The organism is Rhodospirillaceae bacterium (assembly GCA_002728255.1).
Taxonomy (GTDB): Bacteria; Pseudomonadota; Alphaproteobacteria; order UBA7887; family UBA7887.
In genome coordinates this window covers 1-57,671 of record PBWV01000040.1, presented here as the reverse complement: position 1 = coordinate 57,671, position 57,671 = coordinate 1, and the positions used below count along the sequence as shown (strand labels likewise).

Genomic DNA, 57,671 nt, shown 5'->3' with positions numbered 1-57,671 from the left:
ATTCTTTAATAATTGTTTCCCTCGAACGTCCGTGACCACACCAACTCCAAAACCATGTTTCTTCAGTTCATCCGCTAAGGACAGGGCTGGAAACAAATGCCCGCCAGTACCGCCAGCCCCTATCAACACGTGATCCTTCTCAGAGAAACAAATATTGCCCTTATTCATGTAAAACTTTTGACCATTGTCTATGCCGCCTTGTCAAAGCTAACAGCATACCCATTCCAAAACCTAGGGCCAAAAGCGATGAACCTCCGTATGAAACAAAAGGAAGGGTCATTCCTTTCGTTGGAATGATATCCAACGTCACGGCCAAGTTAATAAATGCCTGTAGCCCGAACAACATCACCAGTCCCGCTCCTGCCAAAAGTGAGAACAGACTTTCCGTTTCCAGCAACCGGGCTATACCGCGTAAGACAATAAAGAGGAACAACGCCAATATTACTAGGCAGCAAATTAACCCAAGTTCCTCACCTGCCACCGCAAAAATAAAGTCCGCATGGGCGTCAGGAATCCGTTCCTTTGCAATACCTTCCCCGGGACCCTTGCCAAGAAGACCGCCGTTTGCAAAAGCGTTTAAGGCATGGTCTATTTGATAGCGATCTCCAGAACTAGGATCGAGATAGCGATCAACTCTACTCTGAACATGGGGAAAGAAGTGATAGCCCCCGACCAAACTAATCAACCCCACAACAATTGATGCGATTATAGCAACGACCGGCATCCCTGCCAGAAAATGTTGGCCAAACCATATACACCCAATTAATACAGCCATGCCAAAATCTGGTTGGGCTAACAAAAGCAATAAAATTAGACCCAAAAGTAAAATAGATATATGGGTCGGGTTCAACTCAAATCCAGTCTTTGGGCGCACTATTAACCATGCTGTAACCACGACGAAACTCGGCTTTACAAATTCTGAAGGTTGCATGGACCAGCCCATAAAGCTCAACCACCGACGGGCACCATTAGCATCCACCCCATTTATCAATACCGCCAACATCAGAAACAAAGAAAACACAAAGACGACCAGTGCGAGCCTACAAGTTCCTAAAGGAGAGAGAAGAGACACAACAACCAAAACCAGGAGCGATGGGCCTAATACTATCAGGTGCCGGTATATGAAATGAAACCCGTCCAGATTCTTCTGAAGTGCTACGGAGGGACTGGCAGCCATAACTAATATAGCTCCTAAAACCCCTAACAGGAGAATTGCAGCAATGGACAGCCTATCGACAGTCCACCACCATTCACCAAAAATACTATTATCCGTCCGAGGGATGGCTCTCATTCCCTAGCCCCAGTTCCCGCTGCCGGTTTATTGATCTTGCACGAACCGCTTAATTTGCCGACAAGCTGTCTAAATGCGGTTCCACGCGCTTCAAAATTTGCAAATTGATCAAAGGAAGCACAGGCTGGTGAAAGAAGCACTACACCTCCGCCATCAAAGTCCGACATGGCGTCATTGGTTGCATCCACAACAGCTTTTGCAAGAGTTCCACTATTCTTTACGCGGAATTTTCCTCCCAAATTTTTCTCAAACTCCGCCGCCGATTCACCTATCGTATAGACATACAAAATACGAGACGACATCGGCAGCACTTCATCTATATCTATGGCTTTCGCTCTCCCGCCCATAATCCAATATACCTTACTGTAACATGCGAGCGCTTTGGCGGCTGCCGCCATATTGGTTGCCTTGCTATCATTCACATAGGTCACTCCATTATATCGCCCAACTTTCTCCATCCTATGTGGCAATCCTGGATAGGTCTCCAGACTTTCTTTGAAAATAGATCCACTAAGACCTACGAGACGGATTACCGCATAGGCAATAGCAATATTGTGCCAATTATGGGAGCCCGGCAAATGGGCAAGATTGGTTACATTCATTACAAACTCTGGAGAGGAATCGATGGCATCATACAAAAGTCCATCGACTACACTAATTCCCTGTGCGACAGGTTGCTCAGCCGATACCGGCACTACTATTCGATCACCCTCGCTGACCAATTCATCGAAAACAGCTTGTGATTGTTTGTCATCAACACCAATTACAGCAAGGCCACCGGCACCCATAAAAATCTTTTTCTTCGCGCGAATGTATGCCTCTAAAGATCCATGACGCTCCAGATGATCAGGGGTCAAGTTTGTCCATATTGCAGTATCAAGAAAAATAGTGGAAGCAAGATCAAGCTGATAGGAAGAAAGTTCTAAAACATATATGCCATCTGTCCCCAACATTTCTAGATCTAGAACTGGATTTCCTAAATTTCCCCCAACCTGAATGTTTTTTCCACTTTGCCTCAATAAATGCCCAAGCAAGGCCGTGACTGTGGACTTCCCATTTGTGCCGGTCACGCCTACATAATTAGCAGTTGGGCAAGCCTCCTGGAGTAACTCCAGATCGCTCACAATCCTGACACCCTTCTCTTTAGCGAGCAAGGCAATGCGGTGTGGCCTTGGATAGAACAGAGGAATTCCAGGACTAACCAACAAAAAATCAAGATGCCCAAGACCCTTCTGGACAAAATTTGTTATTCTAATACCTTGCCCCGTGGCAAGGCGGCGGCGTTGTGATGAATCGTCCCATGCGAAAACAGAAGCCCCATCCCTGGTTAAATTCTTAGCAGCGGATATCCCCGTAGCTCCTAACCCAAGCACACCGACATTTTTCCCACTATGTTTCGTCACATCTATCATGGTCAACGAAGCTTTAAGGTGGCTAAGCCCGCAAGAGCGAGTATCACAGCAATAATCCAAAATCGGACGACAATTGTGGGTTCCTTCCATCCCTTCTGCTCAAAATGGTGATGTAACGGCGCCATACGGAAAACCCTCTTGCCTGTGAAGCGGTAGGAAGCAACTTGCACTATTACAGAGACAGCTTCCAATACGAACAGACCTCCGATTAAGGCTAATACCAATTCATGTTTGGTAATTACGCTTATGGCACCCAAAGAACCACCCACCGACAAGCTTCCGGTATCCCCCATAAATATCATAGCCGGAGGAGCGTTGAACCATAGAAATCCTAGGCTAGAACCGACTAGCGCCCCACAAAATATTGCCAACTCTCCAGAACCAGGAACTAAGTGCAACTGGAGGTAATCCGCAAAAAGCACATTTCCCGCCAGATAACAAATAAAACCAAAACATGCAGAGGCAATCATTATTGGAACTATAGCTAGACCGTCCAAACCATCGGTTAAATTAACAGCGTTCGACGCCCCAACTAGCACAAAGACGGCAAATGGAACAAAAAACCACCCAAGATCAAGCAGTAAGTCCTTAAAGAAGGGCGTGGCAAGGGTATTCGCTAAGTCCGCTGGCAATAAAGACAAAATCCAAAAGATGGCGCCGACGGCTAACAAAACTTCAATGCCAAGTTTTATACTGCCCGGCAACCCACGGTGATGTTGGTGAGTGACCTTCAGAAAATCATCAAGAAAACCAACTCCACCAAAGCCCAGAGCCACGAACAAAACTACCCAAACATACTGATTGGTGATATCCGCCCAGAGTAAGGTAGAAAAAGTCACAGCGAAGAGAATTAAAACGCCCCCCATCGTTGGCGTCCCCGCCTTAGATGATAAATGGGACTGCGGCCCATCCGAACGGATGGGTTGCCCAGTTTTCTGACGCCTTTTTAACCACCGAATTAACATTGGACCAAGCAAGAAACTGATAATCAAAGATGTCATGATGGCGCCACCAGTTCGGAAAGTAAGATACCGAAACAAATTGAGGAAACCAAACTCATCAGCTAATGGTGTCAAAAGATTATAGAGCATGACGCCTCATACAAAATTAGATAGTCCATGCGATCACACTACCTCGACCTCTTGAGATCGGCTCCGCAGTGCAGAAACGATTAATCCCATCTGAATAGAGAAAGACCCTTTGATTAAGATAACGTCCCCTTCGTTGATATCTTCCATCAACGGCTCTATAGCAGCATGGACATTGTCGAAATGATAGCGGTTAACAGATAAAGGCAAAGCCTCGCTTAAATACAACATCCTAGAGCCGATTGCGAATACCACTGACACCCCTGCTTCAACGATATCTTCCGACAAGGCCGCGTGTAAGACCTGCTCTCGCCTTCCCAATTCTAACATGTCACCCAAAACAGCTATTCTCCTGCCAGAACCCGCTAGGCTACTGTCTCTTAAAACCTTAAGAGCAGCCGATACGGATGCCGGGCTGGCATTATAACTTTCATCTATTACAGTGAAATTTATAGAACCTAATTTTAGAAAATACGATCTACCCCTGCCGGCCATCAACTGAAAGCTCTCCAAATTCATGGCAGCTTTTTGCACATCTCCCCCTGCCCCATAGACGCAAGCAATCGCCCCAAGGCTATTGTATACCCAATGCAACCCTGGCGTTCCTAGCCGATAGCAAACATTCTTGCCCGCCACAGAAGCCGTGATACGATACTCATGCCCCTTACGCTGGCACTCAACTAATCTAACCGTAGCGTCTGCCGCCTCACCAAAAGTTAAACAGGTTGAGGCCCTGTTCTGCGAAGCCTTCCTAAGCTTTGCATAAAAGCGGCTATCCCTATTTAATACAACTACACCGGGGGCCTCTAAACCGCTGAATATTTCTGCTTTAGCCTCAGCTATTTCACTTAAACTAGAAAAATTCCCTATATGTGTTTCGGCTATAGAGGTTATTATCGCCATATCTGGACGGGCCAAAAACGAGTGCTCCCGAATCTCCCCTGAATGGTTCATGCCCATTTCGACCACAGCGTAATCTACCTCTGAGCCTAAATTCGCCAATGTTAGTGGCACGCCAATGTCATTATTGTGGCTTTTCGCACTCGCATGCACAGAGCCCTGGGTAGAGAAACAGATGCGGAGCATCTCCTTCGTTCCTGTTTTTCCAACACTTCCTGTTACGCCAATCAAATATGCCTTAGACTTTTGCCTAGCCGCCTTAGCTAAAGACCGAAGTGCAGCCATAGTCTCCTGAACCAACAGGAGGCGACCATTGTCTGAGCATCCGTCAGGGACCCGTGAAACCATTGCTAATGAGGCCCCCGCCTCCAGGGCCTGCTTCACATATTCATGTCCATCGAATCGGACCCCTTGAAGAGCCACGAACAATTCACCATTCTCTACCTTTCGACTGTCTATCCCTACACCCTCTACCTTCGAAACTCCGAACGCCTGACCACCAGTTGCAGCAGCTAATTCGGCGGTATTCCAATTTTTTGGTGAAGCCCGACCCACCTACTGAGTCCCAGTGCTAATGACACGCTGCACCACCTCAAAATCGCTGTGCTTTAGTTGCTCACTACCTACTTTCTGATAGCTTTCGTGCCCCTTGCCCGCAACGAGCAACAAATCCCCATCACAGAGCATGCCGATAGCCATCTTGATAGCTTCTTCTCTGTTGGGAATCTCAACGGCCCCTGGACATCCTTTGATAACGTCCCGCCTAATTGCCGCTGGATTCTCTGTGCGCGGGTTATCATCGGTAACTAGAATGGTATCGGCTAAATCAAGGGCTATCCTTCCCATTTCACTCCTTTTACCTTTATCCCTATCTCCACCACATCCAAAAACCAGCACTAATCTCCCATCACAGTGCTGCCTGAAAGCACACAAAGCGTTTTTCAAAGCATCGGGGCTATGAGCATAGTCAATGGCTATTGCCGCACCGTTCTCTAAATATCCAACCAACTCCATACGCCCTCTTGCTGGAGTTAACGTTGGGAGCGCGCTTACCGCGGCTTCAAAGCTGATACCACCAGCCATTGCAAGACCCAAGGAACACAAAACATTCTCTGCCTGAAAGTGACCAGCAAGTGGAACAAACACCTCTTCTACTTTACTCTCAAAATCAAGAGTTAAAACTAAACCGGCCTCGGTCACATCAAGTTCAAGCAGGTTTATGGCTCCTGTTAGTCGGTCAGTTCGCGAACGTCCATAATGCAATATGCGGTGACCCCGACTCTCACACGCGCGGGCGACACGATTGAAGACACTGGTGTCCCGATTTAACACTGCCACGCCCCCAGGGGCCATAACCTCATTAAATAGGCGAAGCTTAGACTCTAAATAAGAACTCATAGAACCATGATAATCGATGTGATCCCGACTTAGATTGGTGAACCCTGCCTCTGTTATGGTAACCCCGTGTAACCTGTACTGATCTAGGCCGTGGCTCGACGCCTCCATCGCCACCCGTTCAACTCCATAGGAAGCCAACTTTGCTAATGTTTGATGCAGAACTACAGGCTCTGGAGTAGTCAGCGAGGAAAGCTCCGCTGGCCAGTCATGATGCTCAATGGCAGGCGCGTCCAACCCTAACGTCCCAAGGCTTGCCGCTTCAATGCCGTTAAAACTCCATATTTGCCGCAAAAATGAAACGACAGACGTTTTGCCATTGGTCCCAGTGACGGCAACGACATAGCCAGGTTGAACATCGTAAAATTGGGCTGCCAACATAGAATAACAATAGCGAAGATCTTTGGAAGTACTAACCACAGTTACCCCTATGGCTGTACAAGTTTGTCCGTTCTCAACTAAAACCGCCGAGGCCCCCCGCCGGACTGCTTCCTGGAGATAATTCAAGCCATCAAACTGCATCCCCGAAATCGCGACAAATAGGAATCCCGGCTCAACCCTTCGACTATCCTCAGTCATTCCCAAAATATCTGGATCACCCGTTATATTCTCAACGGGCAAACCAATCGCTTTTATCAAATTAGTAAGCCGCAAGACGGATCTCATTACCATCCAATTCAACAAATGTACCGGCAATACTTTCCCCAACCGTAGGATCCATCATAGGGGCTATACCATTTACCGGACCGATACGCCGAATTACATTTGCAACAACTGGGGCCGCCACCCAACCGCCCGTGTTCTGACCTACCCCCACACTTCGTCCCTTGGGTTCATCAAGTAAAACCAGAACTAGATACTGCGGTTCTGACATCGGAAACATTCCAGCAAACGATGAAAGAACTCGCGTGCTGTCGTAACCCTTTCTATCCTTACTCACCTTATTAGCAGTTCCTGTCTTTCCGCCAACCAGATAGCCGTCAACACCACCCCGGGCACCGGTACCATGGGTGACAGCTAACCGAAAAAGTTGCCGCATGGTCCTTGAAGTCGTCTCTGTTATCACTCTCCTCCCCTTAACCAACCCCTCCTTATCCCGTATAAGAGTTGGGGGAGACCACACACCACCGTTCACTAAAGCCGCTAATCCAGCCGCAAGGTGGATGGGGCTCACAGAGATACCATGGCCGTATGAAATAGTTGCGGTGTTTATTTCACGCCAAACTTGAGGGTAACCGGGACTCGAAATCTCGGGAAGGTCGAAACTCATCTTATCAAGAAGACCCATATTCCTTAGAAATTCTTTTTGGCGTTCCCCTCCCATTTTTAGTGCCATTCTTGCAACGCCAATATTTGAAGAATAAACGAATATTTCGGGCACCGATAGCCATCGCGATTTAGCATGGAAATCTCGGATGATGGTTTTACCTAACCGTAAGGGCTTTGTCGCATCAAACTCATCTCTCAAGTCAACCAATCCGCTGTCTAAGGCCATCGCTATCGTAAAGGCCTTAAAAGTTGAACCCATCTCATAACGGCCCAGGCTAGCCCGATTGAAGATTGCGTCAGCGTTCGCAATAAGTTCGATTTCGTTATTCGGATCAAAGTCTGGCAGACTAACCACCGCACGGAGCCCACCGGTTTTTATATCTAGAATAATCCCCGCAGCACCAACAGCTTTCTGCTCAAGAACCGCCCTCTTTAATTCTTCATGCATAACATGCTGGAACCGCACATCTATGGACAGCGCTAATGGGCGACCTGGATTTTCCAGCAAGTCCTCATCAAAAGCATTTTCTATGCCCGCTAAGCCCCTATGCTCATCCTTAGCATAACCAAGAACGTGAGCTACCAAAGAACCATGGGTATATACCCGCCGATGCTCCACGCTAAATTGCAACCCTGGCGCCCCCAAAAGATTGACTTGAGTTTGTTCCCAAGGGGTAAGATGCCGCTTTAGCCATACAAACCGACTTTTGGCTTGTAACTTATGCTGCAGAACCCGTGGATCACCACCATCAAGAATTTCAGACAGCCTGCGAGCCAGAACAACCGGCTCTCTCACATGTTGCGGATCTGCGTTCAACGATTGTGTAGGTAAACTCGTAGCCAATAAGACCCCATTCCGGTCTAGAATGCTTGCTCTAACTGGCGCACCGTAGCCCTCAGCAGAAATCGAAGCTACCTTTCGAGGTACCATCTCCCCCAACAGAGCTACTTCAGTTAGTCTCAGAGAAAGCCCCACGAAGGCTATACTTAAAATAGCCGCACCCAGAACTAGCCTTTGGCGAGCTATCTCAAGTAGCGACTTTTGCGCACCCCGCAACCGCAATGACACTGGCTTAGTGCTCGGACCCCGTCCGGTTCCAGCCGCTTCCATTAGCCTGGCCTAAACAACTGATCTCTCCACGACCCGTTGAAATTAGCGACTTTGTCTCCGCAAAAATGCTGGTATCTCAAGAGCATCCTCCTCTTTACTGGGCTCACCAGCCAAAATTGGCGCAGGACCACTCTCAACGGTCTCCAGAACGGAGACACCCTTAGAAATTGTCGCCTGATCAGATTCCAGGCCACCAGTCCGAGTAAGGGCACGTTTTGCCCTCCCGAATATGCTAGTTTTATCCAGGGTGGGAATTTCCTCAGTCGGCCCCTCCGAGCTTGCCTGTCCATCCAGCGCACCTGCACTCGAAATTGGCTTTCCAGCTGAAATAGTGGGTTGCTGGTTTTCAAAAGTCGCGGCACTAAAGAGTGAAGGCCCGTCATCTCTTACCTCTGATTCTAATGGGGGAGCCTCTTCCTCCTGAGACATGGCAACCTTCGAGCTTACTTGCTCATGGGGTTTTGCTGGCTGGGCAAAACCATAGTTAGCTCCAGCAGAAGCTACTGAACCTTGTTCTGAAATGATTCCAGGCGAAGCATCACCTACCCGCATCTCCGCTCTCAGACCTTTCTTAGGTTCTTCTAGTTTTATGGGAAGACGGGTCACATCAGGCCTTGCGACATCGCCAACTTCGGAGCCAATTCCTGTTGCAACGACGGAAATACGAATTCGCCCCGCCAGTTCCTCATCAAAAGTAGAACCAAATATTATATTTGCCTCATCATCAACTTGGCCTCTAATATGATTACAGGCCTCATCTACTTCATAGAGAGTCATATCTGGACCCCCGGTTATGTTGATCAAAACTCCTCTAGCACCCATCAGGGAAACATCATCAAGCAAAGGATTGTTAACTGCGTGTTCCGCCGCCTCAATGGCGCGGCGCTCACCTTCGGCCTCGCCTGTACCCATCATTGCCTTACCCATCTCATTCATCACGGAGCGAACATCAGCAAAGTCTAAGTTGATAAGCCCGGGCATTACCATGAGATCAGTGACCCCCCGCACACCGGAATACAGAACGTCGTCAGCCAATTTGAATGCATCCGCCATGGTTGTATTTTCGTTTGCGATTCTGAAAAGATTTTGATTGGGTATCATAATCAAGGTATCAACACATTCCTGTAACTCAGTAATACCTGCTTCCGCTAACGTCATCCGTTTCTTGCCTTCAAATTGAAATGGCTTTGTGACCACCCCAACGGTTAAAATTCCCTGTTCACGCGCGATTCGAGCGATTACAGGAGCAGCACCCGTTCCAGTCCCACCCCCCATTCCAGCCGTCACGAACAACATATGGGCACCATCCAAGTAGTCAAAAATTATATCACTCACCTCCTCGGCGGCGTCTCTACCAACCTCCGGTTTCATGCCCGCCCCCAACCCTTGGGTTAGCGATGCACCTAACTGGATCCGACGCTCGGTCAAAGATTTAGTAAGTGCCTGCGCATCAGTGTTTGCAACCACAAAATCCACCCCCTCAAGATGGGCAGTTATCATGTTGTTAACAGCGTTACATCCCGCTCCGCCTACCCCCATTACAGTTAGACGTGGCTTCAAATCGTGTGTGACTGGGACGCTAAGATTTATTGTCATTGTGGTCTCCAAACAGTGAAGTGTTTCATAGCAACTTTTTGAGGACAAGGTCCTCCTGTTAAGACAAACGTTAAGGCGGCGGCGCCCCATCGATTGCCGACTTCTTGATGGTCTGTAAGGATGCGACCTGCGAAGGTTTAACAGCTCCAAAGTCTGGCAAGTGCTGAGCAGCCAGGCTCGAGAGATTTTCAGGCCTATTCAAATAGGCCCATTCAGCTTCCAAGATATGAATTTGACCACTTTCCCTAGCCAGCTGTTTTCTTGCAGCATCCAACTCAGATTTTAATTCTTTAACTTGGTATTTGGCGCTTAAAAGGCCCAACGCTCCTATGGCAAAACCTACACATAATAGGCTGGTTATTTTTCGGCTCATGTAACCGCCCCCTCTGGCCAAATGGGAGCAGTAGTTCTTACTGCGGCACGAAGCCTGGCCGAACTAGACCGCGGGTTCTCGCCCCTTTCCTCTGCAGTAGGCTTTATAACTCGGGTGTTGATAAGTGAGAAAGACGGAGCGATCTGCCTATCCAGCGCCGGCAAATGGCGGTTGGATCTACTACCTCTGCCACAGCGTTCGCTAAGAAATGTCTTCACCAACCTATCTTCTAGGGAGTGAAACGACACAACAACAAGACGGCCACCAGCAACCAACGCCCGCTCTGCCGCAGCTAACCCTCGCTGAAGCTCATCTAACTCGTTATTTATATGGATGCGAATTGCCTGAAAGGTTCTAGTAGCAGGATCCAAACCATCTATTGATTTTTTTACCACTTTGCGGACTATATCCGCCAATTGGCTGGTCCTGGTGATAGCATGAACACCCCTCTCCCGAATAATCTCCCTGGCCACTGCCCGGGCACGCCTTTCCTCGCCATAGTTATATATAACCTCACTAAGCTGCTTCTCGGTCGCCTTATTAATAAAGCCAGCCGCGTCCTCGCCACAAAGGCCCATCCTCATGTCTAAAGGACCGTCTGATCTGAAAGAAAAGCCCCGAGTGGCATCGTCAACTTGTGGGGAAGAAACACCTAGATCTAGGACGACACCGCCATCTACGCCCTGCACTCCTTGTTCAACCAATATTTGATCCAGATCTCCGAAGCATCCGGTGAAGAAAGTAAAGCGATTCCGATAACGTGATTTTAGCTTCTGGGCACTTAACAGCGCCGCCGGATCCCTATCCAAAGCCATTACCTTGCATTGGGCACCCTGCAAAAAAGCTTGGCTATAGCCACCACGACCAAAGGTCCCATCAACGAACAGTTTGTTTTCTTGTAAAGCTAGCCCCGCCTTAACCTGGGCTAACAAAACCGGCACGTGGCCGAGACGACGGGAGGAGTTCGCGTCGGTCACGTGCCGTTCTCCAAAACATCCGAGCTTTGGCCCGGCATCTGGGGACGCTGACGCAGCGTCAATCGGTCGGCCTCGGAGCGTTCTCTGGCACGGATCTGGTATTGTTCGTGCTTGCTAGGTTCCCAGATTTGGAACGTTTCCCCTTTGCCAACAAAAACTGCTTTGCCCTCAAGTCCAGCATGGCTTTTGAGTTTCTCAGGCAGAACCACCCGTCCATCCTGATCAATCGTCATACTATGACAAGATGCGTATATAAGGTCAGCAATATTATCTCGCTCTTCAGAAATGAAGAGGTCAATTCCCTGGTGCTTTTGGCCGAAGGTCTCCAAAACCTCAGCTGTACAACACTCTACCCCGCTATTTAAGAGCGATGGAAATGCGAAGAAATTAGGTGGTTTTCCAAGCCAAGCACGGAACTCGGCCGGAACGGAAACCCGCTCCTTCCTATCAACCTTGTTGACGTGAGTGCCAACAAAGATAGCCACGCCCCTCTCCCGCTAGGCAATGCACCGTAATTCCGCAATATCTTCAAGGGAAGTGCCATACGGTGCCGTAATTAATATGGGATCTAACGGGATATCATGGGAATATATGGGTGTCAATGGGTTATATTGCGCAAGGTTTAGGGGAATGAAGAGGAACCTTTCTTCACTCTCAATAAGAAGTCACCAAACAAATTGCCACAGGCTCTCCCATAGCGCCCCGTCTCCGAACTCTCAAATTATTGGGGAAATAAGGGAATTGGGTAGTCTATAAGCCGGGTTCTGTCTCCGCATACACGGAGGATGATTATTCATCTTGGACGACTGTTACCAGTCGCCTCAAGCGACCCACCCGAGCAGCGGCCCCAGAGACCTGACCGGATCTTAGCATATTATAGCCAGATCACGCTGCTCCAACTTGGTCTTGCTCCCGGTGGGGTTTNCCATGCCGTCCCCGTTNCCGNGTAACGCGGNGCGCTCTTACCACACCTTTTCACCCTTNCCACNNNCAANNATTTNCCCNTGGCGGTATATTTTCTGNGGCACTTTCCCTAGGGTTACCCCCGCCGGGCGTTACCCGGCACCGTGTCTCTATGGAGCCCGGACTTTCCTCTCCGAAGCGCTGCCTCGGAGCAACCATCCGACTACCCAACACCAAGCCAGAGTTTCCAGATACGGGCGACTGCGGTCAAGTGCATACTTGCCCAAGCNCCCCCNCGAAAATAGCTTGCTAAACTTTTGCATACCATGCTTNTCAGGGCCGATTTTACCGGATGGAGGAGGACCTATGTTCCGCCCTTCTGAAGCTCCCTAAGAGCTTCTTGTTTTTCCTCTAACTCTACCCATCGTGACTCCCTCTCCTTTAACTCAGTTCGCAACCGCAGACACTCATTCGTTACTCTGTCAAAGGTGTTACGGTCCCTCTGATATAACGTTGGATCCGAAAGAATTTTTTCTAAATTTCTGAGTTTTCCATCTAGCACAGAAATCTCATCAGGCAGCACAGACAATTCTCTGCTTTCCTTGTATCCAAGGCTAGTGCGAGGCCCAGGTGTTCTCCTGGGCCTCGCCTTCACTTTCCTAGCTGCCGTTTCCTGGAGGGGAGGCCTCAACCGCAAATAATCAGAATACCCACCAATGTATTCAGTGACGAAGCCCCTTTCGTCAATGGCTAAAATACTTGTGGCTATATTTTCCACAAACTCTCGATCGTGGCTCACAAATAGCACCGTCCCACGGTAATCACTAACAATCTCTTGGAGCAAATCCAGTGTCTCAACATCCAAATCATTTGTCGGTTCGTCCAAGCCAAAGAGATTTCCGCGAGCAGCGAATGTCTTGGCTAACAGCAACCGGCTGCGTTCACCCCCGGAGAGGCTGCTTATGCGCCTTCTGAGTTGGCTTTCAGAAAATAAAAATTTCCGCAGATAACCAACAATATGCTGCGGTTTACCATTGACCTCGATGGTGTCGCCCCCTGGCGAACAAAGTGCCTCCCACACTGTCTCATGGTGGTTGAAAACAGCTCGATGCTGATCCAAGTAGAGTGGGTGGGTTTTAGGAGCTAATGTGATAGCACCAGTATGAGGAACGAGATCCCCGATAAGAATGCGCAAAAGAGTTGTCTTTCCAACCCCATTAGGCCCCATAATAGCAATTCGGTCCCCTCGTCTAATACGGATGGAAAATTCTTGCAGGATCTGTTGACTGCCATATCGCATAGAAACGGCCTTTGCCTCTAATGCTAGAACTCCTCCGCCTTCAACCACATAGGGATCACTGACCTTATATTCTTTCTCTTGGATCCGAGCTCGTCTCTGTTCACGAAGGATCTTTAATTTCCCGAGACGGCCTTGGTTCCTCTTTCGCCGGGCTGTTACCCCCCGAGCGAGCCATCGTTCTTCCTCGATCAGCTTCTGGCTTTGCCTCCTGTCGGTCTCCGTTTCAAAAGCCCTCAGCTTCGCAGACCACCTCTCGAAACTATCAAACCCGCCGTCATGCACTTCAACCCGCTGGTCATAAAGCCAAATTGTTCGATCCGTAACCCTCCGCAGCAAAGCTCGATCGTGGCTCACAAGTACCACCGCTCCGCTGTACGAGACCAACCAATTTTCTAACCATTCAATGGTTTGCAAATCTAATTGGTTCGTGGGCTCGTCNAGTAGCAAAAGGTCTGGTTTCCATACAATCGCTCTGGCTAGTGANGCTCGGCGGACCTCGCCACCTGACAGCTCTCCCATATTTCTATCTGGTGATAATTTAACCATTGCGAGTATCCTAGAAATTTGGGAGGGGACATGCTTGCCCGCCGTATCGGCAATATCTTTGGACATAAATTGATAAACAGATTCGTTGTTCTCAAAAAATACTTCTTGTCCCAAACTACCTATTTGCAAGCCTGCTTGCCTGGTGTACTCGCCTGAATCCAACTCGCTTTGGCTATTGAGCAACCTCAGAAAGGTACTTTTCCCCGCACCGTTTCGGCCCACCAACCCTATTCGATCTCTTGGAAGAATATGTAAGTTTCCCGCCTTAAAGACTAGTTTATCGCCTACCGAAAGNCGGGCAGACCGCAAGGACAAAATTGGTGTTTGACTCATCTCAGCCTGCAGTTGACCGGAAAAGAGTAAGGCCCGAGAATGCTCTCACCAATTAACCCGTTTATTTTATATTTCGCTGAGCACATACTTTTTCATAAGCTGAGTTGATCACAGCCAATTTTTCCGTAGCCTTTTGGACAAGCTCATCGGGCATGCCACTTGCAATTAGTTTGTCTGGATGATTCTGTACAGCCAGCTCTCTATAACGAGCCTTTACTTCCAGATTTGACGCATCAGATGCAATGCCCAAGATATTGTATGGATCTCGATCACTATCCTCGTGAACATAGTGCTCTGATACACGTGCAAAGGTTTTCGAATCTAGTCCACAAATCTGCGCCACCCTTTCAATATATTGAAACTCCGCATCGTGAACCCAACCATCTGATTTTGCTATCTCAAATAAACTTCCAATTAAGTTCTCCAAAACCGCAGGAGTAGACTGAAACAGTTGTCCTACCTGCTCAGCATAGGGCTCAAAACCATCAGCAGTCTTTTTTGCTTGGTCAAAGATTTCCCCAACCGCTTTGATCTCGGAATCAGAAATATTGAAAATAGTTTTAAATTTCTCAATTTCCTCGCGAGAAACCACCCCGTCGACCTTTGCTAACTTAGCCGCCAACACCACCAATGCGGTCGCAAAGATCACTTGCCGCGCCTGCTGGCTTTNGTGCCCTACAGAAGACGGGNGCCCGCCTTGCTCAGCTGACAAAGCATTAGCCCTAAACTTGGCTATATAATGTCCAGCCGCCGCCCCAACTAAAGCTCCAAGNGGGCCACCAANNGCAAAGCCCGCGCCCGCGCCNAGAACCTTGCCCCAGACACTCATTTTTCTTTNCCTCCACNACTAAAAACTAANGNATTTGTGTTCTTTTTTTCCTTGCCTGNAAACCNTCCCAGGCACTTGGGTTCACNAATCTAGGGGGTCGTTCACCTGCAGCAATTTGCAACCATTGCTCCGCGGCNTAGACGCCCTGCCTCTGCCTTGCTTCTTCNGTAATNCCAGCTGTATGCATGGTCAAGATCACATTGTCAAAATTGTTGAGTTTGTGGTTAAGTGGGGGNGGCTCCGCTGCCCATACATCTACACCNGCNCCNCNTANCCCNCTATTTTCTANCGCTTCTACTAANGCACCCTCATCAACAATTCCCCCNCGTGCCGTTGTTATTAAATAAGCCGTTGTCTTCATTTGNCGGATCGCGGCATTGTTTATCATTCCAGCGGTCTCCGTCGTCAAAGGGCAATTGANCGAAACAAAGTCCGAACTTTCCAATAACTTTTCAAGCACAACAGGAGAGGCGCCCCTATCTTCTACTTCTTTTTCTGAAAGATATGGATCGTACGCAGACACCTGCATCTGGAAAAGACCTCCACATAATTTAGCCACTCGCGACCCAACATTGCCCAATCCAATTATTCCTACAGTCTTTCCAAACAACTCTGTCCCCATATAGTCGTTGCGATGCCACCCCCTCTCCCTTCTCAAAGACCTATCCATCTCAACCATTCTTTTGGCTAGGGCCAACATCATGCCGAGAACGTGTTCCGCAACGGCTTCCTTATTAGCCCCTGCCTGATTTACCACAATTACTCCTCGATCCGTGCAAGCTTGGACGTCCACTGTATCAAAACCAGCCCCACTGACTGATACCGCCATGATCCTCGGACATTTCTCTAGAAATGCACTGGACACATGGTATTCCTCAGGGAGTTCGTGCCGAGCGGAGCTTACCTGGTAACCATCCGATGACCCCAAGCAACNCCAGATTTTCTCTCTATTAGTACCAAATTCGAGATTTTGAAGTTCGATATTGGGCGCTAAACCTAGTGTCCTCATACCATCTTTATGAGCCCACTCCCCAAAATAAGTNATTCTCCAACTCTCCATTTCTACTTCTCTCCAATACACCTTGGGCGACCCATTGCAAAAAAGCCTTGGGAGAACTCTATCTCACCCTTCTAAACTATGGTCAAAGACCAACATTCCAGCTAGGAACTTCACAGTAGCAAATTTTGTTTATTAAGAGTAATCCTAACAACCGTCCACACACAGCAAACACGCTTGAGATGATTAGCACATGTCCGTACTTAGAATAGCTAAAATGGGAAATCCCATACTTCTTAAGAAGGCCAAACCAATCGAAGATCCTACTGCCCCTGAAATAAAAGCGCTGGCGCAAGATATGCAAGACACCCTTATNGATATAGGAGGAAGCGGTCTGGCAGCGCCCCAAGTAATGCAGGGTTTACGGATGGTAGTATACAGAATGATATCGCCGCGGATACCGGCAGCCTCAGACCTTAAACCTATACCATGGACTGTCATGATCAATCCCGAAATCAAACCAATTAAAAAGCGAAAGATAGAAGTATGGGAAAGGTGCCTCTCCATACCCGGGCTTCATGGCAAAGTTCCGAGATGGCCTGAAATAACTATTAACTACCAAACTCTGTCAGGGGAACGAGTGTCACAGGAAGCCAAGTCGAGTTGGGCGGCACTACTCCAACATGAATGCGACCACCTGGACGGCTTTTTATACCCCATGCGTATGGAAGACCTTTCACTTCTGGCATTTAACGAGGAACCCGGACCACTTGCTCAAGAGAGTGCAAAGGAGGGAACTAGCCGGATTGATCCCCTCTTTCTTGATCTTGTAAAATCTTGGCCGGCGAAACAAAAATGGTATCCGGACGAAACAATTTAATNTACGAGCTATCCGTCTAATGCATCCATTAGAGCCCTAGCCACCGCAAGGTCAACCTCAAGGGCGTTGGCATCCTCTCCAGGATTGAGGTTTTGGATAGACTGCTCATTTCGGCGAATACGCTCTTCAACGGCAGATTTCTCTACCTCTTTCAAATTAATAGCCTCCTCAGCCAAAACCGTACACCTCCCCGCTACGACTTCTGCAAATCCGCCGGCCACAAAAATACGATCAGAAATACTGTCCGATCCATAAACATCTATCACTCCTGATCTAACCGTAGATACAAGCGGGGCGTGCCCAGCAAGCACTCCGAAATCACCCTCGTCACCAGGCACGACTACCATCTCCACATCCGTAGAGAAAAGAAGTCGCTCCGGGGACACTAATTCAAAGGTAAGTTGTTCAGCCATACGCGTTATGCTGCCTCAGCCGCCATTTTTTTGGCCTTTTCGCGAGCCTCGGCGATAGTGCCAACCATATAAAAACTAGCTTCAGGCATATCATCACATTCACCATCCACAATGCGCTTAAATCCATCAATCGTGTCCTCAAGAGTGACCAATACCCCTGGACTCCCCGTAAACACCTCCGCCACATGGAAAGGTTGAGATAGGAAACGCTGTATTTTCCGCGCACGGGCCACCGTGAGCTTATCTTCCTCAGACAATTCATCCATCCCCAAAATAGCAATTATGTCCTGTAACGATTTATACGTTTGCAATATTTCCTGCACCCTACGTGCAACATTGTAGTGTTCTTCCCCGACAATACGAGGGTCCATTATCCGAGATGTACTATCCAACGGGTCAACAGCTGGGTAGATCCCCAACTCAGCTATTTGTCGACTCAACACCGTCGTGGCATCTAAATGACTAAACGAAGTTGCAGGAGCAGGATCCGTCAAATCATCAGCGGGAACATAAATAGCCTGAACCGAGGTAATAGAACCTTTCTTGGTTGTGGTGATACGTTCTTGTAAGTTACCCATGTCAGTGGCCAGAGTTGGCTGATAGCCAACCGCACTCGGGATCCTACCCAACAACACTGATACTTCCGAACCTGCTTGAGTAAATCTAAAAATATTATCAATAAAGAGGAGCACGTCCTGGCCCTCCTCTTCCCTAAAGTGCTCCGCAACAGTAAGGCCTGTAAGTGCAACCCTGGATCGAGCCCCTGGCGGCTCATTCATTTGCCCATAAACAAGCGCAGCCTTAGATTCTTCGTTACCCTCCGTCTTAATAACGCCAGACTCGATCATCTCATGGTATAAATCATTGCCTTCTCGGGTTCTCTCGCCAACCCCTGCAAATACAGAATATCCGCCGTGAGCCTTTGCCACATTATTAATCAACTCCATGATGAGCACGGTTTTCCCGACACCGGCCCCACCGAATAAACCAATTTTCCCTCCCTTTGCATAAGGAGTTAGCAAATCCACAACCTTGATCCCAGTAACGAGAATTTCAGACTCCGTGGATTGCTCAATAAATTCAGGAGCCGGAGCATGGATTGGGCGCCGTAACTCAGTTCCTATAGGCCCGCGATTATCGATGGGTTCCCCTATCACGTTGATAATACGGCCTAGGGTTTCCCGCCCAACTGGCACCGAGATCGGCTGCCCAGTGTCGCTAACCTCCTTACCTCGAACCAGTCCTTCAGTAGCATCCATAGCAATGGTTCTAACAATCGACTCCCCTAGGTGTTGGGCGACTTCAAGAACCAGCCGTTCTCCATCATTATCACACTCGAGAGCGTTCAAGATTGGTGGAAGATGATCCTTAAATTGGACGTCCACAACCGCACCCAATACCTGGGTAATCTGTCCAACAGTTTTGTCCATTTGTGCTACTCCATGTTCCGCAGTTAAAGCGCCTCAGCTCCAGAGACGATTTCGATTAGCTCAGTGGTTATCATAGCTTGGCGTGTCCGATTATACGTTAGTGACAATTTATCAATCATTTCCCCAGCGTTACGGGTGGCGTTATCCATCGCCATCATACGAGCACCATGCTCACTAGCCGCGTTCTCCAACAGTGCCCGAAAAACTTGGACCTCTATATTACGCGGCAGTAATTTTTCCAGAATTGCCTCCTCGTCGGGCTCAAATTCATAAATCGCCCCATCAAGAGATGGCTCTTCAGAATTCTCAACAGAAAACGGAACTAATTGCTGGAAGGTGACCGTCTGTGTCATAGCACTTTGGAAACGATTGTACACAACCTCACACACGTCAAATTTTCCTGAATCGAACCACTCCATTAAGGTCTGCCCTATATCACTAGAATCCGAGTAAGTTGGACTACGCGAACCAGATCCATCGCGCTCCGACAGAAACCTTTCGCCCAAATCTCGACGTAATTGTTCGGCGCCTTTTCTCCCAACGGGAAATAAAAATACCTTAGCTCCCAACCCCTCAAGTTCATCAATTCGAGCTCGCACCGCCCGAATAATCGAACCATTAAAGCCACCACATAATCCTCGATCAGAGGTTGCGACAACTATCAAGTGTTGTTTAGTCGAACCAGTACCACCGAGTAATTTTGGAGCCATCTCGTTACCAACAAAAGTTTGAGCCACTGAAGCAACCATACGCTCCATACGCTCGGCATAAGGCCTTGCGGACTCCGCCTCCTCTTGTGCGCGGCGCAACTTAGAAGCAGCGACCATTTTCATAGCGCTGGTTATCTTTTGGGTCGCCTTGACGCTATTAATCCTAACCCGTAAGTGCTTTAGGCTTGGCATTTCGAACTACGTTAGCTATTTACTGAAACTCTCAGAAGCAGCTTCAATAGCTACTTTGAGCTTTTCTTCTGTGTCCTCGGATATCTCCCCCTCCTTGCGGATGGCATCCAACAGCTCTCTGCCGTTTGCCCTAATATCCTTAAGGAGATGCTCCTCAAACTGTCCTATCTGTCCAGCATCCAAGGCGTCCAGATATCCCCTGACCCCTGCAAAAATGACCACTATCTGCTCCTCCACTGATAAAGGAGAATATTGCCCCTGTTTAAGCAACTGCGTTAATCGCTCACCACGAGCAAGCAGCTGCTGCGTAGATGCGTCCAGGTCTGAGGCAAATTGGGAAAAAGCCGCCATCTCGCGGTATTGTGCTAGTTCAAGCTTTATCGACCCTGCCACTTGCTTCATCGCTTTCACTTGGGCTGCTGAGCCAACACGGCTCACCGATAGACCAACATTTATGGCAGGCCGAATGCCCTGGTAAAACAGCTCCGTTTCCAAAAAAATCTGGCCATCCGTTATTGATATCACATTAGTGGGAATATAGGCAGATACATCTCCTGCCTGTGTCTCAATGATAGGAAGGGCGGTTAGCGAACCTCCCCCCTCAGCGTCACTCATCTTTGCCGCGCGCTCCAGTAAACGAGAGTGCAGATAAAACACATCACCCGGATAGGCCTCTCGACCCGGCGGCCTTCTCAATAGCAGAGACATTTGCCGATAGGCCACAGCTTGTTTTGACAAATCATCATATACAATCAGTGCGTGCATTCCATTATCACGGAAATACTCCCCCATGGCACACCCACCATATGGTGCGAGAAACTGAAGAGGCGCAGGTTCAGAGGCCGACGCAGAAACAACCACCGTGTACTCCAGAGCACCATTTTCCTCTAATGTCTTCACAATCTGAGCAACCGTCGACCTTTTTTGGCCTACTGCTACGTATATACAATAAAGCTTTTTACCTTCATCATCCGACTGATTAACAGCTTTTTGGTTAATTATGGTATCGATAGCCAGAGCAGTTTTTCCAGTTTGTCGATCGCCAATGATTAGCTCTCGCTGGCCACGGCCAACAGGAACCAAACTATCTATCGCCTTAAGACCAGTCTGCATGGGTTCGCTAACCGACTGTCGGGGTATAATCCCGGGCGCCTTAACTTCTATCCTGCGCCGCTCAACATCCGTTATAGGGCCCTTACCATCAATTGGTTCCCCCAGTGCATTGACAACCCTGCCAAGCATATTTTTGCCTACTGGCACGTCGACAATAGCCCCGGTCCGCTTAACCGTATCGCCCTCCTTGATATTTCGGTCATCTCCGAAAATCACGACGCCAACGTTATCAGCTTCTAAGTTCAAGGCCATACCTCGAATAGCGCCAGGAAACTCAACCATTTCCCCCATCTGAACGTTGTCTAACCCATAAACCCGGGCGATACCATCTCCTACTGACAGCACCTGACCAACCTCTGCCACCTCAGCGCCCGTCTCGAAGGATTCAATTTCTTGCTTTAAGATCTCTGAAATCTCAGCGGCACGGATGTCCATTATCCGACCCCTTTCATTGTAAGCTGCATATGTTGAAGTTTATTTCGAAGTGAACCATCTACCATCAGAGAACCAACCTTTACGATTAGCCCTCCCAATAAGCTTGCGTCTATCTGGAACTTAATGGCAATCTCTTTGCCAATTGCCCCTTTCAAAATCTGTGCTAGTGCTGTTTGCTGCTCTGAGGTCAGTTCCACCGGGCTAATCACCTCAGCAGGCATCTCACCCCTCTCCCGTGACCGCAGGGTAACATATTTCTCTATAATCAAACGGAGTGCCACCAAACGGCGATTTGACGCCAAAAGACCAACAAAATTCTTGGTGAGAGGGTCCAACTCTAACTTCTCAGCCAGCACATTCATAACCCTGGCTTGATCGGCCCTACCCAAAATCGGACTACTCACCAGACGTCGCAAATCAGAGCTCTCATCATAAGTCGCACTCAGTTTTAAGAGGTCGGCTGCCGTCTCATCCAACAACCCCTTAGCCTTAGCCAAATCAAATAAAGCACCGGCATACCTCGTAGCGAGGCCTGACATGCCAACAGACGTACTAGCCACTCACAATCCCCAGATGTTCAATAAATCGACCAACTATCTGTAAAAACAATGTATTTCAGCATGCTTGGCCCTGTTCGCCAGGCTCGCGTCCAATCGTCGCGTTAGGTAACACAGTAGGGAAGTTCTTGCAATATCACTCGTCATATTAGGAGTTTAATTTAGCTCGGTTACGTAAAGCTGTAGGGATCCACATCAACCTTGACTGATACCTCCTTTGACCAGTCTAACCTATCCAACCATGACCGCAAAAGAGCCTGCAATCCGTACTTGCGGGGGGTTCGAACTAAAATTCGGAACCGGTATTTACCTCTAAGAAGCGCAATTGGCGCGGGAGCCGGCCCAAAAATCTCAAACCCACTCACAACAGGAGCTTTTCTGACCAACAACCGCGCAACCTCAAAAGCATACTGTTGGCTTGCCGAGGCAACTATCATACCTACCAAGCGATTAAAGGGCGGCATACCAGCCTGCCTCCTGGCCTCCAATTCCTCCCTAACAAATTTATCTCTATCTCCCTGGATTAGGGCTGCCATTATCGGATGTTCGGGTACATAGGTCTGCAATATTGCTCGACCCGACTTATTCTCTCTCCCTGCTCTACCAGAGACCTGTGATAGTAATTGCATACTTCTCTCACCAGCGCGCAGGTTCCCGCCAGATAAGCCAAGATCGGCATCAATCACACCGACGAGGGTTAGGGATGGGAAATGAAATCCCTTGGTCACCATCTGTGTCCCGATCAAGATATCTATATTGCCGGCCAGCATATCCTGGACTAAAACTTTTGCTTCACCCCCGCTCTTTATCGTATCACTCGTCATAAGGCGGACTCGTGCCTCTGGAACAAACTTGTTTACCTCTTCAGCCAAACGCTCGACCCCAGGCCCACAAGCAACCATGCTGTCGAGTGCGGCACATCGCGGACAGCATTTTGGCCTAATTTCCTGGTGCCCGCAGTGATGACACGTCAAGAGGGAGCTCTCTCTATGCTCAACCAGCCAAGCACTGCAAGACTTGCACTCAATTCGAAAACCGCAAGCGCCGCACAAAGTCAGAGGAGCGTATCCACGACGATTTAGAAAAAGCAACGTCTGAGAACCTTCCTGCATCGTTTGTCTCAAAACTTGATCTAATCTAGGCGAAATCCATCTACCCGCTACCGGCGGGTTCACACGCATATCGATCGCTTCAATGTCTGGAAGACTGGAAAGACCAAAGCGGCGGGGAAGGGATAATTTTTCGTAGCGTCCGACCTCAACATTATGATGTGTCTCGAGAGAAGGCGTCGCCGACACTAGTATAACAGGGCACGAAGCAAACCTCCCTCGCATTATGGCAACGTCTCTTGCATTATATACGACGCCATCTTCCTGTTTGTAAGAAGGATCATGCTCCTCATCCACAATTATCAAACCGAGCTTTTGGAATGGTAAAAACAAAGCTGACCGCGTTCCCACGAACACTCCGGGACTAGATGAATTTGCCTGCCGCCAGGTCTCACGACGCGTCGTCAGGCCAATCTCCGAATGCCAGGCCCAAGGCCGCACACCAAAACGCCCCTGAAAGCGCCTAATCCAATCCTCTGTCAGAGCGATCTCAGGAATTAAGACTAGAGCTTGCCCCTCCCTTCGTATGGCCGCCGCTATTGCCTCAAAATAAACCTCTGTTTTTCCAGCGCCAGTCACCCCATCAAGCAACTTAACTCCAGATTTACGATCGGTTACTGCTCGACACAAAACCTCGGCAGAACGTTCCTGATCAGGTGATAACTGGGACACTTGGTAGTCTGGGTTTGGCGGCTCAGATTCGGGCTGCAACTGAATATCGGAAACCACAAGGTGTCCCTCATTCTCTAGCTGCTTGACAACGCCCGGGCTAACATTGGCACTTCGCACAATATCTCCCAGCACACACGGCCCGCATTTGCTTAAGACCTCAAAAACCCTAGCCCTCTGCGGGGTTATTCTTTGGGGACGGCTTCCGCTATCCCGGTAACCCTTCAAAGGCTTTCGTTCCTGCAGCGCTGAAGGCGTACTAAGTACCATCCGAAGCACAAGCCCAGGGGGAGCCAGGTAATAGTTTGCTACCCAGTCAACGAGGCGGCTTAGCTCCAGACTAAGCCCAGTCATTTGTCTTTTACCCAATAACGGTTTAATTTTTATGGAGGGCCGCAAGCGAGAGCCTGGCCCCCACACCACCCCCAATACCCGACGCTTTCCCAGTGGAACATCTACGATATCTCCTGGAAGCACATTTATCCCTGGAGGAACTGCATAATCATAGAGCCTTGAAGGAGGCACAGACAACAATACAGACACAGTTCTATTGTTTTCTTCTTCCACAAGGCTAGCAGTCATTTCAACCATACGTTATTCTGTTAACTATAAGATAGTATTTCCAATCGCCCAAGTAACGGAATTATTAATGGAATTCTTCATCGATACCGCCGACGTAAATGAAATAGCAGAGCTAGTGGAAACGGGCCTTGTAGATGGCGTCACCACTAACCCATCGTTGATCGCTAAAACTGGACATTCCTATCAAGCCACACTGGGCGCGATCTGTGATTTAGTGAAAGGCCCTGTGAGCGCTGAGGTAACGGCACTAGAGCCGGAGGACATGCTTCAAGAGGGGCGCCATCTTTCTAAAATTTCTGACAACATTGTTGTGAAGGTCCCCCTAACCTGGAATGGCCTTCGAGCCTGTAAAATGCTCCGCGACGAAGCCATCCACGTAAATGTCACACTTTGCTTCTCGGCTTCCCAAGCACTGCTGGCAGCAAAGGTCGGGGCAACCTATATTTCGCCATTCGTTGGCAGATTGGACGATATCGGGCAAAATGGAATGGAATTAATAAGAGCTATCTCAGAAATATACGAACAGCACAAACACTCTCTTCAAACCAAAATCCTTGTCGCCTCTGTGCGAAGCCCGCTTCATGTTGTTGAGGCAGCCCGATTAGGAGCACAGGTGATAACAGTTCCTGCAAAAGTCCTCAAACAAATGGCTGAGCACCCACTAACCGACAAGGGCTTGGATGCCTTCTTGAAAGATTGGGCTATAACAGGCCAATCAATTCTTTGATCAGTCGATCACCCACCCACAGCCCCACGCGATTATCTACTGCCAAAACAAGGTCGGAAGAAATCTCCACTGAATGCCCCTAGACGGACCGAAAACTTCCCTATCCACATCAAACACGCTGGCTTAATCCCAAAACTTAGGCTGAAGCCGCCTCACCCTCACCAACTTCATCACCACTAGAAGCGGATCCATCAGACGGACCACTACTAGCTGGCTCTTGCTTTCCAGATGCGGCCGAGACTTTATCATCACGCTCGCGAACAGCCTTGCCACGTCCCTCATTTGAGTTTTCTACGTTCTGAGGGGCCTGCGCCGCCATAACACGATAATAGTGTTCTGCATGCTGCAGATAGCTTTCCGACGCCACCCTATCCCCAGAAGATAGGGCGTCATGAGATAATGACTGGTACTTCTCGTATAGCTGCGAAGCCTTACCTCTAATTTTTACATCTGGGCCATTGCTCTCTATTGAATGGCCCGACCCATGAGATCCGCGCCGACCATTAGAACGGCCTCGATGCCGCTTAGAATTGTGATTTTGTTTCATCACCTACTACAACATTTTCTGCATTGTCATTTCCAGGACGCACTACCTCCACAACACAAACCTCTTAGAGGTTGTGCCCGCAGATCTGGCAAATCCTGTTGGGAAAAACGGGTGACACCGGAATTAACCAGGTCGCCAGTCACCAAACCAGTTTTGTCTACGTTAGCTTTTACCGGTCCTGTTTCCAAGCCTTTTTTTTATCGCACTTCCTGACCCAAATAGGGAAATATTACAGAGCAAATACTAAACACCTCACAACCCCGGATAAATCCTTCTTTTCACTATATTGTTGGAGGCCAGATTCAGAAAAAATATGTTTCACCGAGGAAACTTGTCCTAGGCCAATCTCCAGGCAAACCTTTCCATCCGTGGTTAAAAGATCTGGCAATCGGTGGGCTAATAACCTGTAGCAGTCTAGCCCGTCCCTGCCACCACTTAAAGCAACAGCTGGTTCATAATGAGCCACCTCAGGCATAAGCGCCGAGACCTCCCCCGCTTCCACGTACGGCGGATTGCACAAAACTAGATCAAAACGAAAATTCAAGCAGGAGCCCCAATCAGATCTGATAAAAAGAGCGCGATCGGAAAGGCTAAATTTGGCTGCATTACGTTCTGCATATTCCAATGCCTTTGAACTAATATCAACGCCCACGCCCCACAAAGCGGGACACTCAGACAAGAGTGACAGGAGAAGACAGCCACTACCCGTGCCTAGATCCAGAACACTGGTACTAACATTGCAAGGCGGCAGGATCTCTAGAGCCGCTTCAATTAAGCACTCACTATCCGGGCGGGGAATGAGACAGCCCTTCCCAACTAAGTACTCTAGGCTCCAAAATTCCTGCTTCCCACTAATATATGCAAAAGGTTCGTGGGCTAGCCGTCTCCGCAGAACCTTGATAATCCTTTCCTGATCATTCCTACAGATAGGCGCCTCGGCACGAAGCCACACCTGTTCGAGGGACCATTCCAATGCAACTGAAATGAGCAAACGGGCCTCTGCCTCCGGATTATTTATTCCTGCCGATCGAATCACGGGACTAATAGTCGCCAGCGCGTCACCAACAATTAGCGGCAAATCGCCCGGCGCTAGAGAGGCATTAACGATTCTCTTCACCCATCTCCACTAGCCGCTGAGCAGTGTCCTCAGCTGCCAGGGCATCAATAAAGTTGTTCAGCAATTCTCCAGCAAGCATCTTTTCAATATCGAATTCACTAATATTTACCCGATGATCGGTTACCCGCCCTTGGGGAAAATTATAGGTTCTGACCCTCTCTGACCTATCCCCAGTACCGACCTGAGACCGCCTTGCAGCAGCACGTTTCTCGGCCTGATCAAGGCGCTCCTTTTCGTAAAGCCGTGCACGAAGAATTCGCATACCTTTTGCTTTGTTTTTATGTTGTGATTTTTCATCTTGTTGTGACACTACAATCCCCGTGGGAAGATGAGTTATTCGAACGGCACTGTCTGTAGTATTCACAGACTGGCCACCTGGACCGCTTGCCCGGAACACGTCAATCCGTAAATCCTTGTCCTCAACTGCTACATCAACTTCCTCGGCTTCCGGAAGAATGGCAATGGTGGCCGCTGAAGTATGAATTCTCCCAGAGGCCTCCGTCTTAGGCACTCTTTGAACCCGGTGCACTCCCGACTCAAACTTAAGGCGTGCAAAAACACCCTTACCTGTTATTGATGCCGATGCCTCTTTAACTCCCCCCAAACCCGTATCCGAAATATGCAAAATTTCAAATTTCCAACCATTTATTTCTGAATATCTCTGATACATCCTGAACAAGTCTGACGCAAACAAGGCCGCCTCCTCGCCGCCCGTGCCCGCCCTCACCTCTACTATCACGTTTTTTTCATCATCTCGATCACGGGGAAGCAACAAAATCTGAATTTGTTTTTCTAAGTCCCTCTGTCTCTGCGCCAACTCCTCATGCTCTGTCTGAGCTAAAACCACCAGTTCACCATCTGTGTCTGGATCAGAAATTAAATTGACCAAATCCTGTATCTCCAAAATAAGGGCACGGAACTCACCAGCGGCCTCAATAGCTGGAGCTAACTCAGCATATTCTTTAGAAAGCCGAGCACGCTCATCAGCCTGGAGTTGACCATCATTTAGACGCTCCCCAATCTCGCCATGGCGCCCGATGATTTTCTCTAGTCTCTCGTCAAAGTTCATCAGCTACACAATTAATGAATATCATCCAAATTCGACAGCTTCCATTAACACTTCCTCAAAGAATTCTCTTCGGTTCAACCCCCGCTTCGCTAACTCATCCCATATGTGGAACATCAAGTCTGCGCCTCGACTTCAGCAGCTTTCCTTTCGACTAGTTCCACTATGTGATCTGCAATGCCTTTATCAGATATTCGGTGATCCGTCACACCGTTTAAGTAAATTTGATGAGTGCCTCGTCCTCCGCCTGTTAAACCTATATCAGTCTCCCTAGCCTCACCAGGACCATTGACCACACAACCGATTATAGACAACGTTATCGGAGTTTTGATATGAGCCAATCGCTCCTCGAGAATTTTAACCGTCTTTATTACCGGAAACTGCTGCCTCGCACATGACGGACAAGCAATAATTCTTACTCCTCTTTCTCTGAGACCTAACGTCTTGAGAATTTCGAATCCCACCCGAATCTCCTGAACAGGATCAGCCGCCAGAGATACCCGAATAGTATCTCCGATGCCATCCTGCAGAAGAGCGCCCAAACCGACTGCACTTTTCACAGCACCCGTCAATAGGCCACCTGCCTCTGTAATTCCAATGTGCAGTGGATGGTTACAAGCATTAGCCAATGCCCTATATGCAGCAATAGTTAAAAGGGCGTCCGAAGCTTTAACACTAATCTTAAAATCAAAAAAATCATGGTCCTCCAAAATTTGGGCATGCCGTAGTGCGCTAGCCACCATGGCCTCCGGGCAAGGCTCACCATACTGCTCCAACAGATCTTTTTCTAACGACCCCGCGTTCACGCCTATGCGCATGCTACAACCATGATCCTTGGCTGCACTAACCACCTCGGCCACTCGGCCAGGGCTTCCAATATTACCTGGATTAATTCTTAGACAACTAGCCCCAGCCTTCGCCGCCTCCAATGCTCTTTTGTAGTGGAAATGAATATCAGCCACCAATGGGACCTTTACAGCCGCAACAATTGCGGAAAGTGCCTCCGTCGCTTCCTCATCCGGGCAGGAAACCCTGACGATGTCTGCACCAGCGTCCTCAAGCGCTCGGACTTGACCAATCGTAGCCGCGACATCTGCCGTAATAGTATTGGTCATTGACTGAACTGATATGGGGGCCCCGCCCCCTACAAATATGTCTCCAACTTTAATCTGTCGACTATCGCGCCTTGGTATACGTTGAAACGAATTCAAACCACTCCCTCCTTCCCATATTATTATAGAAAAGTGAACCTAAAGGCCTTTGATAGAACTACCCTGCTGAAGTTCACTCTAAATCACTAGACCCAAACTCTAAAAAACCCTCCGGATCCAATAAAACACCTCTCCTAACGGCCCCGAGCGGGCCTAATGGCGGCGCCTCTATATCATCGACAATTATTTTAAGACCACCTGCGTTCCCTGTAATTAATGTTAGGCCTGAACGATTCGGCACCCGATAACTATCGCCTGTATACAAAATTCTAGTAATTAAGAGTTTTCCATCTGGACCTTCCACTTGAACCCAACTGTCTTGAACCGCCAAAAGGGTAACCCGAGACATGGAATTCTCTGCACCATAAATGCGTGTCTGTTGTCCAGCCTGACTCTCCACAGGTGGGGCTGGTGGAGTTGGAACAATATTCGGCCGCACTTCATCTCCCTCAGGATCATCACTAACCGAAGGTGCTTCAAATTCCGCAGGCACGCTGATAATGGAATCGGAAAGCTCGGCTTCCTCGGCAGAACTCATGGGTGCCTTAGCCTCTACATTGTCGCTCGGCTCGAGTTCAAACTCGGTATCTGCAACGGCTATGGTCTCCACCTCCCCAACGGGCTCGTCGGCCCCTCGCCCATCGGTAACCTCGGCAACAATGTCCCTATCTTTTGCTATCGGACGCCGCTCCGCACTTTCCCAAAATCTCTCGGGGACTTCAGCTATCTCATCAAACTCTACCTTTCCAGACTCCTGGATAAAATACCAAACACAGAGCAGGGCCACTACTATGGCCGGGGATCCCCACACCCACGACACCCTGGGGACATTAGTCTCTCGAACGGGCACTGGGAAATCGAGATCTGGTTTATCCTCATAACTAGATTCTCTCTTAAATTTTTCTACAGCAACAACGGGGCTAACCCCGAGGAACGCGGCATAACTGCGGAGAAAACCAAGCACGTAGGCCGGCCCTGGAAGATCCGCGAAAGCCCCTTCCTCCAAAGCTGTCAAATATCGCGGACTAATTTTCAAGGCCCTTCCCACCTCTGGCAGACTATGGCCTTGCTCCTCGCGTAAAATTCTAAGCTCCGCACCTACCCCACTATACGGTTCGGCTCTTCCCACCCTCAACTCTTTCTTAGCCGCACTTTTCATAAATCGCCCGTCGCCAAGCTAACAAGTGCCCAGACATAGATGCCGTTCTACAATATCGCACCACCACAAAGAGTGCTGGCACTAACCCTACCGCAATTCCCCCAAAAGTCCCAACAATTACTCCAGCCATAATTGAGTGATGTTCATCCCATTACCCACCGGACGACCGACTATCTAGACCATATGCCGTGTGTAACGATCGAAGGGCGAGCTCTGTATATTCCTTAGCAATAAGCACACTCACCTTTATTTCCGAGGTAGAAATAACCTGTATATTAATGCCTTTTTCTGCCAATGTTTCAAACATCGTAGCAGCAACACCAGCGTGCGTTCTCATGCCCACACCAACCACGGAAATCTTTGCTACATTATCGTCCGACATTAGTTCTGCATAGTTAAGGGAGGACCTCACACCTTCTATCACCATTATAGCGCTCCCCAAGTCATTCTTACTCACAGTGAATGTCAAGTCAGCTGAAGTCCCATCCCCTGAAGCATTTTGAACAATCATATCAACATTGATATTTGATTGCGACAAAGGACCGAAAATTCCAGCAGCTATTCCAGGTTGATCTGGAATATTTGTTAAGGTAATTTTTGCATCGTCACGACTGAATGCTATGCCACTTACAATTTGTTGTTCCACTCCTGACTCCTCATCCACTAACAAAGTTCCTGGCAAATCGTGGAAAGTGGACAACACCTGAACCACCACCCTATGGCGCATGGCCAACTCCGCCGCACGGCTCTGCAATACCTTTGCCCCCAACGATGACAGCTCGAGCATCTCCTCATAGGTGATCTTGTCAAGCTTACGGGCTCTCGCCACGATCCGAGGGTCGCTAGTATAGACCCCATCAACATCGGTATAAATATTGCATAAATCTGCCCTTATAGACGCAGCCAGAGCTACAGCGGACGCATCAGATCCACCCCTGCCCAAAGTTGCTATTCTATTTTCCTCATCGACACCTTGGAAACCCGGAACTACTGCGACTACCCCTTGAGCCAAACTGCCGGATATTGCCTCTGTCTCAATTTTTTCAATATGCGCCCGTGCATGCTGGAGATCAGTTCTAATCGGCAATTGCCACCCCAACCATGATCGCGCCTGGATATTAAGCCTTTGAATGGCCATTGCCATTAAGCCTGCAGTTATTTGCTCCCCAGCTGAAACCACAGCATCATATTCGCAAGGATCTGGATTGCTACTTATTTCCTCTGCCCACGCAGCCAGTTGGTTTGTAGTGCCCGACATCGCGGAAACCACTACAGCTACTTCGTGCCCATCTGCCACGGCTTGCGCAACGTGCTTAGCTGCGTCATTTATTTTATCAATATTGGCAAGCGAGGTGCCACCAAACTTTTGGACGATCCGAGCCATTTAAAATTGATTCCCAACGAGCCACTGCCAACTGAATGTGTTATTATCAAACTGTTACAGTAAATTACTTCGCCCCGAGCGGCGAAGCAACCTAGGATACAGCGTGAGCTAATTGATGCCGCCAACAGATACCAATCTTCGTCGAACAGTAGACGGCGAAGAAATAAGCCGATTTGACGCAATGGCCGACGGGTGGTGGGACCCTGATGGGCCCTCAGCTTTGCTATTTAAGCTTAATCCCATCCGGCTCTCATTTATTCTCGATAACCTAGCGTCAGTGATGAGCACTCCAACAGGGGAGGGCGACGCTCTTGCTGGCATCCAACTGCTGGATGTCGGCTGTGGTGGAGGGATATTATCCGAGCCCATGGCAAGGCTCGGAGCTAAAGTAACGGGAATTGACGCGTCGAAAGCCAACATCAGTGTTGCACGAGATCACGCACAACAAATGAACCTAAAAATTAACTACCGATGCCAAACTTTGGAAGAACTACACAGCACAGGGCAAAAATTTGAAGTTGTTGTCGCGATGGAAGTTCTGGAACACGTTGCGGATAAGGCAATTTTTTTGGAAACATTATCACTGGTACTAAAGCCTGGCGGATCCTTGTTCCTTTCTACTTTCAATAAGACATTAAAATCCTACGCCGCCGCAATTCTCGGCGCCGAGTATGTGCTCAGGCTGTTGCCTCGCGGGACCCATCAGTGGGAGAAATTTACTCCTCCATCCAAAATAATCCAAGGCTTATTGACCCATGGATTAGAACCAATGCGAATTAGAGGAATCGGATACGCCCCGCTATCCAGAACTTGGACTCTCACTAAAGATCTAAGCGTGAGTTACATCCTTCATGCCTCAAAACCATTAGACCAATCCTGATTTATCTACCATCGTACTGAAGCAACGCTTGGGACAATCGAGATACGTCACTTTCATCGTTATAAAGGTGTGTCGATATTCGGAGCCATAGAGAACCACCATGAAAAAAAATAGGAACTTCGATCTTATGCACCCTCAAAAGCCAGTCGTGTAACGTATCCGGGCCCGCCGCTTCCAGCACTGAGTTGTCTGGTAGCCGCACAGCTGCCATGGCCCCAGTCATATCGCTAATAGCCCCCCTCTCGGTACGCCAATCAGAAGCCAACTGTTCCCCAGCCCAGTCGGCCAAGTTACACATATAATCTCTGCCGACTTTTCCCCCAACTTGCGACCAGAAATCAAGAGCGTCCCCGATCGAGAGCCATGCTGACGGATCACGAGTTCCAGTCCATGCAAATTCGCTCCAAAACCCTTTCCCATAACTTGTAGAGATTGTGGCGGGATGGATTCCCTGAGAACTGTCATCTTTAGCCACAAGAAATGCTGCACCTTTTGGAGCGAGTAGCCACTTGTGGCAGTTCCCTACATACCAATCCGCACCTATTTCCGATACCTCCAGATCGAGCATCCCAGGAGCATGGGCCCCGTCCACAATAACTGAACAATCCGCCCTCTGGCAGGCCTGAACTAACGCCTTTAATGGCATGACAACTGATTGTTTTGAGGTCACATGATCAAGTACTACAAGACGCACACCCCCTGTTAGGTGCGGCTCAAAAGCATCGATTATTTCAGTCTCTGACCTGACGGGCCAGGGCAACGCCACCCTTTTGACTTGGGCACCAACCCGTCCGCATAAGTACCTAAATATATTGGCAACACCTTCGTGGGTTTGGTCAGTTAAAAGAACCTCATCATTTGGAGAGCGAATGATTGAGTGGGCTACACTACTAATGGCCTCCGTGGTGTTGCATGTAAAAACCAGCTCACCTGGGGGTGCCCCCACGAAATTGCTCAGCCGCTCAGCGAGCTTTTTCAACTCTGGATCCAGGACTTGATTGAGAAACATAACAGGTTGAGCCTCAATCTCCCTTCGCCACTTCTCCTGCGCCCGAAAAACCCTTCTCGGAACAGCCCCAAATGCACCATGGTTGAGAAATGTTAACTCTTCATTTAAGAACCAATCTGAAAGAATTCCCCTACCAAACGAAGTCATTTAACTTTCCCAGTTCAAGTGAGAAACAACATATGACTAGGATAAAATTTAACCCTCACGAAACTTTCTCAGCTATCAGTCGGAGGGAGCCAGGGTATAGAAGCAACTGGAACCCCCTCATCTTTCAACTCTTTTGCTTCCTCATTGGTTGCCTCCCCATATATACTCCGCTTTCCAGTCTCTCCATAATGTATCTTCCGGGCTTCCTCAGCAAACTTAGAGCCAACATAATCACTGGTGCGCTCGACCTCTTTTTGCAGGGCACGACAAGCATCGAGAATGCGGCCCATCGCCTCAGTCTCTTTAGCCGCTCTTTCAGAGTTGGGGGTCTCTTTAGCTTTTCCGGTTGCTATGTTGGGCGCCATAGGGGCTTTTTCTATTTTTCGATCACCACAAACTGGGCAATCGACTTTCCCACCATCGCGCTGTTTCTCAAAGGCTTCACTATCCGCGAACCATGCTTCAAAAACATGGTCATTGGCGCAACGTAAATCAAAAACTATCATAAAAGGGCCTTATCCATCCCAAATATGGGAACTTTTTGTCTCAGAGTCTTACATGTCACCATATTATGCATGAATGCAAGCCCCATGCTATCCTCCGCCGGCCGGACAAAGGATGGTTTCAGAGGCTCCTTCAGGCTAGCAGGAGACATTTACTAAGCAAAATTATAGGAAATCCGGAATGGTAAACCAGAATTTCACCGCACCCATTGGGCCTTCCTCTTGGTTGCAGCGGCATAGCTCAATAATACCACACTCTGGCCCAATCCTTGATATTGCAGCCGGGTCAGGTCGCCACACCCAATATCTTTTGGATAAAGGCCATACAGTCGTATCTATCGACAAAGATGTATCTCGTTTGGACCAGCTCAAGAGTTCGCGCCTATCCATTGCCCAGGTGGACCTTGAATCACCCAACCCTTGGCCTTTCAAAGGCGACGTATTCACCGCAATTGTAGTAACAAATTATCTCCACAGACCCTTATTCCCACAAATCATCGAATCCTTGGCAGTTGGAGGCTTGCTGGTTTATGAAACATTCGCTATAGGCAATGAAAAATTTGGAAAACCGACTAACCCCGATTATTTACTGAAAGCTAATGAACTAATTCAACTCACGCTGGGGCATTTACATATATTGGCGTACGAAGATCTAACCATAGACCAACCAAAACCTGCTCAAATACAAAGAATTTGCGCATCTAGACCCGTCTTACACAAATAATAGTCAGGCAATGTTACGCCGATACCTCTACATAGTTATCTTATAATCACGATCATGTTGCAGACTGGGCAATGACACCCTGGCTGTATTGACCAGCCCTAACTCGAGGGTAGCCATAATGAAACAAGGTTCCTCATCAGCCTCCTGCAAGATAGTCCCATTGGGGTCCACAACCAATGAGTGACCATAGGTCCAGCGCTTCCCGTAGTGCCGTCCGCACTGCGCCGAAGCCACAATAAAACAGCCAGTTTCTATTGCACGAGCCCGTAATAGAATATGCCAGTGAGCCCGGCCTGTTGTGCGGGTAAAGGCGGATGGAACACCTATAATGCTCGCCCCCGCCTTAGCTAGGCTACGATACAAATGGGGAAACCGCAGGTCATAACAAATAGTCAGCCCAAAAAGGCCCCACGGGGTCTCTGCAACACGACCCTCCTTACCGGCCACGTAATTGTCTGATTCGCGATATCGCTCCCCATTAGGCAAATCTACGTCAAACATATGGATTTTATCGTATCGTGAAACTATGTTCCCACAAGAATCTAGTAGGTAAGACCTATTGGCCAAACCGCCATTTTCAAGCTTAACGGCCAACGAACCAACGGAAATCCAAACATCCAATTTGGCTGCAAGTGACCTAAAAGCCAATAATGCCACATGGTGTTCCTCTCGGGTCGCGGCCTCACGCATAACTGCACCGGGGCCCAGAAGACCCACGTTTTCGGGCAAAAAAACAAATTTAGCGCCCCTTAAACAGGCTTCACCCAGAAACTTGGAAGCCATCTCCACGTTATCCTGCAAAGATGGCCCACTAGTCACTTGGATGCAGGCGGCCCGCACCTCCATTCAAACTAAACCCAAAATAACGTCCAAACGCCCCTCCTCCTCCAAGGCGTAAAGATCGTCCGAGCCCCCAATGTGGATATCATCCACAAAAATTTGTGGCACACTGGTTCTACCCCCAGACTTTTCAATCATATCTGCCCTAGCCCCCGCGTCCATTAGAATATCAACTTCTTGATAGGCAACATCTTTCTCGGCAAACAACCGCTTGGCTAACAGACAAAACGGGCAGAGCCCCGTTGTATAAATTACAACTTTTTTCATGGCACAAAACTTCTCGAGTCAAAGTCAGATTAAGCTAGCCTTACGCCGCCCGTGCTTCAAGGCACAAAGTACTTTGTGGGTCTTTTTGGTACTAAAAGCGTTAGAAGTTAGCGACAAAGCATAAGAATATTACTTCGGACAACAACATAGTTTGGTTTTCCGTGGCACATCAATTACTTTTGTAACGCCGTTCTATCTGGCCCACAAGACACAAGAAGCCAATGACAAATAAAAAAGAAATCTTCGATCGTTATGCGGTTAAAAAGAACCGCTCTAGGATGACCGCATACAAGGGTGGCCATGATTTTTTGTTCGAAGACGTTCGCCATCGATTGATCGAAAAGCTAGAAATGATCAGGCGTTCATTTCCGCGGGTCCTGGAGCTCGGGTGCCGAAGCGGGCAAACAAAGAGTATGCTCGACCAAAGCCACGGACGTGAATTCTTCATCAACTGTGATATTTCAGCTGCAATGGCTGGACGGGCAGACCCTCCACAGTTAGTAGCCCATGAAGAACGCCTGCCACTTGCCGATAGCTGTATCGACCTTGTTCTAAGCCCTCTCTACCTGCACTGGGCAAACGACCTTCCCCGAGCTCTCGCCGAAATACTTCGCTGTCTCCGTTCCGATGGGTTATTTCTTGGCGCTCTACTTGGAGGCGATACTCTCAGCGAGCTCCGTCAAAGTTTAACAAACGCAGTAAACCCCTCAACCTCAGAATTATTCCCAAGGGTGGCCCCGTTTGTTCAAATACGCGACCTGGGTGACCTAATGCAACGGATTGGCTTCACCATAGTCGTAGTAGATGTCGACTATATTACAGTGGACTATCCTGATCTGTTTAGTCTAATGAAAGATCTAAGGAAAATGGGAGAGGGCAATGCTCTTAATGAACGGTGCAAGCATTTCACGCCTCGGGGGCTGTTTACAAAAGCTACAAACCTATATCCCAAACATGGTAACGGACCCAAAGGCAAGATAAGCGCAAAATTTGAAGTTTTATACAGTATAGGATGGGCGCCGCATCCACGACAGCAGCAACCCCTCAGGCCTGGAACTGGAGACAGTGGGCTTGAAAAAATTCTAGGATGAAATACGTTTTTGGTTTGCGACGCTAACTATGTGTCACCAAAAGCCAAAACCAACTTTTCTACGAGGGGCCCATCCGCAGGGGGCATCCGGTAGGAAAAGAGTTGCCGAAGTGGCACCCAGCGAAGGCGATTATGCACCATTGGAACCAAGAGACCCTCCCATTCACTGCATATGAACAAGTGCAAAACTAGATCAAACGTCTCATACGAGTGCTGGACTACGTCAAAAGGGCACAACTTCTGCTCGCCGATTCTTATTCCCAATTCTTCCCGAGTCTCCCGACAAGCAGTTGACCGAATATCCTCACCAACCCGCTGTTTTCCACCCGGGAATTCCCAGACATCAGGCATCGACCCGTCCGAAGGCCTTTGAGCAACCAAAACCCTATGAGAGCGATCAAATAAAGCCACAGCACCCACTGTCACCTGACTTCTCAATTACCTAACTCCGTCCCAAGAAGCTGTCACCAGATGGGGAATTACTGTCAAACTAGCTCCTGTAATCCGCGTTTATTGATACGTACTCGTGGGTCAAATCACAGGTCCATACAGTAGCTCGGCTGCGTCCCACACCCACGTCTACGCCAATATTAATTTCTTGGCCCTGCATATAAGCCGCAACTAAGTCTTCCCGATATTCTTCACGCACTCTACCTTCCTCGGTTATGAGAAACGGGCCTATACTAATACGCAGCCGTTCCTGCAAGATAGGCTCCCCACTCTTTCCCACGGCCATTGCCACCCTACCCCAGTTTGGATCTGATCCCGCTATAGCTGTCTTGACCAACGGGGAGTTAGCTACGGACATCCCTATATTACGAGCAGCGCTGACTGAACTAGCACCAGTAATTGCAATCTGCACAAGCTTTGTTGCCCCCTCTCCATCTCGCACTATTTGCTTGGCAAGATCCAACATTACGTTTTGCAAAGCGACGCGAAATGGCAGCAGGCGTTTATCCCGGATGGTTTTAGGAGTAAAACCCAGTGGCACTGCACCTGTCGCAAAGGCCAAAACCGTATCACTAGTCGAAGTATCGCCGTCTACAGTTATACAGTTAAAACTCCTGTCATTTGCACTCCTAAGCATCCGTCTCAAAATTGGGCTCGGCAGCCGGGCATCAGTGAACACATACGCAAGCATGGTTGCCATATTAGGCGCAATCATCCCAGAACCTTTAGCAATCCCAATTACTTTAACTTCCCTCCCATTAAGCCTCGCGACACAGGATGCCCCTTTTGGGAAAGTATCAGTGGTCATTATTGCTTCGGCCACATCGCACCACGCATTACCACGTAGTTGTTTGTACAAATTTGGAAGAAAGGCCGCAATCCTTGCCACATTCAGTTTTTCACCAATAACCCCGGTTGAAGAAACCAGTATCTGTTCCGGGGAACACTTCACAAGCCGCCCGGCAACATCGGCTGTTTGCCTAACTGCCTCCTCTCCAGCGTTACCGGTAAAGGCATTAGCATTCCCAGAATTCACTACTAGAGCCCGAGCCGAACCCGCTCGCACAACTCGCTTATCCCACTTTATAGGAGCCGACGCAGTTTTTGACTTGGTGAATACTCCCGCAATCGAAACCGGCCGCTCAAAGACAACCAACATTAAATCCTTTCGACCCTCATACTTCACTCGAGCCGCTCCAGCCGCCATCCGTACACCCTTAATCCTCGGAAGAACTGGGAAAGAGTCTCGCTCCCTGGACCCCTTAGCCATTGCAAATATCTCCGATAGTTCCTAGCTAATACCTTTAGTTATTTCTTGCATATACGGACCCCCACTACAAGACAACGACCTTAGTTCCGTTGACAGAGGGCCTTGAGGCGCCTATTTCAGGTTTACAAATACTCCTTCTGGCAACATTTAATGAGAAGGCTATAAATGATCTCGTCTTTGGCGCAACGCCTATTTGGATCGGCAAATGATCGCATAATTAAGACTCACCGCCGGACTGTCGATGAAATTAACTCCCTAGAGACCCAACTCACACCTTTAAGTGATAGTGAGCTCCAGGCTCGCACTCAACTGTTCCGAGAGAGGATTAGTAAGGGCGAAGACCTGGACTCCCTCTTGGTAGAAGCCTTTGCAACAGTACGTGAAGCCTCAAAGCGGACCCTTGGGCAGAGACATTATGATGTCCAACTTATTGGTGGAATAGTCATGCACCACGGCACTATCGCAGAAATGAAAACGGGCGAAGGAAAAACTCTGGTTGCCACGCTACCTGTTTACCTTAACGCTCTCTCTGGAAAAGGAGTTCACGTGGTAACGGTCAATGACTATCTGGCCAAGAGAGATGCTGAGTGGATGGGACAAATATACCAATTTCTAGGACTCAGCATAGGCTGCATTTCCCATGACCTTAGCGACGAAGATCGTCGCAAGGCCTACTCCTGCGACGTCACATATGGAACAAACAATGAATTAGGCTTCGACTATTTACGGGACAATATGAAATTCTCTTTAGACACTATGGTCCAGCGCCCATTCAATTTTGCCATTATAGATGAAGTCGACAGCATCTTAATTGACGAAGCAAGAACTCCTCTAATTATTTCCGGACCCACTGAAGATAATTCCGCTCTTTATAAACAAGTGGATACAATCATCCCCGAGCTCGGGGCAAATGATTTTGAAAAAGATGAAAAGGCTAAATCAGTAACACTTACAGAAGAGGGCACAGAGAAAGTAGAGAGCATCCTTAGGAAACTAAAACTACTACAAAGCGAACATTTATATGACATTGAGAATGTGAGCATCGTGCATCATGTTAATCAGGGGCTCCGGGCCCACAAGCTATTTACCAGAGACACGGACTATATCGTAAAAGATAAGCGCGTGATCATTATAGATGAATTTACCGGAAGGATGATGGAAGGCCGCCGTTACGGAGACGGATTACACCAAGCCCTAGAAGCCAAGGAAAATGCGGAAATCCAAAATGAAAACCAGACACTAGCCTCGATCACATTCCAAAATTATTTTCGTATGTACCCCAAACTAGCTGGCATGACAGGAACAGCTGCGACCGAGTCAGCAGAATTTGGCGAGATATATAGTTTAGATGTCTCAGAAATACCAACTCACCTACCCATGATTAGAGCGGATAACGACGACGAAATATACCGCACTATGGAAGAAAAATGGGAAGCAGTGTTGAAGAAAATTAAGGAATGTCACTCCAGGAAACAACCCGTACTAGTTGGCACAACCAGCATCGAAAAGTCTGAGTTGCTGTCCAAACGCCTAAAAAAAGAAAAAATTAAGCATAACGTTTTGAACGCTCGCTACCATGAACAAGAAGCTCTGATTATAGCCCAGGCCGGATCAAGCACAGCTGTTACCATCGCGACTAACATGGCCGGCAGAGGCACAGATATTCAACTAGGCGGGAACTCGGATGCCCCAGCAGAAGTCACCAAAACGCCCCCTGAAAAATTTACGACAAAGGAAGGGCCCGGTGTAAAGGGGAGAGAAGATGTCGTGGAATCTGGCGGGCTTTATGTAATTGGCACTGAGCGACACGAAAGTCGACGAATAGATAATCAATTAAGGGGAAGATCTGGTCGGCAAGGAGATCCGGGAGCATCGACATTCTATTTGTCTTTGGAAGACGACTTGATGAGAATTTTCGGTTCGGAAAGAATGGATGGAATGCTTAGAAAGCTTGGGCTTGAAGATGGGGAAGCCATCGTCCATCCGTGGATAAATAAAGCCCTCGAAAAAGCTCAACAAAAAGTCGAGGCTCGAAACTTTGATATCCGTAAAAATCTACTACGTTTTGATGATGTGATGAATGATCAGAGAAAGGTAGTTTATGAAGAGCGCCGTGAAATCATGGCTAACGACGACGTCACTGATACCATTGCCGACATGAGAAATGAAGTTATTGAGGACTTGGTCCAACAGCATATTCCAGAGAAAGCATATGCTGAGCAGTGGCAAACGACAGAATTAAGTGTCGCCTGCAAGGAACAATTTGGACTTGATCTTCCTATAAAGGCTTGGGCAAAAGAAGAAGGGACCACAGAAATAGAGATCGTTTCCCGCATAAGCGCGGCCGCCGACAGAAAGATGGCAGAAAAAGCCGTCCGCTACGGCCCGCCCCTAATGCGAGCAGCGGAGAAAAGCCTCTTACTTCAAGTTTTGGACCAACAATGGAAGGATCACCTTTTGCAGCTTGATCACCTAAGGCAGGGTATTGGGTTGCGAGCATATGGCCAAAGGGATCCGCTAAACGAGTATAAGTCAGAAGCATTTAGCTTATTTCAAGCATTACTGATTCGTTTTAGAGAAACAGTAACCAAACTTTTATGTAACGTCGAATTCCAAACAGAAACAACTCCGGGAGACCAAGCATCAACTTTGGGTGCGCAATTAGGTCGTCAAGCGCCCACCAATAATATTGCCTCCCAAACGGGTTTAGAAGCAGATCCGCCCACTGCCACATCCAGAAGATCAAAACCCGATCCCGATGACCCTAAGGCTTGGGGAAAGGTTGGACGAAATGAGCTATGCCCCTGTGGCTCAGGAAAAAAATATAAGCGATGCCATGGCAAACTCTAATATTTTGGAACCATTTGAGTAGAATTTAAGTCAACTATACAGACGCTGAGAGGGCTATCGGTCCCCCTTGTAGCCTTATTCCATCTGGATATAATTGGGTGCCAGAGTAGACTGCTGGGTGTGGGATGTAGTCACATTTTTGTGATAAGGGCGACCTAATGGCCTTTCATTCGATAAATCTGTTCCTTTGCTGAAGATCTAATATAAAAGTGCGAAATATATTACCAAACTAGCTGACATAAAAACAAAACTCATACGCACTCATCAAACATTGAATCGGAACAACATGACATCACCATCTTCAACAATATAATCACGCCCCTCTTGTCTGAGCCTGCCCGCCTCACGGGCTTTAGTTTCACCACCCGCTGATTCAAAATCAACATATGAGATAGTGTCTGCTTTAATAAACCCCCTGGCAAAATCTGTATGAATTTTTGCCGCCGCATGGATAGCATCCGATCCCTTCCTTACCGTCCAAGCCCGCGCTTCCTTAGGCCCTACAGTAAAAAAGGTAATTAAATCAAGTAATTTATAACCTGCTCTAACCATCCGGCTAAGGCCCGATTCGGAGAGTCCCATAACTTCAAGAAACTCTGTTTTCTCCTCGGGATCTCCCATTGCGGAAATTTCCGACTCTAACTGCGCCGACACAATTATACACTCCGCCCCACTCTTTTGCGCTAACTCCGAAAGGGCACAGGAGTGCGCATTGCCAAGGCTCGCTGCTGACTCCTCTACATTTGAAACATACATTACGGGTTTTGTGGATAGAAGATTCAAACTCTCGACAAGATCCCGTTCAGAATCGGCCCAATCCAAATCCCCGATCGCTTCCCCCTCCTCCAAACACCTTGAAACCTTATTGACAACTTGCAAAAGAGCCGCGGCCCCCCCATCCCCACCTCTTTTCATTTTCTCTAGTCGCACCTGTTGTTTGCTCAGGCTCTCAAGATCTGCCAGCATAAGCTCTGTTTGCACAATTTGAACATCAGAAACTGGGTCAATCGTTCCCTGGGTATGGCTGACATCTTCATCTTCAAAACACCGGACCACATGTGCTAACGCATCCACTTCCCGGATTTGCGCAAGAAATTGATTCCCTAGCCCCTCCCCACTGCTTGCTCCTCTCACCAACCCTGCAATATCGATAAACTCGAGACTCGTAGGAATACGCCGTTCCGATGACGCTAAGTCAGCTAGGGTATTCAATCTGGGATCCGGCACCGGGACCCGACCTAAATTTGGTTCAATTGTACAAAACGGGTAGTTTGCTGCTTCAGCTTGGGACGATGTTAAAGCATTGAACAGGGTCGATTTTCCCACGTTGGGCAAGCCAACAATACCACAATTAAATCCCATTTATTAGAGCCCACTATCCATATTCATTGGTCGGGTTTAAGTCCCGGAGAAATTGATCGCATAGACGAGACTATGTTGTTACAGAAGGTCTGGGAATCCCGATTCAAAAGAAATGGCATAGTGCCGGCAATCTCCGAAATCAGGTTATCCAACCATGGCAAGTCGTTAGACTTGAAGTTCGAGAGCACATAATTTGAAACATCGGTGTCACGAGGAGGCCGCCCAATTCCGATACGCAACCTTGAATAACCTCTTCCTATATGACTGTCGATACTCTTTAATCCGTTGTGCCCTCCGGCACTGCCACCAGTCTTCACTCTGACACGACCTGGTTCGATATCGAGGTCATCGTGAATCACCCATATGTTTGGCAATGACAACTTAAAAAATTGCACGACCGCAGCCAATGGTTGTCCTGAATTATTCATATAGCCATTTGGCTTAAACAGAATAACATCCTCGGGTTCGATCCTTCCCCGACATACGAGTCCGCCGAATCTCTGCCGGAAAAGAGGAAACTTATTTTTTTCAGCAATAGCGTCAATCGCCATAAAACCAACATTGTGCCTACTTGAGGCATATTTGGCGCCTGGATTTCCCAAACCCGCCAGTAGGAACATCACGTAGCTCTATTATTCTGTGTCGCCGCCCGACGAGGGGCTCTGCGTTTCGCCGTCAGATTCACCCTCTCTAGCTGCTCCTTCAAGAGTTTCGTCCTCTTCGCCATCCTCTGCTGTCTGGACAGTCTCTTCCTCCAACATGACTGTCGGGGCAGCAACTGTAGCAATAGTAAAATCACGATCCCCTATGCTCGGCCTCACCCCATCCGGCAAACCTATAGCGCTAATTTTTACGGAATCCCCGATCTCTAATTCCCCAATATCGGCCTCTATCACCTCGGGAATACTATCAGCCCGGCAAACGAGCTCCACTGTCCTTCTTACGATATTCAAAACACCCCCGCGTTTTACCCCAGGCGAAAGGTCTTCGTTAAGAAATTCAACAGGCACATCAACGTTGACTTCACTATCACCCGTTAATCGGAGAAAATCCACGTGGAGAACAGCACTAGTTACAGGATGCAATTGCACTTCCCGGGCCAGTACTCTGAGATTCTTGCCATCTACGTCTAGACTGTAAAGCCGACTAAAAAAGCCACCCCTTTCATGCTCCCGAGTAATAAGCGATGTCTCCAACGAAATTGCCAAACTATCCGAATCGCCACCATAAACCACCCCCGGCACACGTCCGTCCCGACGCAACGCGCGAGCAACTCCCTTTCCGACCCCCATACGTCGTTCGGCTTGTATTTCAGCGATATCCGCCATCATTTGACTCCTTGTCCAAAAAAATTGCCTCAAACAAAATCTAATACTCCGTTACTCGAAAAGACTAGAAACAGACGTTTCCTCACTTATTCTTTTCATTGCCTCAGCGATCAAATCAGCTATAGAAAGTACTCTAATATTCTGTGCCAATTCCACAGGTTGCGTCGCCTGGATGCTATCTGTAATCACAAGTTTTTCCAGGGAAGACGCGGCAACACGGGCAACTGCGCCACCCGACAACACGCCGTGAGTCACATACGCCATCACCGAAGTTGCCCCAGCTTCCCTTAGTGCGTTCGCCGCATTGCAAACAGTCCCCGCAGAATCGATTATGTCGTCAACGAGGATACAACGCCGTCCCCTCACATCCCCAATTATATTCATCACCTCGGAAATACCAGCCTGTTCCCGCCTTTTATCAACTATGGCAAGGTCTCCGTCAATCCGGTTGGCAATGGCTCGTGCTCTAACTACCCCACCAACATCGGGCGAAACGACCACCAAGCTTTCCCCTGGAAATTGGAGCTGAATATCTGTCTCCATCACGGGACCCGAGATAAGGTTATCTACTGGAATATCAAAAAAACCCTGGATCTGACCAGCATGAAGATCCAAGGTCAAAACCCTATCGGCGCCTGCCGTTGTAATTAGGTTGGCCACTAACTTGGCAGAAATCGGCGTCCGAGGCCCTGGCTTTCTATCCTGACGGGCGTAACCATAATAAGGAATTACCGCCGTAATCCGCTTCGCAGAAGCTCGCCGCAACGCGTCAAGCGTAACTAAAAGCTCCATCACATTGTCGTTTGCCGGAAACGAAGTAGGCTGGATCAGGAACATATCCTCACCTCGCACATTTTCCTCGATTTCAACGAAGACTTCTTGGTCGGAGAATCTCCTGATAGTCGCGGCACTCAGCGGAGAACCACAGTAAGCCGCTATCGCCTCAGCTAGGGGCCGATTACTATTCCCGGCAACAATTTTCATGGTTATCTGGCCTATCTCTGCGCGCCCAGGCGCCAACAAACGCAGACTTTATCAATCTCTTGCCGCACTGTAAATCTGTTTTGGAAGCTACCACAAACCTGGCTCCCAACCGCAAAACTATTTTTCTATAAGCACCGCCCTAAAATCATTCACATTCGTATGCGTGGGCCCTGTAATTATTAAACCATCGATAGCCGAGAAAAAGGTATATGCATCGTTATTAGCTAGGAATTTGGCTGGAGCCATGTTTTTCTTCAGACTTGTTGCCAAGGTGTCCGGCCCAATAATGGCTCCAGCATTTTCTTCGCTGCCATCAATTCCATCGGTGTCACAAGCCAAAGCGTAAATCCCGGAAGCCCCGTCTAAAGACAACATTAGGGATAGCAAGAATTCAGAATTGGGCCCCCCCGACCCATTCCCATTGATAGTCACGGTAGTCTCACCTCCAGATAAAAGCACACACGGAGCAGACCAAGGTTGGTCTCTTTCCGCAATTTGACGAGCTATTGCTGCGTGTACCTGAGCCACATCACGGCTCTCACCCTCTATAGAGTCACTCAGAATTATGGGCGTAACTCCTGCCTCGCGAGCCACTTTTGCTGCAGCCTCTAGGGCTTCCTGAGGAGTGACAATCAGACGAACCCTCGCTCTTTGTAGCAGCGGGTCACCCGCCTGTGGCGTCTCACTACTTTCTCTCGCAAGCACCATTTTAGCCGCCGATGGTAGCTTAATTTGATACTTTTCTATTACGTAATTGGCATCGGCTAGTGTTGATGGATCAGCGACTGTCGGCCCCGACGCAATAATAGCCGGATCGTCACCCGGAACGTCAGAAATCGCCAGCGTTACTGTTTGAGCCGGATAAGCAGCAACAGCCAATCTGCCCCCTTTTATCGCAGATAAGTGTTTCCGAACCGAATTAATTTCAGAAATTGTTGCACCGCAGTTCAACAAACTTTGTGTTACCGCTCTTTTCTCATCCAGACTGATACCTTGGATAGGCAGGGTAAGCAGGGCTGATCCACCACCAGATAACAGACACAGCACAAGATCATCAGAACCTAGGCCAGTTACAAACTCCAGGATGCGACCTGCCGCCGAAACCCCCGCAGCATCCGGAACTGGATGGGCTGCCTCCACAACCTCAACCCATCGTGTTTCTAGAGAGTGGCCGTACCTAGTTATAACCAAACCCTCCAGTTCACCGGCTTGCCCAATCTCCTCCCATTCCGCTTCAACAGCTTGTGCCATCGCAGCCGCAGCCTTCCCAGCTCCCACAATAATTGTGCGACCCTTGGGTCTAGGTGGTAAATGATGGCGCAGGCTTAGTTTAGGGGAAGCAACGTTCACCGCACTATCAAACATTTTCCTCAGAAGGATTTCAGGTGTCCCTATCATTGATCCTTGGGCTCTCCAAAAAGTTCAGATATAACCATACCCTAGCCTAAACACATCCCATCATCCAGCCCTCGACCGCAGGATCCCAGTATAAGAGAACAAATGTATGCGCAACCCAAACGTTCCCCCAACATTGTATTTTTCTACAGCGAATCTAGTTTTAATTCCAAAACGCCGTGGGTTTTTGGCGTGACTAATGATGGTGCTTGACCCCGAACAGAACGCTCTAGTGAATCGAGCCAAGGCATACCCCTTTGGGACCCCGACCTCGTCATATTTATTTGTCCACGGGGAATGCTGGCCCGTTGACTGGTACGATGAGTCACTGCCTGAAAGGAGTATCGTCCGACTTAACAACAAGAAAGCTTCCGCAAGAGATCTTTTTCTGTCTAAAAGTTTGCGAACTTCTTATCTAGCAACCCCCCGGATTCCGGTTCTTGCTTCTGGCTCAAATGCCTCACCCGCCCGTCTTAAAGAGAAATTTCACTCCGAATTACAACAAACTGTTATCCCGGTCATCCTATACTCCATTAAAAATCTGTTGCCCGTCTTTTCAGCTAAATTTGCCAGTTATGGCTCCATCACCGCCACCCTGCAACAAGCGTGTGGAAACGAAACCAAAATGTTTGTTACATTCCTCTCGCTAAAACAATTAGAACTCATGCACCAAACTGAAGCGATCGGAGACGAGTATGACTTCGCACGTTTCAGTCATGTAGATATACGGCAAGAGCCGTCGGAGCCAACCCCCCAAAAAACAGTGTACGCTTATCTAAGCCGAAAAGGGGTCTTCACCATCGGAGGACACCAATTCTCCTTGGATAGCCGCTCTGCACTCACTAACGGTTTTTCTCACAGAAGTCAGATCACAATGTTAACCCAAGCACGTGATTTACTAAGCCCCCAGGAAGAACTCGATCACTTCATACTTAAAAATATCACAGAAGAGAAAGTGCGCCGTGCTAACAACGCTCTTCTTCGAAAATTCAGCCAGCCATTTAGTGGTGGAAATACCGAACTAGTGCGGGAGAGCCCTTCGAGCCTGTTTTACTAAGCCACTAGACCCACGCGCGATAGTGAAATAAATAGGAAAGGTGAGAACTTTTTATACAACCCTATTTGAGACATAATAAAATGGACAAAACAATTAGACTAGAGATTGAGGCCGCCGCATTTCGACAGCTCGTATCCCATTTCCAGGAAAACCCCGAAGTTCAAAATATTGACCTTATGGATCTCGCGGGTTTTTGCCGCAATTGCTTATCCAAATGGTATACCGCAGCGGCCGAGGACATGGGCGTGGAAATGGATTACGATACTGCTCGCAACATTGTTTACGGTATGCCTTACAAAGAATGGAAACAAAAGTATCAAACCGAACAGCCTTCGGACCGACTAAAAACTTTTGAGCCGCACGAGCATGAATAAACGCTTTGATTGAGGGACTATTCCCTAATTGAAAACTCAGAAAAGAAAAAAGGCCCCGGCATCTCTGCCGGGGCCTCAGTTATTATATTCTTAATATAATACTGCGATAACCTATTTCCCTTAGTAGGAAACGGTAACCCTCCAGTGGCCTTCTATAGCTTCTGAGGCCGCATCTGCAGTATCATTACTATTCAAGTTGTCACCACGGAACAGAGCGGAGTTATAAATAACGCCGACACCGGTTGTGACACGTGGAGCAACTGACCAAACAACGTTGCCCGATACGGTCCGCCATTTTGTCAGAGGCGGCGTGGTACCATCTGTACCCGTGCTTAAATCGCTTGGGTTAGAGTTTGCACCATGCGCGTGAATAGTAGACCGCGTGGTGTCGTTCCACCAGTGAGTATAGTAGGAGTGAAGCGAAACTGTCGTGGTATTGGAAATACCTACAGTGTTCGGATCAACCGTACCCATCTCACCACGACCACCTGTCCACAAAGAGTGGTTGATGTTCGTATTACGACCGCCAACGGTGTAAGCTACGCCAGCATACAACTTATCCATGCCCAGCGGAATTGTGATTTCTGGGAAGATACCATAACCAATGGTTTCATCAGATGCACCAGCCAAGGCTGCGGTATTACCGGTCCCCTGGTTGTTGTCGTAACCATACTGACGAACTTGCATACCCATGCTGAAATTCATAGCACCAAGTGGGCGCGAAATACGCGCCTGCAGATCTGGAAGGCTACCTCTGACATTGACGCCGCCGACATCATCTACACCGTCTGCGTCAAGAACACCCTGAGGAGTTACCAGCTGGACATCATAGTCCATTCCGCCACCGCTACCAGAATACTTAACTGCAGCAGATAGACCCAATGGGCATGGTGCGCCACCAGTGTTTACTGCTTCACCGTAACATGCGCCACTAGTAAACACCAAACCTTGCTGGCCAAACGTCCAGTTGCCAACAGTCATGTTAGCATTTGGAGCCCATACTCTGTTCAGGTTCAAGTTGTTTACCAATGCAGGAGCATCACGATCCGTGGTCAACAGGATATTGGTTCCAATCGTTCCCAAATCCGATTCAGACGAAGTCGCTATGCTAATTCCGTTGGATAAGGACTCCATCGTCAACTGGTCGCTACCACCAGCAGCGTTGTCGCCATCGGGACGCAGCAGACCAGCATGACCCCAAGTTGCGAACCCGCCCTCAGACGTGCCACCATCATAAACAGTGCCCATGGTTAGCCAACCAGAAATTGCAACGGAGGTGTCCGAACCAGGAACCTTGAAAGATCCTGGAAGATCACCGCCGACTACACCATTGGCGCGTGCATTCTCTGGCATAATGTATAAATCACGCACGTCATAAGGCTTATAACGATTTGGCAGCTCTGCTGCACGTTTCCGGATATATGTCCGGTTAGTTCTTAATGCTGATGTCTCAGCAACTTGCGTCTGTGACTGCGCCTCTTCGATGCGCTCCATGCGATCAAGAAGGTTTTGCAGTTCCGCACGCATCTCGTTCATATCGTTGGCCTGCGCCGGAGCAGATGCCATCAAGGCGGCAGCTGCCGTGGAGCAAAGTAGGCCCTTTGTATACGAATGCATATTGAGTACCCTCACTCTTGTTTGTTCGAACAAAAAATCTCCGCCAGCGGGATAACCCCGACTAAACTTTGGCGGAAAACACGGGCCACAAAGCCCGACGACCGCATTAGATTATCAGAAACCCGTTAAATCAACAGTAGAGACCCCCATACCGCGTCGTTTCTGACACGTGTGGTATTTATAACACATATGGCACCCCTAGTGGCCAAATATGGTACATTTTAGGCTTTTCCCCGACAATGATGAAGCTTCTTTGGTCGAACTGTGTCTAAGGCCCTTATCAAAACAAATTCGACAGAAACCCCAGTTATAGGGCATATTTAAGACATAAATTGAACCCGGTATTTTAGCCCATCTACCAAAAATATTCTTGCCAAAGCCGGCATAAAAATTAGTCCGCTTTGACAAGACCCAGGTGCCCATCTACAATTTTATATGTTTTGTGATGGTGGCTACGGAGCCTTCCGCTGTTAAAGGATCGTTCTGGAAAGTCCCGATGTTGACCGACAATGAACGCATCGAGTGAGAGGGGGAACGTCATGGAATTCGACTATAGAAAGGCTTTTAAGGGGATTGATGGCAAGGCTGTCAACCCTGCTAATCCATTTGAACAGGGTACGGCATATTTCACTTCTGGCCAGGAAGGAGAGCAAGTACAGAATCGGATGGAAGAAATGGCCGAAAACGCGGAAGTGGGTCGACGAGACTTCTTCCGCTCGGCATGTGGTTTCGCTGGCGCCATGTTGGCGGTAAACGCGGCCACGGGAATGAAGTTTTTTGATGTAAAAGAAGCTGAAGCCCGAGAGATCGCTGCTACTGCTGAAGTTAAGAGCTACCTGAAGGGAAGGATGGGCCCGGTTGTTGACCAACACACCCATATCTGTACCCGGAAGGAGGGCTACGTAAAGGGCGTGAATACGACAGAACAGGGAATGTGGTTTGTTGATTTGTTGGACGGGCTTGGCAAAGCTATGGGCCTTCCAAACGGCACATCGGATATGACGGTAGAGAATTATGGCAAACTTCTGCTGGACGGCAGCGACACCGACGTAGGGATATTCAATCCATTCGGGTTCCGAGAGGATTACGGCGGAAACGACATGATCCCGATGGACGAGCAAGCCGAAGTCAAAGAACTGTGGCCAGACCGCACCATCATGCTGGCTGGCGGCTTAACGCCTAACCAGGGTGTCACCGAAACGCTGGAGCGTATGCAGCATTACGTCGAAGACTACGACACCTCGGGCCTGAAACTGTACACGTTTGATTCCACTCCGAAAAAAGGCTGGTGGTTTGACGACACAGAACTTGCGTATCCGATGTGGGAGAAGGCTCGCGAGTTGGGCATCAAAAACATTGGTTGTCATAAAGGTATTCCTTTTGGCCAGTTCATGGCTCGCTATGCTCACGCTGAGGATTTTGACAGGGTCTGTGACGACTTCCTTGACCTAAACTTCATCGCTTTCCATTCCGCATGGCCATATCATGCAGAACTGGCGGCACTGAAGGCCTTCAAACCCCAACGGAACAATCTCTATTGTGAAATTGGCTCCACCTTTGCAGCGACCGTGTCAAGTAGGCCACTGGAATGCGCTCATGTGCTTGGCACGTTGATCGGACAACTAGGATCTGATTACGTGCTGTGGGGTACCGACTCCCTCCTGTGGGGCAATCCACAGTGGCAAATTGATGCATTCCGTCGGTTCCAGATCCCGGACGAACTAGTTGAGGGGTATGGTTATCCGCAATTGACCGACGAGATTAAAACAAAGATTCTTGGCGGCAATGCAGCGCGTCTTTGGGGCCTAGAATCGGCTACTAACTCGATTGGTGAACCCACGTATCGTGTTGCATAGTGAAAAAATTATTATCTTAGCAACAACAGAATGAGAGCGATGGCCGGGACAATGTCCCGGTCGTTGGCTTTCGGAGAAGATTTTTCCCATGCCAACATACGAATATATGTGCGATCCGTGCGCGATGATTTATATGGTACGCCACGGAATGAATGAGAAGCCCAAAATCAAATGTCCTAAGTGCGACAAATCTACCCCAAGGGTGCCATCGGCACCTAACCTGAATATGGGTGGTTGGTCCAGTCCCACTGAAGCAAAGTACTCGAAATTGAGCATTTCGGATGAACTTGCCAAAGAAAAGGAGCTCCAAAAAACGTACGAGACAGTGTGGCTTCCTCCACCAGTTGTGCACAACCCTTGGGACGAGGATGATCATGACCATGATCATTAGACATATCTGAAATCGTTGCCATTGCGCAAAAGAATTGGCTGGGGCGCCAGGGATCGAACCTGGGATCACGGGATCAAAACCCGTTGCCTTACCGCTTGGCTACGCCCCAATTTGGTTAGTTATACCTAATCTAACGTTTGCCCTCTATACAAGCTATTGGATGCATAGTTTGACAAAATCAGATAAAAGCTTATCCGCATCCATATCATATTCTCGTCTCGGAGCAACCTATGCCTCATGCCCATGTCATTGATGGAAAAGCTACAGCGGAAAAACTCAGAGCCACAATAGGAGAGGTTGTCAAAAGGCTAAAGAAAGATCACAGCTTGATTCCAGGTCTAGCCGTAGTAATGGTGGGTGAGGATCCCGCCAGCCGGATCTACACAAGAAATAAAGTTAAACAGACTTTTGCGGCCGGAATGCATAGCATACAGCGGGATTTCCCGGCGGACATCTCACAAGAAGAGCTAGCCAAAGAAATTTGCTCTCTCAATAAGGACCACTCTATCCACGGCATCCTAGTACAACTACCTCTGCCTCAACACATAAACCCGAATGGGATCCTAGACCTGATATTGCCTGAAAAGGATGTAGATGGATTCCACCCCGTTAATGTTGGGCGTCTTGGATCTGGAATCAGCAGCCTCGTGCCCTGCACCCCACAAGGTTGCCTGTTACTGTTGAAAGAGGTGAGGTCGGATCTAACCGGCTTACACGCCGTGATAGTTGGACGTTCCAACATCGTCGGGAAACCATTAGCCCAACTTTTATTAGCGGAGAACTGTTCCATAACCATCGTACATTCGAACACCCCTGAACCCCATAAATTATGCTTACAGGCCGATATCTTAATATCTGCAGCGGGACGCCCCGAAATGATTAGAAAGAATTGGATTAAACCCGGTAGTATAGTCATTGACGTTGGAATCAACCGCATTACCACTAACGATGGGATCAAGCGGATAGTCGGCGATGTTGCGTTCGAGGATGCAGCACAAGTGGCCAGTGCGATAACTCCCGTCCCTGGCGGTGTGGGCCCAATGACGATCGCATGTCTACTGCGGAATTGTGTTAAAACAGCATGTGAACAACAGGGCCTGTCGTTGCCCCATGACATCGCCTGAAAATTTTTGCCTTAGTCATCGCTATATGTTTTCTCTATTCGCTCGTGCCGTTCCTGAGCAGCCAAACTCAATGTTGCGACTGGCCGCGCCTCCAAGCGACTAATTCCAATAGGCTCTCCCGTCTCCTCGCAAAAACCATAGGTGCCATCCTCAATACGTTGTAAGGCGGCCTCGATTTTTGACAACAGCTTCCGCGCCCTATCTCGGCCCCGAAGCTCGATCAATCGACCTGCCTCAGTAGAGGCACGGTCGCCAATATCTGCCTCAGGGCCAGTATCCTGCCTGAGCGTGTTAATAGCCTGACTCGACGCGGCCAATATGTCCCGCCGCCAGCCCAATAACTTCTGCCGAAAGTACTCCTGTTGTAACGGACTCATAAACTCTTCGTTGTCATTTGGCTGATAACGCTCAGGCAAGGGTGGGGGCTTCCCGCCCTTGCTCCTTCGTTTCGACCTATCGACACGCCCCGCTTTTCTGCTCTTACTCGCAGCCACTTTTGCTATGCCCCCCCTGACGGCCAATTCTGGGCCGCGGAGTATATGCCTGGATGTCTAGAGCCGCAACTCCTCAACACATACGTCCCCGGCTACGCCTCCTAGCCACCTATCAAGCCTTCCCTCATCACTTCTCACAGCAAACACACAGCCTATGCTAATCTCCCAGATTTGCGAGCCCTGAAACGATCGAGCTTCATCAGCAAGGGCGGTAAAAACAAGAAATCCGCGATAAGGGCAAATCCAATGGTAACAGAACTCAAAAATCCCATATCCGAGTTCACCTTAAACCCAGAGAAGGCTAGGACGCCAAAACCCGTCACTAGTGTTATAGAAGTAATCCACAAAGCAACCCCTACGGTTCGAAACGCGTACCTAGTTGCCTCTTCTGGGTCCATGTTTTCTTCTCGCCTTGCTCGCAGGTATTTGCTTAAAAAATGAACTGTATCATCGACGACGATCCCCAATGTCATTGCGAGCACAATAGCAATCGATAACCCCACAGTCCCTTGAACATAACCCCATAACCCAAATGCCATTATTGCTGGGAACAGGTTAGGCACTAAGCTTATTACACCCATCCTAATACTTCTCAGAGCAAAAACTAATATCAATGAGATAACAACCAAAGCCGTTATGGACCCCTTCAACATTGAATTGATATTTCGCCCAGAGATATGGGAAAAGACCACCGAAAGACCCGTTCCCGGAGAGGATACACCAGGCATGTTTTCCGCTATCCAAGACTGGGCCTTTGCATCCAATTCTCGAACCTCTTTAGAGGAAATATCCTTAACATTCACCATTACCTGGCTGGCTGACTTTCCGACGTTAATTTGATTGTTCAAATCCAGCCCATATGGAAGCGACATCTCATAGAGCAATAAGTATTGTGCAGCTAATTCCCTATTATCTGGAATCTTGTAAAACTCCGGATTGTCTCCATGCATACTAAGGTTGAGCCGCTTAAATACCTCTGTAATCGTTGTCACATGAGTTACTTTGGGTTGCGACTTGAACCACTTCCCAAAAGCCTCCAACTTCCGCAAGTAATCTGGATTTGATATTCCACCTTCCTCCCCCGACGGGACGGAATATTGAAGCATATTGAGCCCATTTAAGTTGGCCTCAGTGAAATCTATGGAGGCTCGAATAGGAAACCTTTCATCCAAATATTTCAAAAAGTTATCGTCTAAATCTATCTTGGTAATCCCAATCCCCAGAAATATAATTATAGCTCCAGTACCCCAAAAGAATTTCTCTCTGTGATTAACCACCGTAGAAGCCAGAGATTCCATAACTTGGCTGGCTATACCTGTCCTCTGCGTTACTCTTCCCGGAAGAATTGCTATCAGTGCAGGCAGGAAGGTCACTGAAAGAAGGAAGGCAGCCATAACCCCAACAGCCACGATATTTCCCAAAAGCCGAAAAGGCGGCGCATCCGAAAAATTCATACATAGAAACCCAATCGCCGTAGTGGCACTAGTTATAAATACTGGAGACATATTTATGCGCAGGGCTTCAACCAAGGCTGGATTCTTTTCCATACCTGCCTGCATGTTTAACCTCATGCTGGCAAGGATATGAACACTGTGGGCAACAGACAGCGTGAGTATAATAACAATGGCTGTCTCAGATGACGGCATCAGAATGGCTCCAGCCCAGCCAGCTAGGCCCATGGCAGTAGCTACCGACATTATTATGACCGATAATGTAGCTATAGTTCCCGATAGGCTCCTGAGCGAAATGCCAAGAATTAACAGGATAAACAGGAACATAAGGGGCACTAGGGTCATCACATCATTGGTGGGTATTTCTACAAACGCCATATTAATGGGCACACTGCCATTCAAATAAACGTCAATCCCTGGGAATTTTTCTATGAATCGTTCTCGCAAATCCCGAGCAAACAAAGCGATTTCCGGCACAGCTTCTAGGGAGCCCTCGGGTTTGATAACTAATATTTCTACCGCAGCTACATGACCCTGATGCGAAACCAAGCGCCCCGCTAACGCAGGCAAATCCAGTGCCCTTTCCCTGAGGTCCGTCAGCTCTTGATCTGAGAAATCTGCGGCATTACGAATAAGATTTTCAACAACTAGATCATCTTCCTCCGAACGGGTATTTTGATAATTGGTTATTGAATCAACCCGAGTTGAGTAAGGTGTCTGCCAACTTTCCTCCGTCAACCATTCAATTCCCTCTAGAGTATTTCGCGTAAATACCTCGCCATTCTTAGGTACCAACACAAACAATAGATTTTCGACTTTAGTATACGTATTCTCCAACTGCTCTAACGCCAGAAGATGAGGGTTGTCCTCACTAAAAAACACACGGGCGTCTGGGTTCATTGCCAAGAAACGGGCGCCAGAAGCGGCCATAAGAAATACGACAAGTGCTCCAGCAACCACCCACCAACGGTTACCTACAAGCCACCACCCATAACCATAGCCCGCCTCGGTTTGTGCGTTCGCTGTCGCTTTTGGCATGCTCACTCTCTCCTTGAAATAAATACATTTGAGCCAAGAGACCCACCAAAGTCTTTTAATAACATGTGCATACCCTATCTTTGATGCAGGAGCTAGCGCTATCGGCCCAAACGAAGGCAATATAGTAGAGTAACGCCCGTGGGAAGCGGCAAACGCAAGCAATTATTAACCCAAAATCGAGAAAAGTTCTTGGCAAAATAATGGGACAAAGTTCATGATAGCATCTGAATAACAACCACTATCGTCAGTCATGGACCCCTACAAAAAATTGCGTAAGTCTTCTAACCCACCTTATTGGAACAGAGCACGTCGGCATCTCCTTGCTGAGGACCCTGCTCTGGCAATGGTGATAAAAAAATGTGGTCGTGGGAGGCTCGTACCACGCAACGATGGGTTTTTCTCATTGGCCCGTTCCATAGTTGGACAACAGATTTCAGTGAAGGCAGCTAAGAGCATTTGGAACAAACTTGAACAAAAGGTGGGCAAAATTTCACCAGAACATATGATCCAGCAAACTGCTTTGGAACTACGAGAGTGTGGTGTGACAAGACAAAAATCGGTGTACCTGTTAGACCTTGCACATCACTTTACCGAGGGAAATCTGAGAAACCAAAATTGGGCAGATCTAAACGACAGCCAAGTTAAAAACCTACTAACCCGTGTCAAGGGCATAGGCCCATGGACGGCTGAAATGTTTTTGATGTTCCATTTGCTTAGACCTGACATATTACCAGTCGGCGACGTGGGCATTCAGAATGCCATGAAGCTGCACTTTAACAAAAATAAACAAATGACACCTCAAGAAATGATCTCGAGAGCTGAACCCTGGCGCCCATGGCGTTCGGTAGCGAGCTGGTATTTATGGCGAAGCCTAGACCCGCTACCCGTAGACTATTAGAATTGTGTAGGTATACTCCCCCCCCACCACAGTTTCTCCTTTAACAACCTCAAGCGTCCCAGGGCCCTAGGTGCCTACCAAAATGAAAGATAATCTTGTCGCCACTACTCAACACAACCTGTTGACAGCTCTATTAGTCCTATTAACCCCTCTCCTTATCTCTCCCGCGCAATCTCAACAAAGCGCGCCTGTCGAAGTTGATTTAGTGGTGACAGAGCCACTATCCCAAACCCAACCAGTGCTTGGACGCTTTGTCGCCAGACAATCTGGCACGATAGCCTCAAGAGTGGCGGGCGCTGTGACAGATATTTTGGTGGACGTTGGCGACCGAGTGGCGAAAGGGGAGGTCCTCGCAATAGTAGATTTGCAAAAAATGACCCTATTGAGAGATGCGGCAGCAGCGACGGCAAACCATGCTTTGGCCGAGGAACAAGCAGCCATAGCACGGCTGACAAGGAGGCAGAACGAATTATTGCGAATTGAGGGAATCACCGATTCCGCAGCGTACAGTGTGGCACGTCATGAGGATGCCATCCAAAATGAAGCTGAGGCTGAGGCCTTTAGGGCAGCTGCAGCAGCAAAAGTTGCTAGCACACAAGCCCGCCTAATGCTGGCTGAAGGCGACAGAATCAACTCAAAAATCCGCGCGCC

Annotated in this window: 53 protein-coding genes, 1 tRNA gene and 1 other RNA gene (1 of these 55 running past the window's edge); 13 read left to right on the top strand and 42 right to left on the bottom strand. The window is 48.5% G+C overall.

Annotation, left to right across the window (positions count from 1 at the left end):
- The 15 genes from murG to CMM32_09815 form a co-directional block, all read right to left on the bottom strand.
- Positions 1 to 168, bottom strand: partial view of an undecaprenyldiphospho-muramoylpentapeptide beta-N-acetylglucosaminyltransferase gene (murG, locus tag CMM32_09885; protein ID MBT07202.1) — the 5' portion only. The gene continues 978 nt to the left of window position 1, outside the view; 168 of the gene's 1,146 nt are visible here — the first part of the coding sequence; the start codon lies at positions 166 to 168; its stop codon lies off the left edge, out of view.
- Positions 161 to 1,291 (bottom strand): cell division protein FtsW, encoded by a 1,131-nt coding sequence (locus CMM32_09880; protein ID MBT07201.1) that lies wholly within the window; start codon positions 1,289 to 1,291, stop codon positions 161 to 163. Before CMM32_09880 ends, murG begins: the two co-directional genes overlap by 8 nt.
- Positions 1,288 to 2,793 (bottom strand): UDP-N-acetylmuramoyl-L-alanine--D-glutamate ligase, encoded by a 1,506-nt coding sequence (locus CMM32_09875; protein MBT07200.1) that lies wholly within the window; start codon positions 2,791 to 2,793, stop codon positions 1,288 to 1,290. The genes CMM32_09880 and CMM32_09875 overlap by 4 nt, the downstream gene beginning before the upstream one ends.
- Positions 2,706 to 3,794 carry a phospho-N-acetylmuramoyl-pentapeptide-transferase gene (locus CMM32_09870; protein ID MBT07199.1) on the bottom strand — a complete coding sequence of 363 codons (1,089 nt, stop codon included), beginning with the start codon at positions 3,792 to 3,794 and terminating at the stop codon, positions 2,706 to 2,708. The genes CMM32_09875 and CMM32_09870 overlap by 88 nt, the downstream gene beginning before the upstream one ends.
- 33 nt (positions 3,795 to 3,827) lie before the next feature.
- The gene (locus tag CMM32_09865) at positions 3,828 to 5,246 is read right to left on the bottom strand and encodes a UDP-N-acetylmuramoylalanyl-D-glutamyl-2, 6-diaminopimelate--D-alanyl-D-alanine ligase (protein ID MBT07198.1); all 1,419 of its coding nucleotides are present in this window, start codon (positions 5,244 to 5,246) and stop codon (positions 3,828 to 3,830) included.
- Positions 5,247 to 6,752 carry a UDP-N-acetylmuramoyl-L-alanyl-D-glutamate--2,6-diaminopimelate ligase gene (locus tag CMM32_09860; GenBank protein ID MBT07197.1) on the bottom strand — a complete coding sequence of 502 codons (1,506 nt, stop codon included), beginning with the start codon at positions 6,750 to 6,752 and terminating at the stop codon, positions 5,247 to 5,249.
- On the bottom strand, positions 6,727 to 8,466 hold the full coding sequence (locus CMM32_09855) for a penicillin-binding protein (GenBank protein ID MBT07196.1): 1,740 nt from the start codon (positions 8,464 to 8,466) through the stop codon (positions 6,727 to 6,729). Before CMM32_09855 ends, CMM32_09860 begins: the two co-directional genes overlap by 26 nt.
- Positions 8,467 to 8,508: 42 nt before the next feature.
- Complete coding sequence (locus tag CMM32_09850) at positions 8,509 to 10,062, bottom strand: cell division protein FtsZ (GenBank protein MBT07195.1); 1,554 nt, start codon at positions 10,060 to 10,062, stop codon at positions 8,509 to 8,511.
- 70 nt (positions 10,063 to 10,132) lie between these two features.
- Positions 10,133 to 10,435: a hypothetical protein gene (locus tag CMM32_09845; protein ID MBT07194.1), complete on the bottom strand. Its 303-nt coding sequence runs from the start codon at positions 10,433 to 10,435 to the stop codon at positions 10,133 to 10,135.
- A complete protein-coding gene (locus tag CMM32_09840; protein ID MBT07193.1) occupies positions 10,432 to 11,412 on the bottom strand; it encodes a 16S rRNA (cytosine(1402)-N(4))-methyltransferase in 981 nt (326 codons plus the stop codon). The genes CMM32_09845 and CMM32_09840 overlap by 4 nt, the downstream gene beginning before the upstream one ends.
- Positions 11,409 to 11,897 (bottom strand): division/cell wall cluster transcriptional repressor MraZ, encoded by a 489-nt coding sequence (locus tag CMM32_09835; GenBank protein ID MBT07192.1) that lies wholly within the window; start codon positions 11,895 to 11,897, stop codon positions 11,409 to 11,411. The genes CMM32_09840 and CMM32_09835 overlap by 4 nt, the downstream gene beginning before the upstream one ends.
- Before the next feature lie 252 nt (positions 11,898 to 12,149).
- Positions 12,150 to 12,546, bottom strand: an RNA gene (gene rnpB, locus CMM32_09830) — RNase P RNA component class A.
- Positions 12,547 to 12,679: 133 nt separating this feature from the next.
- The gene (locus tag CMM32_09825) at positions 12,680 to 14,494 is read right to left on the bottom strand and encodes an elongation factor 3 (protein ID MBT07191.1); all 1,815 of its coding nucleotides are present in this window, start codon (positions 14,492 to 14,494) and stop codon (positions 12,680 to 12,682) included.
- A gap of 61 nt (positions 14,495 to 14,555) precedes the next feature.
- Positions 14,556 to 15,323, bottom strand: coding sequence for a molecular chaperone DjlA (locus CMM32_09820; GenBank protein MBT07190.1), 768 nt, complete (start codon positions 15,321 to 15,323; stop codon positions 14,556 to 14,558).
- 25 nt (positions 15,324 to 15,348) lie between these two features.
- Positions 15,349 to 16,383: a 3-phosphoglycerate dehydrogenase gene (locus CMM32_09815; protein MBT07189.1), complete on the bottom strand. Its 1,035-nt coding sequence runs from the start codon at positions 16,381 to 16,383 to the stop codon at positions 15,349 to 15,351.
- A gap of 190 nt (positions 16,384 to 16,573) precedes the next feature.
- Here CMM32_09815 and CMM32_09810 point away from each other — a divergent pair, with 190 nt between their 5' ends.
- Positions 16,574 to 17,200, top strand: a complete 627-nt coding sequence (locus tag CMM32_09810) for a peptide deformylase (protein ID MBT07188.1) — start codon at positions 16,574 to 16,576, stop codon at positions 17,198 to 17,200.
- 8 nt (positions 17,201 to 17,208) lie between these two features.
- Here the strand turns inward: CMM32_09810 and CMM32_09805 are convergent, their stop codons facing one another.
- The 6 genes from CMM32_09805 to CMM32_09780 form a co-directional block, all read right to left on the bottom strand.
- Positions 17,209 to 17,613 carry a F0F1 ATP synthase subunit epsilon gene (locus CMM32_09805; protein ID MBT07187.1) on the bottom strand — a complete coding sequence of 135 codons (405 nt, stop codon included), beginning with the start codon at positions 17,611 to 17,613 and terminating at the stop codon, positions 17,209 to 17,211.
- A gap of 5 nt (positions 17,614 to 17,618) precedes the next feature.
- The gene (atpD, locus tag CMM32_09800; GenBank protein ID MBT07186.1) at positions 17,619 to 19,043 is read right to left on the bottom strand and encodes a F0F1 ATP synthase subunit beta; all 1,425 of its coding nucleotides are present in this window, start codon (positions 19,041 to 19,043) and stop codon (positions 17,619 to 17,621) included.
- Positions 19,044 to 19,066: 23 nt separating this feature from the next.
- Complete coding sequence (locus CMM32_09795) at positions 19,067 to 19,945, bottom strand: F0F1 ATP synthase subunit gamma (protein ID MBT07185.1); 879 nt, start codon at positions 19,943 to 19,945, stop codon at positions 19,067 to 19,069.
- A 15-nt stretch (positions 19,946 to 19,960) separates the two neighbouring features.
- On the bottom strand, positions 19,961 to 21,493 hold the full coding sequence (locus CMM32_09790) for a F0F1 ATP synthase subunit alpha (GenBank protein ID MBT07184.1): 1,533 nt from the start codon (positions 21,491 to 21,493) through the stop codon (positions 19,961 to 19,963).
- A complete protein-coding gene (locus CMM32_09785) occupies positions 21,493 to 22,032 on the bottom strand; it encodes a F0F1 ATP synthase subunit delta (GenBank protein MBT07183.1) in 540 nt (179 codons plus the stop codon). Before CMM32_09785 ends, CMM32_09790 begins: the two co-directional genes overlap by 1 nt.
- Before the next feature lie 188 nt (positions 22,033 to 22,220).
- Positions 22,221 to 24,410, bottom strand: a complete 2,190-nt coding sequence (locus CMM32_09780) for a primosomal protein N' (protein ID MBT07182.1) — start codon at positions 24,408 to 24,410, stop codon at positions 22,221 to 22,223.
- A 67-nt stretch (positions 24,411 to 24,477) separates the two neighbouring features.
- Between CMM32_09780 and fsa the strand changes: the two genes are divergently transcribed.
- Positions 24,478 to 25,137: a fructose-6-phosphate aldolase gene (gene fsa, locus CMM32_09775; protein ID MBT07181.1), complete on the top strand. Its 660-nt coding sequence runs from the start codon at positions 24,478 to 24,480 to the stop codon at positions 25,135 to 25,137.
- Between the two features lie 136 nt (positions 25,138 to 25,273).
- Here fsa and CMM32_09770 read toward each other — a convergent pair whose 3' ends face one another.
- The 6 genes from CMM32_09770 to CMM32_09745 all read right to left on the bottom strand — a co-directional run bounded on the left by CMM32_09770 (position 25,274) and on the right by CMM32_09745 (position 31,621).
- The gene (locus CMM32_09770; GenBank protein MBT07180.1) at positions 25,274 to 25,684 is read right to left on the bottom strand and encodes a hypothetical protein; all 411 of its coding nucleotides are present in this window, start codon (positions 25,682 to 25,684) and stop codon (positions 25,274 to 25,276) included.
- A 229-nt stretch (positions 25,685 to 25,913) separates the two neighbouring features.
- Positions 25,914 to 26,801: a protein-(glutamine-N5) methyltransferase, release factor-specific gene (gene prmC / locus CMM32_09765; GenBank protein MBT07179.1), complete on the bottom strand. Its 888-nt coding sequence runs from the start codon at positions 26,799 to 26,801 to the stop codon at positions 25,914 to 25,916.
- Positions 26,785 to 27,870, bottom strand: a complete 1,086-nt coding sequence (locus CMM32_09760) for a peptide chain release factor 1 (protein ID MBT07178.1) — start codon at positions 27,868 to 27,870, stop codon at positions 26,785 to 26,787. Before CMM32_09760 ends, prmC begins: the two co-directional genes overlap by 17 nt.
- A 113-nt stretch (positions 27,871 to 27,983) precedes the next feature.
- Positions 27,984 to 29,078, bottom strand: coding sequence for a 4-hydroxy-3-methylbut-2-en-1-yl diphosphate synthase (locus tag CMM32_09755; protein MBT07177.1), 1,095 nt, complete (start codon positions 29,076 to 29,078; stop codon positions 27,984 to 27,986).
- A gap of 73 nt (positions 29,079 to 29,151) precedes the next feature.
- A complete protein-coding gene (locus tag CMM32_09750) occupies positions 29,152 to 30,237 on the bottom strand; it encodes a hypothetical protein (protein MBT07176.1) in 1,086 nt (361 codons plus the stop codon).
- 151 nt (positions 30,238 to 30,388) lie between these two features.
- Positions 30,389 to 31,621, bottom strand: a complete 1,233-nt coding sequence (locus CMM32_09745) for an aspartate kinase (protein MBT07175.1) — start codon at positions 31,619 to 31,621, stop codon at positions 30,389 to 30,391.
- Positions 31,622 to 31,736: 115 nt separating this feature from the next.
- On the opposite strand from CMM32_09745, the gene CMM32_09740 reads away from it, so the two are divergent.
- Positions 31,737 to 32,501: a bifunctional 3-demethylubiquinol 3-O-methyltransferase/2-polyprenyl-6-hydroxyphenol methylase gene (locus CMM32_09740; GenBank protein MBT07174.1), complete on the top strand. Its 765-nt coding sequence runs from the start codon at positions 31,737 to 31,739 to the stop codon at positions 32,499 to 32,501.
- A gap of 1 nt (position 32,502) precedes the next feature.
- On the opposite strand, the gene CMM32_09735 is transcribed toward CMM32_09740, so the two are convergent.
- The gene (locus CMM32_09735) at positions 32,503 to 33,657 is read right to left on the bottom strand and encodes an aminotransferase (GenBank protein MBT07173.1); all 1,155 of its coding nucleotides are present in this window, start codon (positions 33,655 to 33,657) and stop codon (positions 32,503 to 32,505) included.
- A 68-nt stretch (positions 33,658 to 33,725) separates the two neighbouring features.
- Positions 33,726 to 34,163 carry a hypothetical protein gene (locus CMM32_09730; protein MBT07172.1) on the bottom strand — a complete coding sequence of 146 codons (438 nt, stop codon included), beginning with the start codon at positions 34,161 to 34,163 and terminating at the stop codon, positions 33,726 to 33,728.
- A gap of 178 nt (positions 34,164 to 34,341) precedes the next feature.
- Here CMM32_09730 and CMM32_09725 point away from each other — a divergent pair, with 178 nt between their 5' ends.
- Positions 34,342 to 34,884 (top strand): SAM-dependent methyltransferase, encoded by a 543-nt coding sequence (locus tag CMM32_09725; GenBank protein ID MBT07171.1) that lies wholly within the window; start codon positions 34,342 to 34,344, stop codon positions 34,882 to 34,884.
- A gap of 27 nt (positions 34,885 to 34,911) precedes the next feature.
- On the opposite strand, the gene CMM32_09720 is transcribed toward CMM32_09725, so the two are convergent.
- Positions 34,912 to 35,730, bottom strand: a complete 819-nt coding sequence (locus tag CMM32_09720; protein ID MBT07170.1) for an amidohydrolase — start codon at positions 35,728 to 35,730, stop codon at positions 34,912 to 34,914.
- Positions 35,731 to 35,991 carry a glutaredoxin 3 gene (gene grxC / locus CMM32_09715; protein ID MBT07169.1) on the bottom strand — a complete coding sequence of 87 codons (261 nt, stop codon included), beginning with the start codon at positions 35,989 to 35,991 and terminating at the stop codon, positions 35,731 to 35,733. It lies immediately after the preceding gene.
- A gap of 221 nt (positions 35,992 to 36,212) precedes the next feature.
- Here grxC and CMM32_09710 point away from each other — a divergent pair, with 221 nt between their 5' ends.
- Positions 36,213 to 37,082, top strand: a complete 870-nt coding sequence (locus CMM32_09710; GenBank protein MBT07168.1) for an SAM-dependent methyltransferase — start codon at positions 36,213 to 36,215, stop codon at positions 37,080 to 37,082.
- A gap of 26 nt (positions 37,083 to 37,108) precedes the next feature.
- Here CMM32_09710 and CMM32_09705 read toward each other — a convergent pair whose 3' ends face one another.
- Together CMM32_09705 and CMM32_09700 are read right to left on the bottom strand one after the other, a co-directional pair.
- A complete protein-coding gene (locus CMM32_09705) occupies positions 37,109 to 37,519 on the bottom strand; it encodes an 8-oxo-dGTP diphosphatase MutT (GenBank protein MBT07167.1) in 411 nt (136 codons plus the stop codon).
- Between the two features lie 52 nt (positions 37,520 to 37,571).
- Positions 37,572 to 38,801, bottom strand: a complete 1,230-nt coding sequence (locus CMM32_09700) for a bifunctional ornithine acetyltransferase/N-acetylglutamate synthase (protein MBT07166.1) — start codon at positions 38,799 to 38,801, stop codon at positions 37,572 to 37,574.
- Between the two features lie 165 nt (positions 38,802 to 38,966).
- On the opposite strand from CMM32_09700, the gene CMM32_09695 reads away from it, so the two are divergent.
- Entirely contained in the window at positions 38,967 to 41,651 is a 2,685-nt protein-coding gene (locus tag CMM32_09695; protein ID MBT07165.1) for a preprotein translocase subunit SecA, read from the top strand.
- Positions 41,652 to 41,915: 264 nt separating this feature from the next.
- Here CMM32_09695 and CMM32_09690 read toward each other — a convergent pair whose 3' ends face one another.
- The 5 genes from CMM32_09690 to CMM32_09670 form a co-directional block, all read right to left on the bottom strand.
- A complete protein-coding gene (locus CMM32_09690) occupies positions 41,916 to 43,013 on the bottom strand; it encodes a redox-regulated ATPase YchF (GenBank protein ID MBT07164.1) in 1,098 nt (365 codons plus the stop codon).
- A 23-nt stretch (positions 43,014 to 43,036) separates the two neighbouring features.
- Complete coding sequence (locus tag CMM32_09685; protein MBT07163.1) at positions 43,037 to 43,633, bottom strand: aminoacyl-tRNA hydrolase; 597 nt, start codon at positions 43,631 to 43,633, stop codon at positions 43,037 to 43,039.
- Between the two features lie 12 nt (positions 43,634 to 43,645).
- Positions 43,646 to 44,344 carry a 50S ribosomal protein L25/general stress protein Ctc gene (locus tag CMM32_09680; protein ID MBT07162.1) on the bottom strand — a complete coding sequence of 233 codons (699 nt, stop codon included), beginning with the start codon at positions 44,342 to 44,344 and terminating at the stop codon, positions 43,646 to 43,648.
- 48 nt (positions 44,345 to 44,392) lie between these two features.
- The gene (locus CMM32_09675; protein MBT07161.1) at positions 44,393 to 45,325 is read right to left on the bottom strand and encodes a phosphoribosylpyrophosphate synthetase; all 933 of its coding nucleotides are present in this window, start codon (positions 45,323 to 45,325) and stop codon (positions 44,393 to 44,395) included.
- 117 nt (positions 45,326 to 45,442) lie between these two features.
- Positions 45,443 to 46,723 (bottom strand): glycerate kinase, encoded by a 1,281-nt coding sequence (locus CMM32_09670; protein ID MBT07160.1) that lies wholly within the window; start codon positions 46,721 to 46,723, stop codon positions 45,443 to 45,445.
- 196 nt (positions 46,724 to 46,919) lie between these two features.
- Here CMM32_09670 and CMM32_09665 point away from each other — a divergent pair, with 196 nt between their 5' ends.
- Both CMM32_09665 and CMM32_09660 read left to right on the top strand, forming a co-directional pair.
- The gene (locus CMM32_09665; GenBank protein MBT07159.1) at positions 46,920 to 47,777 is read left to right on the top strand and encodes a hypothetical protein; all 858 of its coding nucleotides are present in this window, start codon (positions 46,920 to 46,922) and stop codon (positions 47,775 to 47,777) included.
- Positions 47,778 to 47,857: 80 nt separating this feature from the next.
- The gene (locus CMM32_09660) at positions 47,858 to 48,151 is read left to right on the top strand and encodes an alkaline phosphatase (protein MBT07158.1); all 294 of its coding nucleotides are present in this window, start codon (positions 47,858 to 47,860) and stop codon (positions 48,149 to 48,151) included.
- A 120-nt stretch (positions 48,152 to 48,271) separates the two neighbouring features.
- On the opposite strand, the gene CMM32_09655 is transcribed toward CMM32_09660, so the two are convergent.
- Positions 48,272 to 49,768, bottom strand: coding sequence for a hypothetical protein (locus tag CMM32_09655; protein ID MBT07157.1), 1,497 nt, complete (start codon positions 49,766 to 49,768; stop codon positions 48,272 to 48,274).
- Between the two features lie 509 nt (positions 49,769 to 50,277).
- On the opposite strand from CMM32_09655, the gene CMM32_09650 reads away from it, so the two are divergent.
- Positions 50,278 to 51,624: a hypothetical protein gene (locus tag CMM32_09650; GenBank protein MBT07156.1), complete on the top strand. Its 1,347-nt coding sequence runs from the start codon at positions 50,278 to 50,280 to the stop codon at positions 51,622 to 51,624.
- A gap of 88 nt (positions 51,625 to 51,712) precedes the next feature.
- Entirely contained in the window at positions 51,713 to 52,015 is a 303-nt protein-coding gene (locus CMM32_09645) for a hypothetical protein (protein MBT07155.1), read from the top strand.
- Between the two features lie 35 nt (positions 52,016 to 52,050).
- Here CMM32_09645 and CMM32_09640 read toward each other — a convergent pair.
- Positions 52,051 to 52,124: transfer RNA gene (locus tag CMM32_09640), tRNA-Gln, on the bottom strand.
- Positions 52,125 to 52,245: 121 nt separating this feature from the next.
- Here CMM32_09640 and CMM32_09635 point away from each other — a divergent pair.
- Positions 52,246 to 53,139 carry a bifunctional methylenetetrahydrofolate dehydrogenase/methenyltetrahydrofolate cyclohydrolase gene (locus CMM32_09635; GenBank protein MBT07154.1) on the top strand — a complete coding sequence of 298 codons (894 nt, stop codon included), beginning with the start codon at positions 52,246 to 52,248 and terminating at the stop codon, positions 53,137 to 53,139.
- 11 nt (positions 53,140 to 53,150) lie between these two features.
- On the opposite strand, the gene dksA is transcribed toward CMM32_09635, so the two are convergent.
- Together dksA and CMM32_09625 are read right to left on the bottom strand one after the other, a co-directional pair.
- Positions 53,151 to 53,516, bottom strand: coding sequence for an RNA polymerase-binding protein DksA (dksA, locus tag CMM32_09630; protein ID MBT07153.1), 366 nt, complete (start codon positions 53,514 to 53,516; stop codon positions 53,151 to 53,153).
- Between the two features lie 269 nt (positions 53,517 to 53,785).
- Positions 53,786 to 56,122, bottom strand: a complete 2,337-nt coding sequence (locus CMM32_09625) for an RND transporter (GenBank protein MBT07152.1) — start codon at positions 56,120 to 56,122, stop codon at positions 53,786 to 53,788.
- A gap of 250 nt (positions 56,123 to 56,372) precedes the next feature.
- Here CMM32_09625 and CMM32_09620 point away from each other — a divergent pair, with 250 nt between their 5' ends.
- Positions 56,373 to 57,020 (top strand): DNA-3-methyladenine glycosylase, encoded by a 648-nt coding sequence (locus tag CMM32_09620; GenBank protein ID MBT07151.1) that lies wholly within the window; start codon positions 56,373 to 56,375, stop codon positions 57,018 to 57,020.
- Between the two features lie 82 nt (positions 57,021 to 57,102).
- On the top strand, positions 57,103 to 57,671 hold a 569-nt coding region (locus CMM32_09615), incomplete at its 3' end, for a hypothetical protein (protein ID MBT07150.1).

Coding starts and splice junctions, on each gene's coding strand:
- CMM32_09645 (MBT07155.1), top strand. CDS start 51,713: ATGCCAACATACGAATATATGTGCGATCCGTGCGCGATGATTTATATG.
- CMM32_09805 (MBT07187.1), bottom strand. CDS start 17,613: ATGGCTGAACAACTTACCTTTGAATTAGTGTCCCCGGAGCGACTTCTT.
- CMM32_09750 (MBT07176.1), bottom strand. CDS start 30,237: ATGAAAAGTGCGGCTAAGAAAGAGTTGAGGGTGGGAAGAGCCGAACCG.
- CMM32_09880 (MBT07201.1), bottom strand. CDS start 1,291: ATGAGAGCCATCCCTCGGACGGATAATAGTATTTTTGGTGAATGGTGG.
- CMM32_09780 (MBT07182.1), bottom strand. CDS start 24,410: ATGACTGCTAGCCTTGTGGAAGAAGAAAACAATAGAACTGTGTCTGTA.
- CMM32_09850 (MBT07195.1), bottom strand. CDS start 10,062: ATGACAATAAATCTTAGCGTCCCAGTCACACACGATTTGAAGCCACGT.
- CMM32_09710 (MBT07168.1), top strand. CDS start 36,213: ATGACAAATAAAAAAGAAATCTTCGATCGTTATGCGGTTAAAAAGAAC.
- CMM32_09720 (MBT07170.1), bottom strand. CDS start 35,730: ATGGAGGTGCGGGCCGCCTGCATCCAAGTGACTAGTGGGCCATCTTTG.
- CMM32_09650 (MBT07156.1), top strand. CDS start 50,278: ATGAACGCATCGAGTGAGAGGGGGAACGTCATGGAATTCGACTATAGA.
- CMM32_09730 (MBT07172.1), bottom strand. CDS start 34,163: ATGATAGTTTTTGATTTACGTTGCGCCAATGACCATGTTTTTGAAGCA.
- CMM32_09625 (MBT07152.1), bottom strand. CDS start 56,122: ATGCCAAAAGCGACAGCGAACGCACAAACCGAGGCGGGCTATGGTTAT.
- CMM32_09770 (MBT07180.1), bottom strand. CDS start 25,684: ATGAAACAAAATCACAATTCTAAGCGGCATCGAGGCCGTTCTAATGGT.
- CMM32_09790 (MBT07184.1), bottom strand. CDS start 21,493: ATGGACATCCGTGCCGCTGAGATTTCAGAGATCTTAAAGCAAGAAATT.
- CMM32_09860 (MBT07197.1), bottom strand. CDS start 6,752: ATGAGATCCGTCTTGCGGCTTACTAATTTGATAAAAGCGATTGGTTTG.
- CMM32_09660 (MBT07158.1), top strand. CDS start 47,858: ATGGACAAAACAATTAGACTAGAGATTGAGGCCGCCGCATTTCGACAG.
- CMM32_09740 (MBT07174.1), top strand. CDS start 31,737: ATGCCGCCAACAGATACCAATCTTCGTCGAACAGTAGACGGCGAAGAA.
- CMM32_09690 (MBT07164.1), bottom strand. CDS start 43,013: ATGGGATTTAATTGTGGTATTGTTGGCTTGCCCAACGTGGGAAAATCG.
- CMM32_09855 (MBT07196.1), bottom strand. CDS start 8,466: ATGGAAGCGGCTGGAACCGGACGGGGTCCGAGCACTAAGCCAGTGTCA.
- CMM32_09795 (MBT07185.1), bottom strand. CDS start 19,945: ATGCCAAGCCTAAAGCACTTACGGGTTAGGATTAATAGCGTCAAGGCG.
- CMM32_09735 (MBT07173.1), bottom strand. CDS start 33,657: ATGACTTCGTTTGGTAGGGGAATTCTTTCAGATTGGTTCTTAAATGAA.
- CMM32_09875 (MBT07200.1), bottom strand. CDS start 2,793: ATGGAAGGAACCCACAATTGTCGTCCGATTTTGGATTATTGCTGTGAT.
- CMM32_09760 (MBT07178.1), bottom strand. CDS start 27,870: ATGAACTTTGACGAGAGACTAGAGAAAATCATCGGGCGCCATGGCGAG.
- CMM32_09725 (MBT07171.1), top strand. CDS start 34,342: ATGGTAAACCAGAATTTCACCGCACCCATTGGGCCTTCCTCTTGGTTG.
- CMM32_09675 (MBT07161.1), bottom strand. CDS start 45,325: ATGAAAATTGTTGCCGGGAATAGTAATCGGCCCCTAGCTGAGGCGATA.
- CMM32_09785 (MBT07183.1), bottom strand. CDS start 22,032: ATGTCAGGCCTCGCTACGAGGTATGCCGGTGCTTTATTTGATTTGGCT.
- CMM32_09745 (MBT07175.1), bottom strand. CDS start 31,621: ATGGCTCGGATCGTCCAAAAGTTTGGTGGCACCTCGCTTGCCAATATT.
- grxC (MBT07169.1), bottom strand. CDS start 35,991: ATGAAAAAAGTTGTAATTTATACAACGGGGCTCTGCCCGTTTTGTCTG.
- CMM32_09700 (MBT07166.1), bottom strand. CDS start 38,801: ATGGCTAAGGGGTCCAGGGAGCGAGACTCTTTCCCAGTTCTTCCGAGG.
- fsa (MBT07181.1), top strand. CDS start 24,478: ATGGAATTCTTCATCGATACCGCCGACGTAAATGAAATAGCAGAGCTA.
- CMM32_09635 (MBT07154.1), top strand. CDS start 52,246: ATGCCTCATGCCCATGTCATTGATGGAAAAGCTACAGCGGAAAAACTC.
- atpD (MBT07186.1), bottom strand. CDS start 19,043: ATGGACAAAACTGTTGGACAGATTACCCAGGTATTGGGTGCGGTTGTG.
- dksA (MBT07153.1), bottom strand. CDS start 53,516: ATGAGTCCGTTACAACAGGAGTACTTTCGGCAGAAGTTATTGGGCTGG.
- CMM32_09845 (MBT07194.1), bottom strand. CDS start 10,435: ATGAGCCGAAAAATAACCAGCCTATTATGTGTAGGTTTTGCCATAGGA.
- CMM32_09870 (MBT07199.1), bottom strand. CDS start 3,794: ATGCTCTATAATCTTTTGACACCATTAGCTGATGAGTTTGGTTTCCTC.
- CMM32_09620 (MBT07151.1), top strand. CDS start 56,373: ATGGACCCCTACAAAAAATTGCGTAAGTCTTCTAACCCACCTTATTGG.
- CMM32_09655 (MBT07157.1), bottom strand. CDS start 49,768: ATGCATTCGTATACAAAGGGCCTACTTTGCTCCACGGCAGCTGCCGCC.
- CMM32_09670 (MBT07160.1), bottom strand. CDS start 46,723: ATGATAGGGACACCTGAAATCCTTCTGAGGAAAATGTTTGATAGTGCG.
- CMM32_09695 (MBT07165.1), top strand. CDS start 38,967: ATGATCTCGTCTTTGGCGCAACGCCTATTTGGATCGGCAAATGATCGC.
- CMM32_09680 (MBT07162.1), bottom strand. CDS start 44,344: ATGATGGCGGATATCGCTGAAATACAAGCCGAACGACGTATGGGGGTC.
- CMM32_09685 (MBT07163.1), bottom strand. CDS start 43,633: ATGTTCCTACTGGCGGGTTTGGGAAATCCAGGCGCCAAATATGCCTCA.
- CMM32_09665 (MBT07159.1), top strand. CDS start 46,920: ATGATGGTGCTTGACCCCGAACAGAACGCTCTAGTGAATCGAGCCAAG.